Origin of the sequence: Pseudomonas sp. C32 (assembly GCF_030417915.1) — a bacterium.
GTDB lineage: Bacteria > Pseudomonadota > Gammaproteobacteria > Pseudomonadales > Pseudomonadaceae > Aquipseudomonas.
The window spans coordinates 1-57671 of record NZ_JAUHUK010000012.1; the positions used below are offsets into that span (position 1 = coordinate 1).

The window sequence follows — 57671 nt, forward strand, 5'->3', positions numbered from 1 at the left end:
GGACCAGGGATCGCAATATGCAAGCCGACTCTTTCGCCAGCGGTTGTGGCGATACCGCATGCGCCAGAGCATGAGTCGACGAGGAAACTGCTGGGATAACGCACCGATGGAGCGCGTATTTCGCAGCTTGAAAACAGAATGGATACCGACCGTGGGCTATCGAACAGCGCAGGAAGCACAGAGAGATATAAGCCATTTTTTGATGCATCGCTACAACTGGATTCAGCCTCATCAATTCAACGATGGGTTGGCACCAGCGCGGGCCGAGGAAAAACTTAACGTCGTGTCCGGAATTAGTTGACCACTACAGTATCGCCAATGCGCCGCAGTCATAAACTTCTCGTCGGAAATGCCAAGACAAACATAAAACTGCTTCTTAGTACGTGAGGCTTAAGGATCACATACTAATAATTTCAGTCCTCACACCCTGCCTTTCCTGCCCCGAACTTCCAAGCCAACCAACACAATGGTGCATACGCCACAGTTAAGCCGATCATCCAGGAACCGCCCGCCCCCACCCACATTGCCACAGGCAGCAGCCAGCCGACATTAATGACGACGATGGATAAAGTGATGACTCTATGCCCTTTAAAGTATCTTGAGGCCTGCTGATAAGCATGGCTGCGGTGAGCCTGGTATATTTTATCCCCCCGGATCAGCCGCATTACGAGGGTCCAGGTCGCATCGACGATAAATACACCCAGTAGAATCAGCCAGCTCCAGAGTAACTGTGGCACTGTCCATGCTGCCTGTATTGCTAGCGCACCTAATACAAGCCCCAAGAAGCCGCTACCGGCGTCTCCCATAAAAATACGTGCGGGGGGGAAATTCCAGAAAAGAAAGCCGACTACTGCTGCCGCTAACAACAGGGGGCCCCATACAAGCTCAATGACGCCCGCAACCCAATACACCAAGCAAATGGCTAGGCAGACACTGATCGCTTCAACACTGGCCAGTCCGTCGATTCCGTCCATAAAGTTGTAGAGGTTGAGCATCCAAACCAGATAAACAAGTGCCAGGAAGTTACCGAACCATCCCATATCAACGGCAACACCAAAGAGATCGATCGGAGGGAAGCCATTCAACCAATACAACGCCCATGCTGCGGCAATGAAGTGCCCAAGCAATCGCCACCTGGCGGCAATATGCCCATGGTCATCGGCGAACCCTATTACAGCAACGAACAAACCTGAGCCGAGCAGTCCACAAAAAGCTGCCGGGTTCAACATGTTCAGCCCAGCGAGTACGGGCAGCGCGAGGAGGAAAGACGTCACTATGGCCACCCCTCCCCCACGCGGTGTGGGATTCGTGTGGGAACTGCGCTCGTTGGGAATATCAATAAGACTCTTGGCCAAGGCATAACGATGCAATAGAAACGTCAGCCCCCAAGACACAAAGATCACCGCGATTAGCAGCCACCAAACAGTCATCTCGCTTGTTTTCCCTGATAATAGCCAGCGGTTTGTAGCATGGCATTGTCCATATTGACGGGCGGCGTCCACCCAAGTAACTCACGATTTTTGTTGATATCAACCTGGAGCGATCCACATAATCGCTGAGCGACAGCCTGTTTGCCCAAGGTCGACATTGCCAGCTTCAATAGACACTCAGGTATCGGCAAAAGCCGGGCAGGCTTGCCTAGTGCCCCAGACAAACGACGCAACAGTTGAGTAGTGGATAAGTCTTCGCCATCGCTGACCAGAAAAGTCTGATTGGCCGCTGCGGGATGATCAATACAGGTCACGATAAGGCTTACCAGGTTTGCTATGGCTACCAGGCTTCGTTGATTGCGAATAGCTCCAAACGGTAATGGTATACCTCGGTTCAGCCAACTCAGCATATTCAGGAAGTTCGCTTTGACACCAGGCCCATAGACCAGCGGTGGGCGGATAATTACCACTTCCATACCGGTTTCATCGCCCAGTTGCTTTAATGATACTTCTGCTTCGTACTTAGACACGCCGTACGGATCTAGCGGATTCGGACAATCATCAGCTTTGAACGGCTTGCCCAACAGGGTACTTTCGCCGTTCACTTTGATCGAACTGATGAAGATGAAGCGCTTGACCCCGGATTCGGCTGCGCGCCTTGCTAGCCGGAGAGTACCTTCCACGTTGACCTTACGAAATTCGGTCAGTGGATCTACAGCGCCTTCCTTCATGACATGCACCCGGGCTGCAGCGTGAATGACGACTTGCGCAGCACTGAGTGAGGGCAAAAGCAGGGGTTGCGTCAGGTCAAAGGGTTCTACCGTACAGAGTCCATGCAATCGCGTGGCACCTCGGACAGCGGCAATGACCTTGAACCTCTTGTCCACCAGAAGCCTGAACACCAGCGCTTCCCCCACGAACCCGCTTGCCCCAGTAACCAATACCTTGGGGACACTCATTTAGCTTTCTTCCCTATCAGCGCGGTGGCCCAGCAAATACAAAAAAAGAACACTTTATCCCTTACTCGTCGCCTACACCTCCAGCCGCTGAACGATAACCTCATCAGTTGAAGACGTCCCAACGGTAGCCAAGTTTGGACAAAGGGGTCATCGCCGCGCTCTACCAGCCGCGCAATCAACTGAACCTGATTGAACCACCAGCCATCATGAATAGTTTTATAACGGGATATCAGCGGACTCAAGCCGGTATTGGCACCGACCTGATTGCGTTCGTGCTGGCGATAGTCCATTGATGGTATCGGATCGATATACCATCGATAACTATTGCTGCGGGCAAAGGCATAGCAATACCAGTCGTGCAGACTCACTTCCTGCAGTAGCTGCCAGTTGATAAGCGTCTGGGCCTTTATTGACGTGGCCAGCTTTTTACTCATTACGTACGTGCAACCGGGCCCCGCCGCTTCGAAGAGAAAGTCCCACGAAACTTGAGGCTGCGCCTTATCTAGCAAACGGGTTTTGCCGTTAGGCCAAAAAGCGGTGACATTGCTGGAGTAGGCATCAACTTGGCGGGCTGATAGGGTTTGGGTCGCACGCTGCAATTTATCCGTGTTCCAGACATCATCCTGATCGCAAAAAGCTACGAAGTCGTAGGAGTCGAAACCGACATCGCGGATCAATCGAAAAAAATTGCGGGAGGCTCCGCCGAATACTCCTGCGGCCGGCAAGACGATGATGCGAGGATGCAGGGCAGCGTAGGCCATACACCAAGATTCGGTTCCGTCGATAGAAGGATCGATACTGATGTAAAGTGTGACGTTGACACCTGTCTGAGCAAGGATCGAGGCCAACTGTTCCTCGATCCACTGCATGCCATTGTAGGCTGCTAGCAATACCGCAACCTTGGGATACTTTACGGGCATGACTTCCCTGCCTAAATCTGTTGAGCACATCTACTCGGAAGGATTACGCCTTCAAATCAGTTAGAAGGTGAGTCCAGCAGCTTTTGCAGGTACTGACCGTAACCAGTCTTCTTCAGGGCTTCAGCTTGAGCGCCCAACTGCGCGGCAGTGATCCAACCGTTGCTGTAGGCAATCTCTTCCAGACAGGCAACTTTCAAACCTTGACGCTGCTCGATGGTATGCACGAAGTGACTGGCTTCAAGCAACGAATCATGCGTACCGGTATCAAGCCAGGCGAAACCACGACCAAGCATTTCGACACTGAGGGTCTTGCGCTCAAGATAAGCAAGGTTCACATCGGTGATTTCCAGCTCGCCGCGCTCGGAAGGCTTGATACTCTTGGCGATCTCGACTACTTCGTTGTCGTAGAAATACAAACCGGTTACCGCATAGTTAGACTTGGGTTCCAACGGTTTCTCTTCAATGCTAAGAGCACGACCGGTAGCATCGAATTCAACCACGCCAAAACGCTCAGGATCGGAGACGTGATAGCCGAACACTGTTGCGCCAGCTTGCTGATTGGTTGCTGAACGCAAGTTGTCCGAGAAGTGCTGACCATAAAAGATGTTGTCACCCAGAATCAGGCAGCAAGGATCTTTACCGATGAACTCTTCGCCGATGATGAACGCTTGAGCCAGACCGTCCGGGCTAGGCTGTTCGGCGTAAGTCAGCTTGATGCCATACAGGCTGCCGTCACCCAACAGCTTGCGAAAAGACGGCAAATCTTCAGGCGTGGAGATGATCAGAATCTCTCGCATACCCGCAAGCATGAGCACCGACAAAGGATAAAAAATCATCGGCTTGTCGTAGATCGGCAGCATCTGCTTGGAAACACCAAGGGTCAACGGATGCAGGCGCGTGCCCGAGCCGCCAGCTAGGATGATACCTTTACGATTTGTCGTGGTCATTTGTTCAGAACTTCCCTAAGCATTCGGGTTACGCCACTTTGCCAATCCGGCAAGTGTAGAGAAAAACTGTCACGCAGCTTCTGAGTATTCAAACGCGAATTCAGGGGACGGCGTGCAGGTGTCGGGTAAGCGGTGGTTTCGATCGGGTTGATTGCCGTGACTGCGAGTTGCTCGCCATTGGCCTGAGCAAAACCGATCACATGGCTTGCATAACCGTGCCAGGATACTTCGCCACCAGCGGCCAGATGATACAAGCCTGCCAACTCCGGGCGCTGCATGACTTGCTGTATGGCCAGCGCAGTCACATCAGCGATCAGATCAGCACCTGTCGGCGCACCGACCTGGTCCGCGATCACGCTCAGCGTCTCGCGATCCTTGGCCAGACGCAGCATGGTTTTGGCAAAGTTGTTACCACGAGCGCCGTAAACCCAACTGGTGCGAAAGATCAGGTGCTTGCAACCAGACGCTGTAATCGACTGTTCACCGGCCAGCTTGCTGGCACCGTAGTGATTCACTGGCGCGACGGCATCTATCTCTTGCCATGACCGCGAACCTTGACCGCTGAAAACGTAGTCGGTCGAGTAATGAATCAGCCAACCGCCTAAAGAAGCGACCTCCTCAGCCATGACCTGACTGGCTAGTCCGTTAACACGGTCGGCCAGTTCGGTCTCGGTCTCAGCCTTATCGACCGCGGTATAGGCTGCGGCATTGACGATGATGTCAGGCTTGACCTGACGGATCGTGGCGCGCAATGCCTCCAGATCGGACAGATCACCACATAATCCATCAACGGTATGGCGATCCAGTGCAAGCAGCTCACCCAATGGTGCAAGTGAGCGTTGCAGCTCCCAGCCGACTTGGCCGTTCTTCCCAAGTAGGAGGATTTTCATGCCTTGCTCGAACGATCCGAATAGTTCTGGTCGATCCACTGCTGATAGCTGCCACTCTTCACGTGAGCTACCCACTCGGTGTTGCTCAGGTACCATTCGACGGTCTTGCGAATGCCGGTTTCAAAGGTTTCTTCCGGCGTCCAACCCAGCTCACGCTGGATTTTGCTGGCGTCGATTGCGTAACGCTGATCGTGGCCCGGGCGATCCTGAACATAGGTGATCAGGCTGGCGTGCGGACGATGAGCGGAATCTGGACGCAGTTCGTCGAGCAGTGCACACAGGGTATTCACCACTTCGATGTTTTGCTTCTCGTTATGGCCGCCGATATTGTAAGTCTCGCCAATCACGCCTTCGGTCACGACTTTGTACAGTGCGCGGGCGTGGTCTTCGACATAGAGCCAGTCACGAACCTGATTACCTTTGCCGTAGACCGGCAGCGGCTTGCCTTCCAGTGCGTTGAGAATGATCAGCGGGATCAACTTCTCAGGGAAGTGGCACGGACCGTAGTTATTCGAACAGTTGGTGACCAGCGTCGGCAGGCCGTAGGTCCGAGCCCAAGCACGAACCAGGTGATCGGAGCTGGCCTTGCTGGCCGAATACGGCGAGCTTGGCTGATACGGTGTGGTTTCGGTGAAAAGGTCTTCCGGACCTTCGAGGTCTCCGTAGACTTCGTCGGTGGAAATATGGTGGAAGCGGAAGTTGGCTTTGCGCGCATCATCCAGTGCCGCCCAATAATGGCGTGCGGCTTCCAGCAAGGTGTAGGTGCCGATGATGTTGGTCTGGATGAATTCAGACGGACCCGAGATCGAGCGATCAACGTGAGACTCTGCGGCCAGGTGCATGATGGCATCCGGTTGATGTTCACGCAGGACACGGTCCACTTGATCACGGTCGCAAATGTCGACGCGTTCGAACACATAACGCGAGTTCTGGCTGACTTCGGCCAGCGACTCAAGATTACCGGCATAAGTCAGTTTATCGACGTTAACGACAGAGTCGTTAGTGTTGGAGATGATATGACGAATGACTGCCGAGCCGATAAACCCGGCGCCGCCGGTGACTAGAATTTTCACGCAAAATCTACCCTTAAGTTGCTGACAGGGCCGCCAACCGCGCACTGTCCAATCCATGAATGCAAAAGCCATCAAGTAAGCCGTGGCATCTGACAGAGTCAGTCGGGAATTTCCCTATCGACCAAGCGCAGCATTTTACAGCTTAATGAAGGTTTTACTAATGGATATGGATAAGCTGCGACGCAAATTCGACGCGCATAACGGGTTTGTCGCATTCAGACAAGGCGCTTGCGTGAGGCTTTGGACGAGCGTCCCAGAAACCAGCCCAGAACCGGCCCAATCACCATGCCAATAAGCAGTGCAACAACCACGACCAATGACACCGGCAACTGCGGCCCCGCCCAACCCAAGAACAGCAGAGAGACTGATTGCTGATTCTCGAGAACGAACGCCAGGATCGCCAAAATCAGCAGCAGGACGAATACCGCGAGCAATACGCGCTTGAGGTTACGCATCAGCGATTCCTTGAATGGCGACGACTGTCAAAGCCCCTCCTCCTCGTCCTCGTTCACCCGATCACGCAGTTCTTTGCCCGGCTTGAAATGCGGAACGAACTTGCCGTCGAGGCTGACGGACTGACCGGTTTTAGGATTGCGGCCTACGCGCGGCGCGCGGTAGTGCAGGGAGAAACTGCCAAAACCACGGATCTCGATGCGATCACCGGTGGCCAGACATTGGGACATTTGCTCAAGCATGGTCTTGATAGCCAGCTCCACATCCTTGGATGAGAGCAGCCCTTGATGGGTGACAATTCGTTCGATCAACTCCGACTTCGTCATATTTTTCCCTTCTTTTTCAAGCAGCTAGGAAAAGCGCTTCAAAGGTTTTAGCATGCCTGCATCATTTTGAACAGCCCGAGTTTTATCACCCTTCTACCGATACCAAAGTGCTCACCTCGAAGGTTCGGCAAGATGGAGCAAGGCCGCACACTCACCTGCAAATCACCAACATCGTGCGAGTCAGAAAACCCGCAGGATTGAACCCAAAGGGGAAAACCTCTTCTTCCTTGACATCATCTGATCTGGCGACAACCTGATAACCCGCCCCCTTGCACTCCTTCGCCGCACGCTTTTCACACCGCTCCCACTCCGACCCCAAGCCCGAACAATCGACTTCGATACCACTGACTCCACGCACCGCGTGAGTTTTGGCATTTGTGGCACAGCCTGCCAACGTCAGTACCGCTATCGCGACAACAAGCTTGTTCATTCACCTCCTTACTTCAGGTAGCCGACCGGAAGGGGGCGGCGACATAAACTATAGACTAGCTGCAAATAAGCGATTGATCCGACTAAAGAAAAAGACCATGGGCGAACACAAGGGTTTCATATCAACCCCCACGATCGGCGGACCCATCAAATTTCAGGCACAAAAAAGGGCGACCGAAGTCGCCCTTTTTTACAGAAAGTCAGAACTTAGTTCTGTTTTTCCGCTTGTGCAGCACGCAGCAGGTCACCCAGAGTGGTGGCTACTGGAGCGTCGCTACCAGTTGCTGGCTTGTCGCGCAGGCTCTGGATAGCTTCTTTCTCGTCTTCAACGTCTTTCGACTTGATCGAGAGCTGGATTACGCGGCTCTTGCGGTCAACGCTGATGATCTTGGCTTCTACTTCTTCGCCTTCTTTCAGAACGTTGCGCGCGTCTTCAACGCGGTCACGGCTGATTTCGGAGGCTTTCAGAGTCGCTTCGATATCGTCGGCCAGAGTGATGATGGCGCCTTTAGCGTCAACTTCCTTCACGATGCCTTTAACGATGGCGCCTTTGTCGTTCTCTTGAACGTACTCGGAGAACGGATCGCTTTCCAGTTGCTTGATACCCAGGGAGATGCGCTCGCGCTCTGGGTCAACCGACAGGATAACGGTGTCCAGCTCGTCGCCCTTCTTGAAACGGCGTACGGCTTCTTCGCCCACTTCGTTCCAGGAGATGTCGGACAGGTGAACCAGGCCGTCGATGCCGCCGTCCAGACCAATGAAGATACCGAAATCGGTGATCGACTTGATGGTGCCGGAGATTTTATCGCCCTTGTTGAACTGGCCAGAGAAATCTTCCCATGGGTTAGATTTGCACTGCTTGATGCCCAGGGAGATACGACGACGCTCTTCGTCGATGTCCAGAACCATAACTTCCACTTCGTCGCCGACTTGTACGACTTTCGAAGGGTGGATGTTCTTGTTGGTCCAGTCCATTTCGGAAACGTGTACCAGACCTTCAACGCCTTCTTCCAGCTCAGCGAAGCAGCCGTAGTCGGTCAGGTTGGTTACACGCGCGGTAACGCGAGTGCTTTCTGGGTAACGGGCTTTGATAGCAACCCATGGATCTTCGCCCAGTTGCTTCAGGCCCAGGGAAACACGATTGCGCTCGCGATCGTACTTCAGAACCTTGACATCGATCTCGTCGCCAACGTTGACGATTTCGGAAGGATGCTTGATACGCTTCCAAGCCATGTCGGTAATGTGCAGCAGGCCATCGACGCCACCCAGATCGACGAATGCGCCGTAATCGGTGAGGTTCTTGACGATACCTTTGACTTGTTGGCCTTCCTGCAGGGATTCCAGCAGAGCTTCGCGCTCGGCGGAGTTCTCGGCTTCCAGGACGCTACGACGGGAAACGACAACGTTGTTGCGCTTCTGGTCCAGCTTGATGACCTTGAATTCCAGCTCTTTGCCTTCCAGGTGCGTGGTGTCGCGCACTGGACGGACGTCAACCAGAGAACCTGGCAGGAACGCACGGATGCCGTTAACGTCGACAGTGAAGCCGCCTTTAACCTTACCGTTGATAACGCCCTTGACCACTTCTTCGGCTGCGAAGGCTGCTTCCAGAACAATCCAGCATTCAGCGCGTTTGGCTTTTTCACGGGACAGCTTGGTTTCACCAAAGCCGTCTTCAACCGAGTCCAGAGCAACGTGAACTTCGTCACCGACGTTGATGTTCAGTTCGCCAGCGTCGTTGTAGAACTGCTCAAGCGGGATGAGTGCTTCAGACTTCAGGCCAGCGTGAACGGTTACCCAGCGAGCTTGGTAATCGATATCAACGATAACACCGGTGATGATGGAGCCTGCCTGAAGGTTCAGGGTTTTTAGGCTTTCTTCAAAGAGTTCCGCAAAGCTTTCGCTCATTTTAATTCCTGTTGATGAGGGCGAAGAAAACGCCCATCTCCACACCCCAGACGGTGTGGGTTAGTTTCATTTAAAAGAAGCCACCGCAGGACTATGACTGGTCCCCTGCGGCCCTCTTGGTCACCCGGCGATATCGCGAATGGCGATCTCGCTCATGATGCGTTCCAGCACCTGTTCGATGGACAATTCCGTGGAATCCAGCTGTATGGCGTCAGCCGCCGGTTTGAGCGGGGCTACCGCTCGCTGGGTGTCACGCTCATCGCGTGCACGTATCTCATCTAGCAGACTCGACAGACTAACACCCTCGACTTTGCCCTTCAACTGCAAATATCGACGGCGTGCCCGCTCCTCGGCACTGGCGGTCAGGAAAATCTTCAGCGGTGCGTCCGGAAAAACCACCGTTCCCATGTCGCGTCCGTCCGCCACCAGGCCCGGCGCTTCCTGAAAAGCACGTTGGCGCTGCAGCAGCGCCTCACGTACAGCCGGCAGCGCAGCCACTTGGGAGGCACCGGAACCGACGCTTTCGGTGCGGATGACGTCGCTGACTTCATCGCCTTCCAGAATGATTCGCTGCAACTGACCTTCGGTCGCGGCAATGAACTGAACATCCAGATGAGCGGCAAGTTTCTTCAGCAATTCTTCGTTGGTCAGATCGACGCCATGGTTATGGGCAGCGAACGCCAGCAGTCGGTACAACGCACCGGAGTCCAGCAGATTCCAGCCCAGACGCTTGGCCAGAATCCCGGCTACCGTGCCTTTGCCCGAACCGCTTGGCCCATCGATGGTGATGACCGGTGCAATGCTGATCACGACTGTGCCTCTTGCGCAACGCGGATGCCGACCTGCGCGCACAGCGCGAGGAAGTTGGGGAACGAGGTCGCGACGTTGGCGCAATCATGGATGCGGATCGGGGCTGTAGCGCGCAGCGAGGCAACGCTGAAGGCCATCGCAATCCGGTGGTCGCCGTGACCATGCACTTCGCCGCCGCCGATCGAGCCACCGTCAATGATGATGCCATCCGGGGTTGGCTCGCACTTGACGCCCAGCGCCAGCAAGCCATCAGCCATGACCTGGATACGGTCCGACTCCTTGACCCGCAGCTCTTCTGCGCCAGTCAACACGGTACGCCCTTCGGCGCAGGCTGCCGCCACGAACAGCACCGGGAATTCGTCGATCGCCAAGGGCACCAGCTCTTCGGGAATCTCGATACCCTTGAGTTTAGCTGCCCGTACGCGCAGGTCGGCTACTGGTTCGCCACCCACTTCACGCTGGTTTTCCAGCGTGATGTCGGCGCCCATCAGACGCAGGATGTCGATGACACCAGTGCGGGTCGGGTTGATGCCGACGTGCTCCAGCACCAGCTCCGAACCTTCGGCGATCGATGCAGCCACCAGGAAGAAAGCCGACGAAGAGATATCGCCCGGCACTTCGATATGAGTGGCCGTCAGTTTGTTGCCGGATTCGACCGACGCGGTTGCACCGTCGACGCTGACCGGGTAACCGAAGCCACGCAGCATGCGTTCGGTGTGATCGCGGGTCGGCGCAGGCTCGGTCACGGTGGTTTTGCCTTCGGCATACAGACCGGCCAACAGCAGGCAGGATTTAACCTGGGCACTGGCCATCGGCATGGTGTAGGTCAGGCCTTTGAGCTTGTGACCACCACGAATGATCATCGGTGGACGACCTTCAGCGGCGGTCTCGATCACCGCACCCATTTCACGCAGCGGATTGGCCACGCGATTCATCGGGCGCTTGGACAGCGAGGCGTCGCCGGTCAGGGCGCTGTCGAAGTTCTGCGCAGCCAGCAGACCGGAAAGCAGACGCATCGATGTGCCGGAGTTACCCAGATAGATCGGACCCGGCGCAGGCTTCAGGCCATGCAGGCCGACGCCGTGAATGGTCACGCGACCGTGGTGCGGACCTTCGATCACGACGCCCATGTCACGGAACGCCTGCAAGGTCGCCAGGGCGTCTTCGCCCTCGAGGAAACCTTCGACTTCGGTGACGCCTTCAGCCAGGGAGCCAAGCATGATCGAACGGTGGGAAATCGATTTGTCACCTGGTACGCGAATCCGACCGGACAGGCGGCCACCAGGTTGAGCCAGGAAAATCAGATCGTTGGAATTCATAGCGTCCACATAGGCCCTGCGGGCCAGGATTTTACTGAAATGCTCGCGGGCAACCCGGGCGCGAGTGAAAACGCCCAACAATTGGTGCCCATCCCCTGCATCGACCGCGTCGCGCAAGGCGTCGAGGTCGCTGCGAAATGTATCGAGTGTGCGCAGGACAGCTTCGCGGTTGGCGAGGAAGATGTCGTGCCACATGACCGGGTCGCTTCCGGCGATTCTTGTGAAATCGCGGAAACCGCCCGCAGCGTAACGGAAGATCTCAAGATTTTCATTGCGCTTGGCCAGTGAATCGACCAAACCGAATGCCAGCAAGTGCGGCAGATGACTGGTCGCCGCGAGGACTTCGTCGTGACGTTCGACCTGCATGTGTTCGACATCGGCACCCAGCTCGCGCCACAAGCGGTCGACCACCGCCAACGCTGCCGGATCGGTTTGATCCAGTGGCGTCAGAATGACTTTATGGCGACGGAACAATTCAGCATTGGAGGCTTCCACCCCGCTCTGCTCGGAACCGGCAATCGGATGCCCGGGCACGAAGTTCGCCGGCATGCCGCCAAATGCCTCAGTCGCTGCGCGCACAACGTTACCCTTGGCGCTGCCGACGTCGGTCAAAACCGCCTTACCCAGATCCATGCCAGCCAACCGGCCAAGCATTTTTTCCATGGCCAGAATCGGCACCGCCAACTGAATGACATCAGCGCCCTGGCAAGCAACAGCCAGATCTTCTTCGCAGCGATCCACCACACCCAGCTCAACAGCCAACAGGCGCGACTGCGGATCGAGATCGACCCCCACCACTTCGCGGCACAGACCACTTTCACGCAGACCCTTGGCAAACGAACCGCCGATCAACCCCAGACCGACCACCACCAGGCGCCCGATCATAGGTTCAGCAGATTGCGGTGCAGTGACATCAACCACGAGCCAGAACCTTGGTCAGCGCGCCAAGGAAGCGGCTGTTTTCCGCCGGCAAACCAATGGTGACGCGCAAATGGTTCGGCATGCCGTAGTTGGCTACCGGACGCACGATCACGCCTTCGCGCAGCAAGCCCTGGAAGACCGGAGCCGCTTCACGCGCCAGATCCACACAAATGAAGTTGCCCTTGGACGGAATCCAGCCCAACCCCAGCTCGCGAAAACCCGCTTCCAGTTGCTGCATGCCGGATTCGTTGAGGCGACGGCTTTCCGCCAGGTACTGATCGTCCTTCAACGCCGCACAAGCAGCGGCCTGGGCCAGGCTGTTGACGTTGAATGGCTGACGCACGCGGTTCAATACATCGGCGACCACAGCGGTGGACAAGCCGTAACCCACTCGAAGTGCGGCCAGGCCGTAAGCCTTGGAGAACGTGCGCGAAACCAGTAGGTTTGGATAGGCCGCCAGGAAGTCGAGACCGTCCGGCAGGTCGCTGCCTTCGGCGTACTCGATGTAGGCCTCATCCAGCACCACCAGCACATGTTCCGGGACATCCTGCAGGAATTCGTCCAGCGCTTCAGCGCCAAACCAGGTCCCGGTCGGGTTGTTCGGGTTGGCAATGAAGACTACGCGGGTATCGGCATCGATCGCCGCCAACATGGCAGGCAAGTCATGCCCCCACTCCTTGGCCGGAATCACTTTGGCTTGAGCGCCGACAGCCTGAGTCGCGATCGGATAAACCGCGAATGCGTGTTCACTGAACACGGCATTCAGGCCCGGTGCCAGGTAGGCACGCGCGACCAGCTCGAGAATGTCATTGGAACCGTTACCCAAGGTCACCTGGTTCAGCTCGACGCGGCACTGTTCAGCCAACAAGGTCTTGAGCGCAAAACCATTGCCGTCCGGATAGCGGGTCAGCTCGGCCAGCTCTTCGCGAATGGCTGCCAATGCCTTGGGGCTGGCACCCAACGGGTTTTCGTTGCTCGCCAGTTTGACGATGCTGGCCGGATCGAGATCCAGCTCACGCGCCAGTTCGTCCACGGGTTTGCCCGGAACGTAAGGCGAAAGTTGTTGCACGCCCGGCTGTGCCAGAGCGAGGAAATTGCCACTCATTGCTACCGCCCCTTAGAGAACTGCTTTCGGGTAGGAACCCAGCACTTTGAGTGCCACTGCTTCCTGACTGATCTTTTCCAGCACACCTTTGACCAGCGGGTCGCGGTGGTGGCCGACGAAGTCGATGAAGAACACGTAGGTCCATTTACCGCTGCGCGAAGGACGAGTCTCGATCCGCGTCAGATCGATACCGTTATCGTGGAATGGCACCAGCAACTCGTGCAACGCGCCCGGCTTGTTGCTCATCGAAACGATGATGGACGTTTTGTCGTCGCCGGTCGGTGGCACTTCCTGATTACCGATCATCAGGAAGCGCGTGGAGTTGTCCGGGCGATCCTCGATCTTCTCGGCCAATCGGGTCAGACCGTACAGGCCCGCCGCCATGTCGCCGGCAATCGCCGCCGAGTTCCACTCTCCCTTGACCCGCTTGGCCGCTTCGGCGTTGCTGGACACCGCCACGCGCTCGACATTCGGGTAATGGGCGTCCAGCCATTTGCGGCACTGGGCCAGGGACTGGGCGTGGGAATAGATGCGGCTGATGCTGTCGGTCTTGGTGTTTTCGCCCACCAACAGGTGATGGTGGATGCGCAACTCGACTTCGCCGCAGATCACCATGTCATGTTCGAGGAAGCTGTCGAGGGTGTGGTTGACCGCGCCTTCGGTGGAGTTTTCCACCGGGACCACGCCAAAATTCACCGCACCTGCCGCCACTTCGCGGAACACTTCGTCGATCGCCGCCATCGGCTTGCTGATCACGGCGTGGCCGAAATGCTTCATGGCCGCCGCTTGGGTAAAGGTGCCTTCAGGACCGAGGTACGCCACTTTCAGCGGCTGCTCGAGCGCCAGGCACGAAGACATGATTTCGCGGAACAGCCGCGCCATCTCTTCGTTGCCCAACGGCCCCTGATTGCGCTCCATGACTCGTTTGAGCACCTGAGCTTCACGCTCAGGACGATAGAACACCGGCACTTCGCCTTCGGCCAGCGAGGCCATCTTTACCCGCGCAACTTCCTGGGCGCAGCGTGCGCGCTCACTGATCAGCTCCAGGACTTTGGTGTCCAGAGCATCAATGCGAACGCGCAGTGCCTTGAGTTCTTGCTCAGACATTAGCCATGTTCCTTCTCGAACTCTGCCATGTACGAAACCAGTGCGTTGACCGCAACAATGTCGACGGCGTTATAGATGGAAGCGCGCATGCCACCCACGGAGCGGTGACCCTTGAGGTTCAGCAGGCCACGTTCGTCGGCACCGGCCAGGAACGGCTTGTCCAGACGGTCGTCCGCGAGGCGGAACGGCACGTTCATCCACGAGCGGTCCGGCTCGTTGATCGGGTTGCTGTAGAGGCCGCTGGCGTCGATGAAGTCGTAAAGCGTGCGCTTTTTCACTTCATTGAGCTTGCCGATGGCTTCGACACCACCCTGCTCCTTCAGCCATTCGAACACCAGACCGGACAAGTACCAGGCCAGGGTCGGCGGCGTGTTGTACATCGAGCCGTTATCGGCCGCGACCTTGTAGTTGAGCATGGTCGGGCAGATGGAGCGCGCGTGACCCAGCAGGTCTTCGCGAACGATGTTGACCACGATGCCGCTCGGGCCGATGTTTTTCTGGGCGCCGGCGTAGATCATGCCGAAACGCGAAACATCCACCGGGCGCGACAGGATGTCCGAAGACATGTCGGCTACCAGCGGAACGTCGCCGGTTTCCGGGATCCACTGGAATTCCAGGCCGCCGATGGTTTCGTTCGGCGCGTAATGAACGTAGGCCGCGTCTTTCGACAGCTTCCATTCGTTCTGGCCGGGAATGGCGAAATAGTCGTAAGGCTTGGCGGTGGCAGCCACATTGACATTGCCGAAGCGCGAAGCTTCTTCGATCGCTTTCTGCGACCAGATACCGGTGTCGATATAGTCGGCAGAGCCGTTTTCCGGCAGCAGGTTCAGAGGGATCTGAGCGAACTGCTGGCTGGCGCCACCTTGCAGGAACAGCACTTTATAGTTCGAGGGGATATTCAGCAGATCACGCAGATCCTGCTCGGCCTTGGTGGCGATGGACACGAACTCATCACTGCGATGGCTCATTTCCATGACCGACAGGCCCTTGCCGTGCCAGTCAAGGAGTTCACCCTGGGCGCGCTTCAGGACAGCTTCGGGAAGCGCCGCAGGACCGGCACAGAAGTTATAGGCTCTCTTGCTCACATCCAATCTCGCTCTGATTTGGTGGTATCACGCAATAAATCTGTAAACACTGAAACCCTGTAGGAGCTGTCGAGTGAAACGAGGCTGCGATCTTTCCCGATCCCCATGAAGCAAGATCAAAAGATCGCAGCCTCGTTTCACTCGACAGCTCCTACAGGTCCTACATTCAAACGGGAGAAACAAGAAGGGGGCGAATTTTCATCCGCCCCCTGTTTACCCGCTTACTCTTGTGGTTCTTCGTCAGCGGCGGCGTCGAGCTGTTGGTCTTCGACAGCGTCGTCGATCACAACTTCACCCTCGAACACGGCACCCTCTTCGCCTTCCAGCTCTTCGCCTTCGACTTCCGACGGTTCCTGAACCCGTTCCAGCCCGACCAGCGTTTCGTCGCTGGCCAGTTTGATCAGGGTCACGCCCTGGGTGTTACGACCCAGGCTGGACACTTCGTCGACACGGGTACGTACCAGCGTGCCCTGGTCGGAAATCAGCATGATTTCTTCGCCATCAAGCACCTGGACCGCGCCGACCAGACGGCCGTTACGGTCGTTGCTGACCATGGCGATAACGCCTTGACCGCCACGTTTGTACTCAGGGAACTCGGTGATCGCGGTGCGCTTGCCGAAGCCACGCGCCGAAGCGGTGAGGATCTGGCTGCCTTCTTCCGGGATCAGCATGGAAATCAGCTTCTGGCCTTCTGGCAGACGCATGCCGCGGACACCGCGAGCGGTACGGCCCATGGCGCGAACGTCAGTTTCCTTGAAACGAGTAACCTTGCCGCCATCGGAGAACAGCATGACTTCGCGCTCGCCATCGGTAATGGCGGCAGAGATCAGTACGTCGCCTTCGTCCAGTTCCAGCGCGATCAGACCGACGCTGCGTTGACGGCTGAAGGATTCCAGCGGGGTCTTCTTCACAGTGCCTTTGGCAGTGGCCATGAAGATGAAGTGACCTTCGGTGTATTCCTCGACCGGCAGCATGGTGGTGATGTATTCATCACTGTCCAGCGGCAGCAGGTTGACCAGCGGACGACCACGGGCAGCGCGGGACGCTTCCGGAATTTCGTAGGTTTTCAGCCAGTACACTTTGCCTTTGCTGGAGAACAGCAGCAGCGTGGTGTGGCTGTTGGCGACCAGCAGGTGAGCAATGTAGTCCTCATCCTTCACACCGGTAGCCGATTTGCCTTTACCGCCACGACGCTGAGCCTGGTACGCAGCCAATGGCTGGGTCTTGGCGTAGCCACCGTGGGAAATGGTCACGACGCGCTCTTCTTCCGGGATCATGTCACCCAGGGTCAGGTCCAGACGCGCATCGAGAATCTCGGTGCGACGCACGTCGCCGTACTCGGCGCGGATCACTTCCAGCTCTTCGCGGATCACTTCCATCAGGCGCGTGGCGCTGCTGAGGATGCGGATCAGTTCGCCGATCTGGTTGAGGATCTCTTGATACTCGGCCAGCAGCTTTTCGTGTTCCAGACCGGTCAGACGGTGCAGACGCAGTTCCAGAATGGCTTGTGCCTGTTCCGGGGACAGGAAGTACTTGCCCTCGCGCAGACCGTATTGCGGGTCCAGGGTCTCCGGACGGCAAGAATCGGCACCGGCACGCTCGACCATCGCCACTACGGCGGAGGATTCCCAGGCCGTGCTGATCAGCGCTTCCTTGGCTTCCGACGGGGTTGGCGAGGCCTTGATCAGGGCGATGACCGGGTCGATGTTCGACAGGGCAACCGCTTGACCTTCAAGAATGTGCCCACGCTCGCGGGCTTTACGCAGCTCGAACACCGTACGGCGGGTAACGACTTCGCGACGGTGGCGAACGAACGCTTCCAGCAGGTCCTTGAGGTTCAGGATCCGCGGACGGCCATCGATCAGCGCAACGATGTTGATACCGAATACTGCTTGCAGCTGGGTCTGGGCATAGAGGTTGTTGAGGATGACCTCAGGCACTTCGCCGCGACGCAGCTCGATCACGACGCGCATACCGTCCTTGTCGGACTCGTCGCGCAGTTCGGTGATGCCTTCCAGTTTCTTCTCTTTAACCAGCTCGGCGATCTTCTCGATCAGACGCGCCTTGTTCAGCTGGTATGGGAGTTCGGTGATGACGATCTGCTGGCGGCCACCGACCTTGTCGATGTCTTCGATCATCGAGCGGGCGCGCATGTAAATGCGGCCACGACCGGTGCGGTAGGCTTCGATGATGCCGGCACGACCGTTGATGATCGCCGCGGTCGGGAAGTCCGGACCCGGGATGTATTGCATCAGCTCGTCGACAGTCAGCTCGGGATTGTCGATGAGCGCCAGGCAACCGTCGATGACTTCACCGAGGTTGTGCGGCGGAATGTTGGTCGCCATGCCCACGGCGATACCGCTGGAGCCGTTGACCAACAGGTTGGGAATACGGGTCGGCATGACCGCCGGGATCATTTCGGTGCCGTCGTAGTTCGGCACCCAGTCCACGGTTTCTTTATGCAGGTCAGCCAGCAGCTCGTGCGCCAGCTTGGTCATGCGCACTTCGGTGTATCGCATGGCCGCGGCGTTGTCGCCGTCCACGGAACCGAAGTTGCCCTGACCGTCTACCAGCAGGTAGCGCAAGGAGAATGGCTGCGCCATCCGAACGATGGTGTCGTACACCGCGGTATCACCGTGCGGGTGATACTTACCGATCACGTCACCGACAACACGGGCAGATTTCTTGTACGGCTTGTTGAAGTCGTTGCCCAGCTCGCTCATCGCGAACAGCACACGCCGGTGCACGGGCTTCAAGCCATCGCGCGCATCCGGCAGTGCCCGCCCGACAATTACGCTCATCGCGTAGTCGAGGTAGGACTGCTTCAGCTCGTCTTCGATATTGACCGGGAGGATTTCTTTGGCCAGTTCGCCCATGAGAAGCCTGATTCCTTTTTCTGGTGAAACTTCGTCATATCCATATGGGACCAACGAAGCTCGTCGCTGCAGGCTGAGTGCCATGCACCGACTTACGACAAATCAACGAGTTATGCCATGGATCTGCGCAGTACAGGTTGCCACTTCGGGCAACCCTGGAAACCGCCGGATGTTATCACAAGAGCCGCCACGCACCTATCCCCCTGACGCGCATGGAGAGTAGTTAGTTGACCGGTGACAGGCTTGAAGGGGACGAGAGAAGCTTAGAGCTTCTTTGAATGCAGATATGAGGCTTGGCTTGCGGATGTTTATTGACTTTTAAGGCCCCATCGCTGGCAAGCCAGCTCCTACAGGTTTTGCGCCCACCACTAACCCTGTAGGAGCTGGCTTGCCAGCGATGGCGACCTTTCAGGCACAACACCCCTTTAATGCAGACGCTTACGGCACATCAACTGCGCCATTTTCGCAGTGTCCGGGCGCTCGACGATGCCTTTTTCGGTGACGATCGCATCAATCAGGTCCGCCGGGGTCACGTCAAACACGGGATTGAACGCATCGACATCCGCCCCCACCCGCTTGCCGCCAACGTCCAGCAGTTCACGACCATCACGCTCTTCAATCGGAATGTCGTCGCCACTGGCCAGGTGCATGTCGATGGTCGAGCTCGGCGCGACAACCATGAAGCGCACGCCGTGGTGCATGGCGTTGACTGCCAATTGATAGGTGCCGATTTTGTTCGCCACGTCGCCATTGGCGGTGATCCGGTCAGCGCCGACGATCACCCAGGTAATGCCCTTGGTCTTCATGATATGGGCGGCAGCGGAGTCGGCATTGAGGGTCACGGGAATGCCCTCGTTGGCCAGTTCCCACGCAGTCAACCGCGAACCCTGCAGCCATGGACGGGTTTCGTCGGCGTACACGCGCTCGATCATGCCCTCGATGAACGCACCGCGGATCACCCCCAGCGCCGTACCGAAGCCGCCGGTGGCCAGTGCGCCGGTATTGCAGTGGGTCAGAATGGTCTGGGCATTGCCCTGGTGCTTGCGGATCAGGTCGACACCCAACTGCGCCATGGTCAGGTTGGCTTCGCGATCACTTTCGTGAATGGCGATAGCCTCGGCCTCCAGCGCCGTCAGCGGATCGGCATTTTCTTTCAGACGATCAAGTCGGTCGTGCATGCGGCCCAGCGCCCAAAACAGATTGACTGCTGTCGGACGGGAATCGGCCAGCAGCGCGAAATCCTCTTCCAGCGCCGCGTACCAGTCGCCACCCTCGGCAATTCGCTCACGGGCTGCCAGCACAATGCCGTAAGCCGCACTGATACCAATGGCCGGGGCGCCACGCACCACCATCGAGCGAATGGCTTCTGCCACGCCGGCTGCGCTGGTGTAGGCAATCCAAGTTTCCTCGAACGGCAAAATACGCTGATCCAGCAGATACAGGGCACCATCACGCCAATCGATGGCCTTAACCTTTTCCGCAGCCAACAGTCGATCGCGCATCCCACACCCCGTACTCAGTAACAAAGCCGCCGATTATAGCGAGCCCCCCGCGAAGACGCTCGGGTATACTTCGCCATCCTTTACAAAAGCACTGGAACCAACCTTCGATGCCGAACACTGCCGCTGCGCTCGACCTGTTATTACTGCCGACCTGGCTGATACCCGTCGAACCCGCTGGTGTTGTCCTCAAAGAACATGGCGTGGGCATCCGTGATGGACGCATCGTGTTTATCGGCCCACGTTCCGCTGCCCTGAAGCTTAACGCAACCGAAATTCGCGAATTGCCTGACGTGCTGCTCAGCCCCGGCCTGATCAACGCCCATGGTCACGCGGCGATGAGCCTGTTCCGCGGGCTGGCCGATGACCTGCCGCTGATGACCTGGCTGGAAAACCATATCTGGCCCGCTGAAGCCAAATGGGTCGACGAGGATTTCGTGCGCGATGGCACGGACCTGGCCATCGCCGAGCAGCTCAAGGGCGGTATCACCTGCTTTTCCGACATGTATTTTTTCCCGAAGATCGCCAGCGAACGCGTGCACAACGCCGGCATCCGTGCACAGATCGCCATTCCGATCCTCGACTTCCCGATCCCGGGCGCCAGCAGCGCGGACGAAGCCATTCGTCAGGGCGTCGAGTTGTTCGGCGATCTCAAGCATCACGAACGCATCAAGATCACCTTCGGCCCCCACGCGCCTTACACCGTGGGCGATGAGAACCTGGAAAAAATCCGTGTGATCGCCGAAGAGCTAGACGCGTCGATCCATATGCACGTGCACGAAACCGCATTCGAAGTGCAGCAGTCGGTCGAACAGCGCGGCGAACGTCCGTTGGCCCGTCTTGCGCGCCTTGGCCTGCTGGGGCCGCGTTTCCAGGCGGTTCATATGACCCAGGTCAGCGAAGAAGACCTTGCGCTGCTGGTAGAAAGCAACACCCATGTGATTCATTGCCCGGAGTCGAACCTGAAGCTGGCCAGCGGTTTCTGTCCGGTCGAGCGTTTGTGGCAGGCCGGGGTCAATGTCGCGGTCGGCACTGATGGTGCGGCCAGCAACAATGACCTCGACCTGCTGGGGGAAACCCGCACCGCTGCCCTGCTGGCCAAGGCCGTCGCCGGTTCCGCCACGGCACTGGACGCCCACCGCGCCCTGCGCATGGCCACCCTCAACGGCGCCCGGGCGCTGGGGATCGAGGCCGACGTCGGCTCGCTGGAAATCGGCAAGGCTGCGGACATCGTGGCGTTCGATCTTTCCGGCCTGGCCCAGCAACCGGTGTACGACCCGGTATCGCAGCTTATTTACGCCACCGGCCGGGACTGTGTGAAACACCTTTGGGTCGCCGGCAAACAATTGCTCGATGACCGTCGCCTGACGCGCATGGATGAACAGCAACTCAGCGCCACCGCCAAGGCCTGGGGCCAGCGCATCAGCGGCCGTACCGAATCGTAAGCCCCCCGGACCAACCCCGGGGCAACAGGATTTTTCAAGTTTTTCGAGGACTTAAACCATGAGCAACGTCGACTACGCCGAAATCGCCAAATTCGAGGCCCTGGCCCATCGCTGGTGGGACCGTGAGAGCGAATTCAAACCGCTGCACGACATCAACCCGCTGCGGGTCAACTGGATTGACGAACGCGTCAACCTGGCTGGCAAGAAGGTACTCGACGTCGGTTGCGGCGGCGGCATCCTCAGCGAAGCCATGGCTCAGCGCGGCGCCACCGTAATGGGCATCGACATGGGCGAAGCGCCGTTGGCGGTCGCGCAGTTGCATCAGCTGGAGTCCGGCGTGAGCGTCGAATACCGACAGATCACCGCTGAAGCCCTGGCCGAGGAAATGCCCGAGCAGTTCGACGTGGTCACCTGCCTGGAAATGCTCGAACACGTGCCGGACCCATCTTCGGTGATCCGTGCCTGCTTCCGCATGGTCAAGCCCGGCGGCCAGGTGTTCTTCTCGACCATCAACCGCAACCCGAAGGCGTACCTGTTCGCCATCGTCGGCGCCGAATACATCATGAAGCTGCTGCCGCGCGGCACCCACGACTTCAAGAAATTCATCCGCCCTTCCGAGCTCGGCGCCTGGAGCCGCATGGCCGGCCTGACCGTCAAGGACATCATCGGCCTGACGTACAACCCGCTCACCAAGCACTACAAACTGGCGGCCGACGTGGACGTCAACTACATGATCCAGACCCTGCGCGAGGAGTAAGTCGATGCCTATCAGAGCAGTTCTTTTCGACATGGACGGCACCCTGCTCGACACCGCGCCGGACTTCATCGCGATTTGCCAGGCGATGCTTGCCGACCGCGGCTTGCCGCCGATCAACGATAAACACATCCGCGACGAGATCTCCGGCGGCGCCAAGGCGATGGTTGCAGCGACCTTCGCCATGGACCCGGAGTCCCCTGGTTTCGAAGAGTTGCGCCTGGAATTCCTGGAGCGCTATCTCGTGGGTTGCGCCGTTCACAGCAAGCTGTTCGACGGCATGGGCGAACTGCTGGCGGACATCGAAAAGGCCAACCTGATCTGGGGCGTGGTCACCAACAAGCCGCTGCGCTTCGCCGAGCCGATCATGCAACAACTGGGGCTGGCCGAGCGCTCGGCGCTGTTGATCTGCCCGGATCATGTGAAGAACAGCAAACCGGACCCCGAGCCGCTGATCCTCGCCTGCAAGATGCTCGACCTGGATCCGGCCAGCGTGCTGTTCGTGGGCGATGACCTGCGTGATATCGAGTCGGGTCGCGATGCCGGCACCAAGACCGCTGCGGTGACCTTCGGTTATATCCATCCGGACGATAACCCGCGGCATTGGGGTGCGGACGTGGTGGTCGACCATCCGCTGGAGTTGCGCAAGGTTTTGGATAGCGCCCTCTGTAGCTGCTGAGCCGGGCACTTGCTTTTGTGGCGAGGGAGCTTGCTCCCGCTGGGCCGCGAAGCGGCCCCTTTACCTGGCATGCGCAGTTCTATGCACTGCGATTAAAAGATTACGACTGCTTCGCAGCCGAGCGGGAGCAAGCTCCCTCGCCACAGGTACGATGCAGGTCTTTGATGAGGTTTTTTATGTTTGATTATTCCGCCCGCCCCGAGCTGCTCAAGGACCGGGTCATTCTGGTGACCGGTGCCGGTCGCGGCATCGGCGCTGCCGCTGCAAAAACCTATGCTGCGCATGGCGCAACCGTTCTGCTGCTGGGCAAGACCGAAGCTAACCTGACCCAGGTCTACGACGAAATCGAAGCTGCCGGCCATCCTCAACCGGCCGTCATCCCGTTCAACCTCGAAACCGCCCTGCCCCATCAGTACGATGAACTGGCCGCGATGATCGAAACCGAGTTCGGCCACCTCGACGGTTTGCTGCACAACGCCTCGATCATTGGCCCGCGCACACCAATCGAACAGCTCTCCGGCGAAAACTTCATGCGCGTGATGCAAGTCAACGTCAACGCCATGTTCATGCTCACCAGCACGCTGTTGCCGCTCCTCAAGCTGTCCCAGGATGCCTCGGTGGTGTTCACCTCCAGCAGTGTCGGGCGCAAAGGGCGTGCGTATTGGGGCGCTTACGGCGTTTCAAAATTCGCCACCGAAGGCCTGATGCAAACCCTGGCCGACGAAGTCGACACTGTGGCGCCCGTACGCTCCAACAGCATCAACCCGGGCGCAACCCGCACCAGCATGCGCGCCCAGGCTTATCCTGGGGAAAACCCACTGAACAACCCGACGCCCGAAGAGATCATGCCGGTCTACCTGTACCTGATGGGTCCGGACAGTACCGGCGTCAACGGCCAGGCTTTTAACGCTCAATAACTGCCGTGTGTCGCTTTCCCTGTTGCGCCGATTCTCGTCGCAGCAGGGAAAGACCGCTGAATGACTGTCCCTTCTTGTCAAAAAACTGTCGAAAAGACCTTGGCAGACCTTTAGGTCTTTGTACATCCAATTGATTTAGTTAAGATTTTATTCGCCTGAACCGAATGGCACGACTTTCGCTCTAAGTTTGCTCAGACACGCAATGTGATGACAGGTGGGCGAAGCTTGAGTTGATAGGTTACTCGCTATCAGCAAAAGCAGATTAGACTTGTACGAAATGTCCTACGGGACTGACGGACCAGTACGACGCGCAGCCCAAAGCCGCTCTCACCCTGCTTGTAAGACAGTCTTACTGCCTAGGGGCGCACGCCTTATGAAACCACCTTCCCAGACCAACGCAATTGACTTTGATAGCGCCAAATTGCAACGCCTGGGCTTTGGTCAACAGCCTCCCTTTCTGGAAAGGCCAGTCAGCCTTGCGCACCTGCGTCAACAACTTGGCTTGCAACTGCAAACCAGCCTTGAGCCGCAGCGTATCCTCGGTATTTTCTTTCGCGAAGTTCAGCGCAGGGTGCCGCTGGACGCCTTGAGTTACCAGCACACCAGCAGTGACCTGCGCCTGGAGCTCGGTCAACGCGGCCACCACTCCCTCAGCTATAGCCTGAGCCATGAGGGCGAACATTTGGGTGAGCTGGTTTTTCGTCGCAATCAGCGCTTCAACGAAGAGGAACAGGCCAATCTGGAGTCCCTGTTGGCAGCGTTGCTCTATCCGATGCGTAACAGCCTTCTGTATCGCGCCGCGACCCAAAGCGCATTACGTGATCCGCTGACGGACACCGGCAACCGCATCGCCATGGATCAGACGCTGCAACGGGAAATCGAACTTTCCCGTCGCCACTTGCACCCCCTGTCGGTGCTGATGCTGGACATCGATCATTTCAAGCAAATCAACGACACCTACGGACACAGTGCCGGCGATCAAGTGCTCAAGGCCGTTGCCGCCTCAATCAAGAGCCAGCTGCGCAACGTGGACATGGTGTTTCGCTACGGCGGTGAAGAGTTCCTGATCCTGCTGTCCAACACCACCCGCGAAGCTGCGGCGATGGTCGGTGAGCGACTGAGGATTGCAACGCAGACGGCTGATTACTCGGTCGACGGCCAGTCGATTGAACTGACCGTCAGCCTCGGCTGCTCGACCTTGCTACCGGGCGAGTCTGCCGACAGCCTGTTGCGACGCGCGGACAGCGCGATGTACGTGGCCAAGCGCGAGGGGCGCAATCGGTTGGCGATGGCGGGCTGAGCCCTTCGCCACAACGCAAAACAATGTGGGAGCGAACCTGCTCGCGATGACGGAATATCAGTTGGTATCCATACCGTCTGATACACCGCTATCGCGAGCAAGCTTGCTCCCACAGGTTTACTGCATGATTGTTAAATCAGCTTTCTGCCAGCGCCATTCGCTCGTGTACGGCCGGTGCTTTTTCCGCGTGTTCCAACTGCATGCAGCGCTCAAGAAACAGGTACATGTAGTCGTAGCTCTTGCACACGGCCATGCGTAATTCCGCCTGCAAGGATGCGCTCGGACTCGTACCAGCCAATGTGCAGATGATTTCCAGGGCTTCCCAGGGATGGGCATCGTCATACTGGGCATGCATCTTCAGCCACTTCATCGCCCGCTTGCGATCTTCCTCGGGAAACGACGCCGCATAGACGCCATTGGAACAGACGACGGCCGACCACTCACCGGTAGCCCCTTCAATGGCGTAGTTGGTGGCGGCAATGGCAACGATCAGCGAATCCGACGAACTGGTGTGCCAACACCAATGGCTCAAGGCGTGAAGTTCAGGGGCAACCTGTTGCACCTGCAGCTCTTCCAGGCTGACCCCATGCGCTCGGCTCCAGTGCACCCAATAATCGGCGTGGTTCAATTCGACGCGAATGTTGCGCATCAGCCACCGACGCGCCATGTCCTCGCCGGGATGACGGGCAAAACGGGTCTTGGTGAGGTTTTGTGCCATATACAACGCGAACTGTTCGACCACCGGCCAGCCACCGATCAGGTAGTGGCGCATGGTCTTCGCACTGAGTTTGTTGTCTCGCATGCGCTGATACAGTTCATGTTCGACAACCCGGCGCTTGCTCTCGCTGCAATCCTGAATCAGGCGCTGGGCCCAGTCGGGATAACTTGCAGCTTCCATGAGGGGTCCGGTCCTGTTGAATGTGTCTATCACTGTCGAGCTCCTTTTGATGGTGATTTTCAGGATCGGCGAGAGACTTCAACGGAACGTGCCAGGCGCCTTGAACAGCAAAGGCTGAGGCCTGGCAGGACGACTTTGTAAACTGTCGCAGGTAAACGGATGCGGGCGTTCAATCACATACCCTTGAGCGTAATCCACCCCGATCTCCAGCAATGCCTGCTCAATCTGGGGCGTTTCAACAAACTCGGCAATCGTACGCTTACCCATGACATGCCCGATGTGATTGATCACTTCGACCATGGCGCGGTTAATCGGGTCGTCCAGCATATCCTTTACGAAACTCCCGTCGATCTTCAAGAAGTCTACAGGCAAATGTTTCAGGTACGCGAACGAGGACATTCCGGCACAAAAGTCGTCAAGCGAAAAATGGCAACCCAAGCCTTTGAGTTCATTAATGAATCTGATTGCGCTGGGAAGATTTGAAATTGCGCTGGTTTCAGTAATTTCAAAACAAATCATTTCAGGCGGAATCGAGTACGCAATGAACTGTTCCCGCAGGAAGTCCAGAAACGCCTCATCTCCTATCGTCGCGCCTGACAGATTAATCGCACACATGGCCAGCGGCCCCTGGCGCTGCTCGGCCCGGCACTGGGCGATGACCTTGAACACGTTCTCCACGACCCAGCGGTCGAGTGAACTCATCAGTCCATAGCGCTCGGCAGCGGGAATGAAACTGTCGGGCAGAATCATGCGCCCGGTCTCATCATGCAAACGCAGCAAAATCTCGATATGCCCGCCGTCCTTGTCGACGTGACCCAGCGGTACGATTTCCTGGGCATAGAGGCAGAAGCGGTCGTCTTCCAATGCCAGGTGCAGGCGCTGCACCCAGGCCATTTCGCCGAAACGCAGGGACAGTTCAGAGTCGTCCGGGTGATAGACCTGAACCCGGTTACGCCCCTTTTCCTTGGCCATGTAGCAGGCCATGTCGGCGCTGCGAAGCGAGGCCTCCAGCGTGGTCGGATTCTGCGCAATATGCACCAGCCCGATACTCACGGTCGTTACAAAGGGCCGACCTTTCCAGACAAAGTGCAGGTTTTGCACGGTCTGGCGCAGGCCCTCGGCAATTTTTTCCGCAGCTTCCAACGAACAGTTTTCCAGCAAGATGCCGAATTCGTCACCGCCGAGGCGGGCCAGGGTATCGCCTTCGCGCAACCCGGATTGCAACAGCGCGCAAATGTGTCGCAACAGTTCATCGCCCGCCGCGTGCCCGCAGGTGTCGTTGACCAGCTTGAACTGATCGAGATCGAGGAACATCAGGGCATGGCGCCCTGCGTACCGCGTCAGATTGTGCAGCGCCTGCTCCAGTCGATACTCGAACTCGCGACGATTGGCGAGCCCGGTCAGCGCATCATGGGTGGCCTGCCAGGACAGATTGGCGATGTACTGCCGCTCCTGGGTCATGTCGTGCAACACCAACACCGTCCCGCTGACCTTGCCGGCATTGCGGATCGGCGCGCCCACCAGCGTGACCGACACCGTGCTGCCGTCCAGGCGCTGGATCACCTTGGAATGCTTACTGCCTCCGCTGAGCTGGCCGCTCAAGATGTGCTCGATCAACGTAAAGCCATCGGCCTGGGCATTTTCATCCAGCAGGTTGAACAACGCCGCCAGCGGCAACCCCGTCGCCTGCTCGGCTTTCCAGTGGGTCAGCGCCTCGGCGGCCGGGTTCATGTAAGCGATAGCGCCCGAGACATCCGTGGTGATGACCCCGTCGCCAATCGATTGCAGTGTGATCTGCGCCCGCTCCTTCTCCATTTGCAGCGCATCGGCGAAGGCGTGGCGTTGCTTGAGCAGTTTATGGGTACGCATCAGTGCCAGCACGATCAAGCCCAGCGCGGTGGCCAGGTTCGTCCCCAGCAACAGGCGAAGTATCATCCGCGAGCCTTCACCCAACGCGTCGCTGAAGGCTTTTGCCACAGGCGTAACGCCTTCGTTGATGGCGAGAATCTGCTCTTTCCAGCGTTGGATATCGGCGTGCGTTGCCTGATTGGCGATGATGCCCTGATGCATCTCCCGGGCAACCTCATCGAGCCGGACCAGATAGGAGTCTCCGAAGGCCCAGAGTTCGATGGCTTTCTCGAGATAACTGAAATGGCGGAAGTTGAGGTACAGCCAGACCAGACTGGAAACGTCGTCGGGATGGTTGCCACCCTTGAGGATGGCTATCCGCGCAGCTTCGATGTCCGGCGGTTGATGGTCCAGCGCCATCCGCAACTCGTGGCCTCCCTGAGGCACCGAAATGGCGGTCTGGTATTTGCGGAAAATCGCCTCGTCACGGCTGTCGCCATAGAGGTTCAGGTAATAGATCGCGTCCTTCTGGCCCTTGGACCACAAGCTTTCACCGGCAACATAACCACGCACCGCCGACAGTACATAAAGGCTCACGCCGCCCAACAGGGCCTGAAACAACACGACGGCGATAAATGGCCAGACGATGCCCAGCAACCGCGGCGTTCCGAGTGTCCGTGCTTGATTCATGAGGTCCCTTGTTTTTTAGCACCGCTTGCTCGCCATCCTGACGAAATCGCTACAGCTAGACTAAGGTGCGATTGCAGTCCAGGCAAGCGACAGACCTTGCCTGGAGGTAGCTGCGCTGGGGTTCCCCATGAACTCGCCATTTCGTTACAACTGCTGCAGATGCCCATAAAGCTTGGCGTACAAACCACCATCGGCGATCAGTTGCTGGTGGTCGCCATCTTCGGCAATTTGTCCGCCGTCGAATACCAGCACGCGATCTGCCTGTTTCACCGCAGAGAGTCGATGGGCAATGATCAGCGTGGTGCGATTGCTCAGGAAGCGCGCCAGCGCCTGATGCAGGTTGTATTCGGTGGCGGCATCCAATGCCGAGGTGGCCTCGTCGAGGATCACCACTTTGGGTTCGGCCAATACCATCCGGGCAATCGCCAGGCGTTGGCGCTGACCGCCGGATAAACGCACGCCGGATCGCCCGACGATGCTGTCCAGACCGCTGGGCAACTCGCGGACCGTGCTGTGCAGTTGCGCGATTTCCAGGGCCTGCCAGCACGCCTCGTCGCTGCGCTCACGGCCCATGGTCAGGTTGGCCCGAATGGTGTCGTTGAACAGGGCCGGGTGTTGAAGCACCACGGCGACGTTTTCCCGCACCGTTTCCAGGCCGATCTCTTGCTGGGTCGAGCCGCCGAAGCGGATAGTCCCGGCCAGTGGCGTGTACAAGCCCAACAGCAATTGCACCAGCGTGCTCTTGCCGCCGCCGCTGGCACCGACGATCGCGACCTTCTCACCGGGAGCGATGGACAGGTTCATCTGGTTCAAGACCAGCTCGTCACCGTAACCAAAACTCAATCCCTGCACTTCAAGACCGACCGTCTCGCGACCGTTGAACGGATCGACGCCGCCCGGATACTCGGGCTCGTCGGCACGGGACAGCAACTCGTTGATCCGCGACAACGCACCGCCGGCGGCGTAGTAGGCATATTGCAGGTTCAGCAGTTGTTCCACCGGGCCGATCATGAACCACAGGTAACTGAATACCGCGAGCATCTGGCCGATGGACAGGTCGGAGAACAGCACGGTGAGCATCGCCGCCGCACGGAAAATATCGATACCGAACTGGAACAGCAAACCGCTGGCACGGTTCGAGGCATCGGTTTTCCACTGCGAGTTCACCGCGTAATCACGGACTTCCCGGGCACGTTGCCCGAGGCGACCGAGGAAGTACCCCTGCCGGTTGCCGGCGCGCACTTCCTGGATGGAATCCAGTGTTTCGGTCAATGCCTGGGTGAAGCGCGAAGTGCTGTCGTTCTCGAGTTTTTTCAGGTGTTTGACCCGCTTGCCCAACTGCACCGTGGCGTAGATCACCAGCGGATTGAACAGCAGAATCAGCAGCGCCAGTTTCCAGTGCATCCACATCAGAATGCCAGCGGTGCCGACCAGGGTCAGCATGGCCACAAGGAAGCGACTGAGGGTTTCGCCGACGAATTTGTCCAGGGTGTCGAGATCTGTGACCAAATGCGTGGTCACCGTGCCGCTGCCCAGGCTCTCGTATTCACCGAGCGAGATGCGCTTGAGTCGTTCGATCAGGCGCAAGCGAATGCGGTAGACGATGTCTTTGGCCAACGCGGCGAACAATCGCGCCTGCACCACGTTGAACAGCAAGGCCGAACAGCGCAGGACCAGGGTCACCACCAGCATCAGGCCGATGTAGCCCGCGGCTTTTTGCCAAACCTCGGGCAGCGCGAGGTTCATGACTTTCAGTGCAGAATCGCCGTGCCCCAGCAGCACTTCGTCCACCAGTAACGGCAACAGCAACGGGATCGGCACGCTGCACAGCGTCGCGAGTACGGCCACTCCGTTGGCGATCCACAGGGACTTTTTATGATGCAGGGCCAGGCGGCGGATTTCCGCCCAGCTCAGACGGTCGACACGTTTTTCGGTTGGGGCATCGTCGGGCAGATCATGCACAGGCGGCGCGCTCCAGCCAACGGCCGAGGAGCGGGGACAGCTCGTTCAGTGGCTGATAACCATTGGTCAGCAGCGCCAATTGGCCGTTACGTTCAGCCAGCAGGGTCGGAAAACCGGCGATACCCAGGTCTTGCACCCAAGTGAAATCGGCTTCGGTGGCGGTGTGCATATCGGCACGGTCGAACGCGGCAGCGAACTCGATGCGCGGTACGCCAGCCTGCTCGGCCAATTCCACCAACACGCTGGCACGGGTGACATCCCGACCTTCGGCATAAAACGCGTGCTGAATCAGCCCCAGCAGTTTCCAGGCACAATCCGGCGCGAGGCTGCGCGCTGTCACCAATGCCCGGCAGGCCGGCTCGGTGTCGTAGACAAAACCGTCCGGCAGCGCCCCTTCGAGTTTGAAGGGCTGGCCGGTGGCCTCGGTGACCGCCTGCCAGTGCTCAAGAATGTAGCGCCGGGTGGTCGGTTCCAATGCCGAGCCGCTGCCGGTGCGCAAACCACCCACGATCAGATGCACCTCCACGCCGGCGGCTTGCGCCTGCTCGACCAATGCATTGGCGACCGGGGCAAACCCCCAACACCAGGAACACATCGGATCCATCACATAGAGCAGGCGCGCAGACATGGTTCAGACCTCGGAAGGTGCTTGCTTATAGTTGTAGCCGATCGGGTGCGGCTGGTTACGGGCTTTGGCCAGTTCGATCTGCTTTTGCCGATCGATGGCGCTGCGACGGGTTTTTTCGCTCAATTTATCCCAGCAATGCGGGCAGCTGATACCGGCCACGTAATGCTCGGAAGCGCGATCTTCAACGCTGACTGGCGTGCGGCAGGCATGGCATTGATCGTAATCGCCTTCACTCAAGTCGTGGCGAACCGTCACGCGGTTATCGAACACGAAGCAGTCGCCCTGCCATTTGGTTTCTTCCTGCGGCACCTCTTCGAGGTACTTCAGGATACCGCCCTTGAGGTGATAGACCTCACCGTAACCTTCGCTGAGCATGTAGCTCGACGCTTTCTCGCAGCGAATGCCGCCGGTGCAGAACATCGCGACCTTCTTGTGCACGGCCGGGTCGAAGTTGGCTTTGATGTAGTCGGGAAATTCGCGAAAACTGGTGGTTTTCGGGTCGATGGCGCCTTCGAAGGTGCCGATCGAGACTTCGTAATCGTTACGGGTGTCGATCAACAACACTTCCGGATCGCTGATCAACGCGTTCCAGTCCTGTGGATCAACGTAGGTGCCGACCTTTTTGTTCGGGTCCACGCCTTCAACGCCGAGGGTGACGATTTCTTTCTTGAGTTTGACTTTGGTGCGGTAGAACGGCTGCTCGTCGCAGTACGACTCTTTGTGGTCGATGTCGTCCATGCGCGGGTCGTTCTTGAGCCAGGCCATCAGCCCGTCGATGCCTTCGCGGCTACCGGACACGGTGCCGTTGATGCCTTCTTCGGCGATCAGCAGCGTGCCTTTGATGCCGTTGTCGACCATTGCTTGCAGCAGGGGCTCGCGCAGGGCGACGTAATCTTCCAGGGTGACGAACTTATACAGTGCCGCCACGACAATCTGTTGTGTCATGGGTAAATCTCCAGGTGGCTACCCTCGTAAAGGGTGAACCGGATGCGAAAAAAAACGCGCCGGGTGAGCGGCGCGTTGGGCATTCTAACAAAAATAAAGCCATCCCTGTAGGAGCTGACGCCCGCTTGCGGTTTGCCAGCGATAGCGATCTCGAGGACGCCATCGCCAGCAAGCCGGCTCCTACAGGTGAACGTGCAGCTTATTAGTGCTTGCTGCCGCCAGCACAGGTCGGCGAGGCCGGAGCCGCGTCGATCTGTGCCCATTCCTCTGGCGTGTAGGTATGCAGCGCCAACGCATGGAACTCGCCCATCAGCTCGCCGAGCGTGCCGTAGACTTTCTGGTGGCGCTTGACCCGGTTCAGGCCTTCGAACTGCGCGCTGACCACCACGGCCTTGTAGTGGGTCTGCAACCCACGGCTGTGCATGTGGCTTTCATCCAGCACTTGCAGATGCTCTGGCTGAAGCAGGGCCAGCGTCGATTCGATGCGTTGTTGCATGGTCATACCGGACTCCGCTTAAGGCTTTTTCTTGGCTGGAGCGGCGGCGCCTTTCGGATCCAGCTCGGTCGTCATGTCAGCCAACAGCTTGTTGACCACCGGCACGGCGCTTTCCAGCTTGGCCTGGGTCATCTGGGCCGACTGCTGAGTCAGCTGCGGCATTTTTTCCAGGACTTTCTTGCCCAGTGGCGACTTGTAGAAGGCAACCAGGTCCTTGAGTTCGGATTCGCTGAAGTTGCTGGTGTACAGCTTGATCATTTCAGGCTTGAGCTTGTTCCAGCCGATGGCCTGGTCCAGGGCGGCATTGGCCTTGGCCTGGTAGGTTTCCAGTACGGCTTTTTTCGACTCTGGAGCTTTGGTCTGGGCAAAACGTTGAGCAAACATCTGCTGTACTTGCATGTACACCGGAGTGCCCAGCTTGTCAGCGTGCGCCAGGGTCAGGAAAGCCTCGGCACTGGCGTTATGGCTGGCGGTGTCGGCAAAAACCTGGCCGCTGGCGCAGACCAAAGCAACGGCGGTACAGATGGCACGAAGACGAGTCATCGAGTTTCCTTTTCTAGCTGACGAGGTAAAACCCCAAGGGCGACCATTCTGCGCCTAAAAAAGTGTGTCGCTCAACCCCAAGCCTTGCCGGCCCTGATTTAGGGGGGTTGAATGGGTGAAATCCAGACCGATGGAACCACGGCCGGTGATCACGGCCTAAACTGCGCAATCGGACCTACAGGAGTGTGCAAGATGAGCCGTATCGAAACCGACAGCCTCGGCCAGGTTGAAGTCCCGGATGAAGCCTATTGGGGTGCTCAGACGCAACGCTCGCTGATCAATTTCGCCATTGGCAACGAACGCATGCCGATGGCGGTACTGCACGCCCTGGCACTGATCAAGAAAGCCGCGGCCCGGGTCAACGATCGCAACGGTGACATCCCGGCCGACATCGCCCGGCTGATCGAACAGGCGGCCGACGAAGTGCTCGACGGCGAACATGACGACCAGTTTCCGTTGGTGGTCTGGCAGACCGGCAGCGGCACCCAGAGCAACATGAACGTCAACGAAGTGATCGCCGGGCGCGCCAACGAACTGGCCGGTAACCCGCGCGGCGGCAAGACGCCGGTGCACCCCAACGATCACGTCAATTGCTCCCAGAGTTCCAACGACAGCTTCCCCACCGCCATGCACATCGCTGCCGTCCAGGCCGTTCAGCAGCATTTGCTGCCGGCGATCAGCGAATTGTCCGGCGGGCTCGCCGAGTTGGCTGCGCGCCATATGAAACTGGTCAAGACCGGCCGCACCCACATGATGGATGCGACCCCCATCAGCTTCGGCCAGGAAATCTCCGCGTTCATCGCGCAACTGGATTACGCCGAACGGGCGATCCGCAGTTCCCTGCCCGCGGTCTGTGAACTGGCCCAGGGCGGCACGGCGGTCGGCACCGGGCTCAACTCGCCCCACGGTTTTGGTGAAGCCATTGCCGCTGAACTGGCCGCCCTTTCCGGCTTGCCGTTCATCACCGCACCCAACAAATTTGCCGCCCTCGCCGGCCATGAGCCGCTGACCACGCTGTCCGGTGCGCTGAAAACCCTCGCGGTGACGCTGATGAAAATCGCCAATGACTTGCGTCTGCTGGGCTCCGGGCCGCGCGCCGGTTTCGCCGAAGTAAAACTGCCGGCCAACGAACCGGGCAGTTCGATCATGCCGGGCAAGGTCAACCCGACCCAGTGCGAAGCGCTGTCGATGCTGGCCTGTCAGGTGTTGGGCAATGACGTCGCCATCGGTTTTGCCGCCAGTCAGGGTCACCTGCAATTGAACGTGTTCAAACCGGTGATCATCCACAACCTGCTGCAATCGATCCGCCTGCTGGGCGATGGTTGCAGCAACTTCCAGCAGCACTGCATCGCCGGCCTGGAGCCGGATGCCGAGAAAATGGCTGAACATCTGGAACGTGGGCTGATGCTGGTGACGGCGCTCAATCCGCACATCGGTTATGACAAATCGGCCGAGATTGCCAAGAAGGCTTACAGCGAAGGGCTGACCTTGCGGGAAGCGGCGCTGCAACTCGGGTATCTGACGGATGAAGAGTTCGATGCGTGGGTGCGGCCGGAGAATATGCTGGAGGGCGGGGCCAAGGGCTGAGATTTGCAGTGAAGCGAAAAGATCGCAGCCTGCGGCAGCTCATGTAAATGTTCCCTGTAGGAGCTGCCGCAGGCTGCGATCTTTTGATCTTCAGGCCATCCGTAACTTCCGAGCCTTCAACCCGGCAATCAAAGAAGGCCCCAACGCCACCAGCGCCGAACCCAACACCACCAGCACCGCCCCGCCATAGCCCAGGCCATTGATGGTCTCGGCATGCACGAAGTCCGGCCATAACCAGGCCGCGACGGCGACCGCCGCGAAGGTCACCAGCGGCGTAATCGCCAACGTCGCACTGACCCGAGACGCTTCCCAGTGCGCCAACGCTTCGGCGAACGCGCCATAGGCAATCAGGGTGTTCAGGCAGCACGCCAACAGCAACCAGCCTTGCAACGGGCTCAATTGCAGCGCTTCCAGCGGATGCACCCACGGCGTCAGCAACGCCGCGCAAAACAGGTAGATCACCATCATCACCTGCAGCGAATTCCACACCGTCAGCAATTGCTTCTGACCTAACGCGTAGAAGGTCCAGACCGTGGACGCCAACAGCACCAACAGGACGCCGGCGGTGTAGTCGGTCAGCGACGTCAGCAGTTCACTCAAACGCTGGTTGAAAAACAGCCCGAAGCCGATCAGCAGCACCAGCAAACCAAGCCCCTGCCCCAGGCTGAAGCGCTCCTTGAACACAAACACACTGGCGATCAGCAACATGATCGGCCCCATCTGCACCACCAGTTGCGCGGTGCCGGGGCTCAGCAGGTTCAGGCCCATCAGATACAGCACGTAGTTACCCACCAGACCGAGCACCGCCATCAACACCAGCCAGCCTCCGCGTGGGCCGAGCGCTTTGCGGCTGGGCAGGCGATTGGTCGCGGCCAGGTAAATGAACAGGCAGCCGCCAGATACCGCCAGACGAAACCAGGTCACCGTGACCGGGTCCATCACCAGCAGCACTTGTTTGAGTTTGATCGGCAGGATTCCCCACAACAACGCGGTCAACAAGGCCAGAAACAGACCGTAAACCCAGCGACCCGATGAAATGTGCATGTGAACCCCAAAAGCCTTATGGCAAGAAGCGACATTCTAGGCGCTGGGGCGTGTGGCACACAGGGACAGTTTGGAACTGGCCGCGGATGAAACTGTGCGGGTCGCAACATTAATCTGGCGCAATGCCGTCGATCTGGCCATCAGGCGCCACAACTGCTTCTTGGCTGAAGGGGGACTAGAAAAATCGCGTCGACTTCATCGCTAGCAGGCTAGCTCCCACACTGGATCCGTGTCGCCCATCAGATCCCTGTGGGAGCTAGCCTGCTAGCGATAGCTATTGAACAGTCGCTACACATCCGAGGTGTTTAACGCACCGCTTCAAACAGCCCGGTAGCCCCCATCCCGCCACCCACGCACATGGTGACGATGCCGTAGCGCAGGTTGCGTCGCTGCAACTCGCGCACCAGATGCCCGACCTGACGCGAACCGGTCATGCCGAACGGGTGGCCGATGGAAATCGAGCCGCCGTTGACGTTGTACTTGTCGTTGTCGATTTCCAGCCGATTGCGGCTGTACAGGCACTGCGAAGCGAAGGCCTCATTGAGTTCCCACAGGTCGATATCGGCAATCTGCAAACCCTTGGCCTTGAGCAGCTTCGGCACCGAGAACACCGGGCCGATGCCCATCTCGTCCGGCTCGCAACCGGCCACCGCAAAACCACGGAAGAACGCCTTCGGCTTGAGCCCCAGTTCCAGGGCTTTTTCCAGGCTCATCACCAGGGTCATGGACGCGCCGTCGGACAACTGCGAAGAGTTGCCGGCCGTGATCGAGCCGTCCTCGGCGAACACCGGTTTCAACCCGGCGAGGCTTTCCAGTGTGGTGTCGGGGCGGTTGCAGTCATCACGATCGACGATGCCATCGACGATCTGCACCTGCCCGGTGACCTTGTCTTCGACGCGGTACTTCACCGCCATCGGCACGATCTCGTCATCGAACAACCCGGCAGCCTGGGCCTGCGCAGTGCGTTGCTGGCTTTGCAGGGCATACAGGTCCTGTTCTTCGCGGCTGACGTTGTAGCGACGCGCGACGATTTCGGCTGTCTGGCCCATCGGGAAGTAAATGCCCGGTACCTGTTCCTTGAGCAGCGGATTGATCAGGTTGTCGGTGTTGACGCTTTTCATGGTCAGGCTGATGGATTCGACGCCGCCGGCGACGATGATGTCGCTGCAACCCGAGGCGATCTGGTTCGCGGCAATGGCGATCGCCTGCAAACCGGATGAACAGAAGCGGTTGAGGGTCATGCCGGCGGTGCCGACGCCCAGGCGCGACAACACCGCGACATTACGACCGATGTTGAAGCCTTGCGCGCCTTCATTGGAGCCGGCGCCGACGATGCAGTCCTCGACGCTGGCCGGGTCGATGCCCGTGCGTGCCAACAGCGAGTCGACACAGTGCGCCGCCATGTCATCAGGACGAGTCATGTTGAATTTGCCGCGAAAGGATTTGGCCAGGCCGGTCCGCACGCTGTCGACGATCACCACTTCACGCATGGCATACCTCATTGTTGTTGTCGGTTGAGAGTGGTCCGAGCATAAGTCCACCCCTTTACCGACCGCGACAATCATTCACCCCGCGTATGCGTAACCATCGGTTCAATCCTCATCTTTTTGCTTTTTGCGGTCATGACGGTCAGCCGTTTCGAACGCCTCTTCCATCGCCCGATTGATCGTGCGCAACACCTTGACCCGCGCCCAGCGCTTGTCGTTGGCTTCGATCAGGGTCCAGGGTGCAATCTCGGTGCTGGTGCGGTCGACCATGTCGCCGACGGCCAGACGGTAGTCATCCCATTTTTCGCGGTTACGCCAGTCGTCTTCGGTGATCTTGAAGCGCTTGAACGGAATCTGCTCACGCTCCTGGAAACGCTCCAGTTGCGTCTGTTTGTCGATGGCCAGCCAGAACTTGACCACAATCACCCTGGCCTCGGTGACCTGCTCTTCGAAATCGTTGATTTCGCTGTAGGCTCGCAGCCAGTCCGCCGGGCTGCAGTAACCTTCGATGCGTTCCACCAACACCCGGCCATACCAGGAGCGGTCGAACACGGTGAATTTTCCTCGCGCCGGCAGGTGTCGCCAGAAACGCCACATGTACGGCTGCGCGCGTTCCTCTTCCGTGGGCGCGGCAATCGGCACGATGTTGTACTGACGCGGATCGAGTGCCGCCGCGACCCGCCGGATCGCCCCGCCCTTACCCGCCGCGTCATTGCCTTCAAACACGGCGACCAGAGCGTGCCGGCGCATGCGTTTGTCACGCATCAATCCGGAAAACCGCGCCTGCTCGGTCACCAATTGCTCTTCGTAGTCGCTTTTGTCCAGGCGCAGTTTCAAATCCAGGGCGTCGAGCAGGTTCACTTGATCGACGCTGGGGAACACGGGCGCGGCGCTGACTTTTGCCGGATGGATCTTCGGTCGTTTCAATGCAAGATGCAGGCTGTCGAGCAAAATCTTGCCCACCACCAGGCTGCGATAGCGCGCATCCATCCCGGCGATCACATGCCACGGCGCGTAGTCGCGACTGGTCCGTCGCAAGACACGTTCTCCGAACTTCACGAACCGGTCGTAGGTTTGCGATTGCTGCCAGTCCAGCGGGCTGATGCGCCAGCTGTGCAACGGGTCGTCGGCCAGGGCCTTGAGGCGTGCTTTCATCTGTTTTTTGGAGAGGTGGAACCAGAATTTGACGATCAGCGCGCCTTCATCGCAGAGCATCTTCTCCAGCCGCTCGGCGGCGTTGATGCTTTGGTCGAGGCGCGGATCCTTGATCTGGCCATGAACCCGCGATTGCAACATCTGGCTGTACCAGTTGCCGAAGAAAATCCCCATGCGCCCCTTGGCCGGGAGCATTCGCCAGTAACGCCAGGCCGGTGGCCGTGCCAGCTCTTCGTCGGTTTGCTGATCGAAGGTGCGGACCTCGATCAGACGCGGGTCCATCCACTCGTTGAGCAGCTTGACCGTCTCGCCTTTGCCGGCACCCTCGATGCCATTGATCAGAATGATCACCGGAAACCGGCTCTGCTGACGCAGTTCAAATTGCGCTTCGAGCAAGGCTTCGCGCAGGGCAGGTACTTCGGCGTCATAGGTTTCTTTATCGATGACGTGATCGATTTCGGCAGATTCAAACATGGACGGCTCCCTTCCAGATGTGAGCAAGACTAGCGGATTGACCTCTCTTGCGTGGGAGAAATCCATCCTTGAGGCAGATAGGCAATCTGTGGCGAGGGAGCTTGCTCCCGTTGGACGGCAACGCCGTCCCTAGAATCAGTGCCAACCATTTGCGGCTGCTTCGCACCCGAGCGCAAGCAAGCTTGCTCGCAACAAAAGCACGCTGTCTGACCTTGAAGTTTCGCTGAAGGCGGATTTCGCTTCTTGCCACGGATCAAGCACCGCGCTGGCGATCGGCTAGAATGGCCGCCTTGCCGTTGCCGAGCCTGCCATGAAACCTGTATTGCCCCACGCCCAACTCGACTGGGACGACCAAGGTCGCCCGTACTCGCGTGTGTTCGATGATGTGTATTTCTCCGATAAATCGGGGCTGGACGAAACGCGCTACGTGTTTATCGAACAGAACCGCTTGGCCGAGCGCTTTGCAGCGCTGCCGGAGGGCGGGCGTCTGGTCATTGGTGAGACGGGGTTTGGTACGGGGCTGAATTTTCTGTGTGCCTGGCAGGTGTTCGAACAACACGCCGCGGCCGGTGCGCGGCTGCATTTTGTCAGTGTCGAAAAGTACCCGCTGAGCCATGACGACCTGCAACGCGCCTTGGCGTTGTGGCCGGAACTCAAGGTGTTCGCCGATCAACTGCTGGCGCAGTACGTGGCAATCCATCAGGGTTTCCAGCGCCTGGTGCTGGACGGCGGCCGTGTCACCCTGACCCTGCTGATCGGCGATGCGCTGGAGCAACTGCCGCAACTCGACGCACAGATCGACGCCTGGTTTCTCGACGGTTTCGCTCCGGCAAAAAACCCGGACATGTGGACCGCCGAACTGTTCGCCGAACTCGCGCGCCTGGCCGCTCCCGACTCGACCATCAGCACGTTCACCAGCACCGGCTGGGTCCGGCGCCTGCTGAACGCCGCGGGTTTCAAGATGAAGCGCACGCCGGGGATCGGCCACAAGTGGGAAATTCTGCGCGGCGCGTATCTTGGTTGGCCGGAAACCGTCCCGGCACCCGCTATTCCAAAACCATGGTTCGCGCGTCCGGCACCTGTGGCTGGTGAACGTCGTGCCCTGGTGATCGGTGCCGGCCTGGCCGGTTGTGCCAGTGCCGCAAGCCTGGCGGCACGCGGCTGGCAAGTGACCTTGCTGGAGCGTCACGATGCGCTGGCGCAGGAGGCTTCGGGCAATCCGCAAGGTGTGCTGTATCTGAAACTGTCGGCCCACGGTACGGCGTTATCGCAACTGATTATCAGCGGTTTCGGTCATACCCGGCGTGTACTTGAACACTTGCACCGTGGTGTCGATTGGGATGGCTGCGGGGTTCTGCAACTGGCGTTCAATGCCAAGGAAGCCGAGCGTCAGGCGCAATTGGCCAGCGCGTTTCCTGAACACCTGTTGCAATTGCTCGATCGGGAACAGGCGCAAAGCCGTGCAGGTATCGATCTGCAATGCGGTGGATTGTTCTACCCGGAAGGCGGGTGGGTCCATCCACCCGCCTTGTGCCAATGGCAAGCGCAACACCCCGGCATTGAGTTGCTGACCCACCATGACGTGCTCGATTTACGCCGCACGAACGGTCAATGGCAGGCCTGGGCGGACGACCGGTTATTGGCCGAGGCACCAGTTGTCGTACTGGCCGGTGCGGCCGAAATCAAGCGATTCCCCTTTAGCCGTGGGTTGCCCCTCAAACGCATTCGCGGACAAATCACCCGCCTGCCCGAGACTGCTGCAAGTCGCAGCCTGAGCACGGTGGTCTGTGCCGAAGGTTATGTCGCACCGGCACGGTTGGGCGAGCACACCCTGGGGGCCAGTTTTGATTTTAATAGTGAGGACCTGACCCCCACGACTGCCGAACATCTCGGCAACCTGAAAATGCTTGAGGAAATCTCGCCGGACCTGGTTGCAAGGCTCGACGCGGATACCCTGCAACCTGAAGCGCTCGAAGGCCGTGCAGCGTTTCGCTGTACCAGCCCGGATTACCTGCCGATTGTCGGCCCGCTGGCTGACGAAGAAGGGTTTATGCAGGCCTATGGCGCCCTGAGCAAGGACGCCCGGCGTATCCCGGACGTCCCTTGCCCCTGGCTGGAAGGTTTGTACGTCAACAGCGGTCACGGCTCGAGAGGATTGATCACTGCGCCGTTGTCAGGCGAGTTGCTCGCGGCCTGGCTCGATGACGAGCCCCTGCCCTTGCCCCGGGCAGTGGCAGAAGCCTGTCATCCGAACCGCTTCGCCTTGCGTCGATTGATCCGCGGCAAGGCCTGACAGGTCAATCCAGGACGAAGCAGGTTTTCGTTTCCTCGGCCTGGATAGCGGCCTTGGTCAGTTTCTCCACCAGCGTGGTCTCGGCCTGCTGCTGCTCAACCTTGATGGTGTCGATCAGCGGCAGATATTTGTTCCCAAGCTTTGCCTCGCTTTCGAATGCCTTCTGCAAACGTTGATGAAAGGGCTCCGCGAGTTCGCTGAACTGTTCGCCATGATGGGTGCGCAAAAAGTTGACCCAGAACTCACGTCGACACAAATCCGCCGTCCGTTCAGAGGACAGATTTGCAGCGACCACCCGGTTGTACGCCGCGTCCAGGTCGTCGGTTGTCACGCCCGCAATCGAGGCATAACGCATATGCCTGGGTTGACCCATAAGATCGAGTCTTTCGGCCAGCCCGGTACGGAAAGCCAGCTCCACCTCGGTCGGCTCGAGGATGATCTTGGCTTTAGCCTTGGACTGGATATGTTCTCGAGCGATCCTGGCGATGTAATCCTGATTGAACTGGCTTCTCCCCAACCTCAACAACTGGGCCACCTCGTCGTGGGTATTGGCTGATTGCCGAACCATGCTGTCGAGTTCGACGGCGAGTTCGAGGTTGCTGAAGATCAACGCGGCAGAATCACCACAGCTGGATTTCTCAGCCATGACCAGCAGTCGTTCACACAGAGCCGGATCAGCCTGGGCGGCCTCAATCACACTCCAGACCCGGCGAGTCAAGTCTTCGCGTACATAGCGACTATCCGCCGAGCCTCCCACTTCTGCCAACAGACCGAAGAAACCCGCCGAATCGGGTTCGTTTTTCAGCGCCTGCCATGCGCGGTTGCGACTGGCATAGTTTTCTTCATAGGACTTTGCCATCCACAGCTCACGAGCCTTCAGCTCATCGATCACCGCGGTGTCATTGTCGAGATATCCCATGCCTTGGCCAGTCCTGTCTCGATAGGCTTGCAGCTTCGTCTGGCTGGCCTCGGACAATGGATTAAGACGCAGATTCACCACCTCGGCGAATTGTGCGGGGGCCTCGAACAGCCAGTCCGGCAACTCGCGGATCTGGTTCCCGCGCAGATTCACCATGTCCAGATAGGGCAAGCGGTTCAGCCCCAAAGGGAGCTCGGTGGCGTGAGTATTGCTCAACCCCAGAGAATGCAAACTGAACAGTTTGCGGATATCAGGCGTTGCACCGAGCCGATTGTCGGATAGGGACAACATGCGCAGCTCAGTCATGTCAGCGAGTTTGCGCAACGTGTGTTCTGTCAGGGTTATCTGATTGCGGTCCAGGCTCAATCGCTGCAGGTTGGGCATGTGCGAGAGCGCTTCCGGTAATCGCGTGAGTTTGTTTCCATCCAGTTCCAGATGGACAAGGCCTTTAAACGGTTTGAGGAAATACGCCAGCTCATCGCCCGCCTCCATGTCTTTGAGGTAGAGGCTACGGACATGGGCAACATCCTGCTCGGTCAGCGTCGGCAACGGACCTGCCGGGTTTCGCTCCAGCTTGAGTGTGGTAGGCGACTGATATCCCAAACGAACCGGTGGCGTTATCCGGCGCCAGCAGTTTTCGATGGCATCGGCCACTTGACGACGGCTCACCCGGATATCGCCAAGCTGTCCCGACAGCTTTGCCATGTCCACTTCATTGTCGCGCCACACATGCAGCACTTGGCGCAACGTCTTGAGCTGCTGCTCGAGCGCCTTGATCCGATTGGCTCGTAACGTATGAGTACTGCCAGCTTCATCCAGAAAGGTTGAAGCCTGAGCGTCGGTGAACAACGGATAGAGCTTTCTGACTTTACGAATCAGGCCTCTTGAGTGCGAACCTGAACCGGAGGGGTCAGACAGAGCACACGAAGAGAGGTGCTCTGCTACTTCGCGGCGCTGGTTATCCAGCATTCGCCGGGTGCGTACCTGATCGCGGGTGGCCGCCGCCAACAACCTTGAGCGCAGCGTGGAGACATCCACTGTTTCCACTTCAGTGAATCCCATTCGGGTGCGCTGGGCTTGAGGCAACGCATGATAGATCGACTCGACCCGCTGTTTGTTTGTCGTGGTCGTCAGCGCCGAGCCATCGCGTTGAGTGACCTGATAGCCATCGGCTGTTTTGACGATCACTCCCTTCAGCGCTGCATCCTCCTTTCCTACGCTGTCCAGTAGAGTGCCAGTCTCTGACCCATCACGTACTTCGAGGCGAAAACCTTCATCCCAGCCTTGAACCTGATCCATCAACCTCAGCGACAGATTCTCGGTATCGGCATTGGCCAGTTGTGGCAGGTGCAGTCCCATCAGCGCACGGTCCTGCCTTATCGTTGCGCCTGCCTCCCGGGCCTGCCGAGCCAGATCGAGCCCGGGGATCTTGCGGTCACGCAGCAAAATTCGGTCTCGGGCCGACGCGTTATCCAAAAGCTCTTGTCCCACCCGGACAGGCAGATCAGGGAACTGTTCGCGCAGCGTCGCAACATCGCCGATGGCGGGTCCATCGTGTTTTTTGTAGAGCCAGTCGAGTAACGGCTGACGATCGCTCTTGAGATGGCTGGCAATTGCCTTTGCCAACAACACTGATTTCGATTGCGTCGTCTCGCTGCCTATCATTGCTTCGACTTCTTTCGGGTAGAGGCCTTTGATGACGGTATCGAGCAACTCTCCCGCCTCAAGTTGCTCCTGGCAGACCTGCACACCATTGACCATGTCATCCGTTGGCGCCGTTTCCGGAAAACGCGAGAGGACAACCTCGTCTTCATCGATCAACTCAATAAAACGCTCAGCAGGCCAGCCGGGAAGTTTCGGCAGCACCTGCAATTGCTCCTGCACATAGTTCGTGTTGGCGGTCTCTTCGCGCTCCATTGCCGTGATCAGTGCCGTTATTTTGCGGTCAAGCCTGACCCGTTCGACACAATCGTTGAGCCGTTGCGGTAGCTTCAGGTGACTTTCATGCAAGGCATGCAGTTTGGCGGGCGACATGTCTGTGATATCGGCAATTACCGACAATTCACTGCCCAGGTCGTTCAGGCGTGGATCCGTCCGTTCCAATGCGTAAGCACTATCAGGCCATTCGTGCGTATGCTCGTAAACATGTCGCCAACCGCCCTCCACTGTTCGCTCAATGGCGGGCTTGAACGTGTCTGGGTGCATTGGATGATTGATCTTCCATGGCTGCCCCGCAGCCTCGCGAGAGACCCGAAAAATGGCACCATCCATCTTGATTGAAGACAACTCGCCTTGCTTGTAGACGCCCTCAGAATCAGGTTCCACATCGGCGTCCAATGGAGAGATCTGCCGATAGGGCTTGAGGTCGTTTTTCCATAGCCGCGCTTTGCCGTCATTGCGGGTCACAGCCTCGAAACCGTCGAAAAATGCAGCCTGCTCTTTCACTGTTTTACGAAGGGCGGTCGCAATAACCTTGCCGCCCGCCGCAAAAGCAGCCATCTGCGCGACGCTTTCGACGACGCTCAGTAAATGGGAAAGCGCTTCGGCACGCTCGTCGTGCGCCCAGTCCCGCACACCTTCATACACTTCGTCGAGTATTTCGACGACCGCAACCGACAGCATCAACTGACCAACCACCGGTACAAAAAAGGAGGCGGCGTTCAACATCAAAAGCCCGCCATTGAGCAGTGCCTGGATAGTTTTTTCTCGCTGTTGCGCATCGACGTCCGCACTCGGAACGGCGAGAGTTTTCGCATACTTCTGGGTTTTGCTGAGGAAGGCGCTGAAAAAGAAATCGCCCAGACAGGTGTCGGCGGGCATGGCGATTAGCGTGCCCAGCGTCTTGGTCTTGTCAAAAACAGTGAAAAAATCGCTCTTGTCATGGCCTGGAAGGTATTGCTCGACGAAAACCCGTTTATAGCCAGTGCTTTTCAGGTGAAGGGCCAGATAAGTCTTGAAGGCATCTAGAGACTCGTATTCGTACAACGGTCGTCGAGGCTCATTCGGCATGTAAACCACGCACTTGGCCGTCGGTGCCGTGTCGATGGATTCCTTGGTAAACACCAACGCCCCACAAATGCAGGCGTCATGAATCATCAAGCCTTGCCAGATCACCGGGCCGCCATCAAACACAGCGTCTTGGGTTTTTTCTGCCGGGACATCCTGCTCGATGACATTCAGCAACATCGTGTAAACGGCAGGGCTGATGTCCTGCTTCAAATGGGCAATATGAGCGGCAACCTTCATATCCAGCAGCTTCAACTGGCGGATGTCAGCCGTGGACGCTGGAACATCGGCAGCTGAATCGCCCTTGGGTTTGTCTGGAACGGCCAAGACCTTTTGGATGTGAGCTTGATAAAGGGCACCACAGTCGAGCTCTCGACAGAGCTTGGCGAATTTCGCGGGGGTTATTTCAGGGTCTGAACTCCGTACCCCGTTGATTTTGATGAATGATTTCGAAGGGATTCCAGCGCTTTTTGTCTCTTGCTCTGTGAAGTTCTCCATGGCGGCGTGAAGCAGGCTGCGAGACGTATTGGTGCTGCCCGTCTCGTAGCCAACAGGCACCAGTCCTATCGAAGAAACCACTGTTTCGACGATCTCCAGTGTGTCCTGTTCGACATCGATGTCGAGTTTCCACTTTTCCTTGAGTTTGCTCGTCAGCGCCTGCTTGCAGAACTCGTCCATCGGTTTGAGTTGCCCGAGTAACTCTGCGGCTTTGGCGTAAGTAAGACGGGACTGTGCAAGATCTGAATTGAGCGCTTGCGACGCCGTCAGGCTCGCATTCGCCAACCACTGCGGTATGGACGCTTGCAGAGCTTCGGCCTTGGCCAGCTCACCCGTATGTTTCAGTAAAACTTCGAGACGTTGAACCGATGTCACAGTGTTGACTGGCGGTGTTGTTGCTGGAGTAGTCAGCATGAGCAATATCCTTATTGCATTTGGGTTCTATCAGCCTACGGTCTGTCATTGGCAATTAAAAATTCGAATACCGGATCAGATCCGGGGGCATCCAAGCAACTACTCCTATGGATCCCAGCAATATTTACCGCCACTGTGTTAACGGCTTATGCCATGCCCTCGTCCTCCTCAATGGCCCGCTTATAACCCATCGATCTAAAACTACGAGCACCCAGCCGGGTCAGTTTCTGAGTGCCCGCCGTTTTGGCGCGGTACCGATTGACCCTCCCCAACGGAAAAACCGGTAAGGAATTTATGTGCGGATTAGCTGGCGAGTTACGTTTTGATCATCAACCTGCAGACCTTGCAGCCGTAGAACGAATCACCCATCACCTGGCCCCTCGCGGCCCTGACGCTTGGGGTTTTCATAGCCAGGGACCGATTGCCCTGGGCCATCGGCGCCTGAAAATCATGGACCTCTCGGACGGCTCGGCGCAGCCGATGATCGACCCGCAATTGGGTTTGTCCCTGGCCTTCAACGGCGCGATCTACAACTTCCCGGAACTGCGCACCGAGCTTGAAAACCTCGGTTACGCCTTCTATTCCGGTGGCGACACCGAAGTGCTGCTCAAGGGTTATCACGCGTGGGGCGAAGCCTTGCTGCCCAAGCTCAACGGCATGTTTGCCTTTGCCATTTGGGAACGTGATGCCCAGCGTCTGTTCATCGCCCGCGACCGCCTCGGCGTGAAGCCGCTGTACCTGTCGCGCACCGGCCAGCGCTTGCGCTTTGCCTCGGCATTGCCAGCGCTGCTCAAGGGCGGCGACATCAACCCGATCCTCGATCCGGTGGCGCTCAATCACTACCTGAATTTCCACGCCGTGGTCCCGGCGCCACGCACCTTGCTGGCGGGCATCGAAAAACTGCCACCGGCGACCTGGATGCGTGTTGAAGCCGATGGCAGCACCGAACAGAAAACCTGGTGGACCCTGCCCTATGGCCCACATGACGATGAGAAAAACCTGACACTCGAAGACTGGCGCGATCGTGTGCTCGACAGCACTCGCGACGCTGTTGCCATCCGCCAACGCGCGGCGGTCGATGTCGGTGTGCTGTTGTCGGGCGGTGTCGATTCAAGCTTGCTTGTCGGTTTGTTGCGCGAAGTGGGCGTGGAAGACCTGTCGACCTTTTCCATCGGTTTCCAGGATGCCGGCGGCGAGCGCGGTGACGAATTCCAGTATTCGGACCTGATCGCCCGGCACTACGGCACGCAGCATCATCAACTGCGTATCGACGAGAAAGAGATCATCGAGCAATTGCCCGCTGCGTTCCGCGCCATGAGCGAACCGATGGTCAGCCACGACTGCATCGCGTTCTATTTGCTGTCGCGGGAAGTGGCCAAGCATTGCAAGGTTGTCCAAAGCGGCCAGGGTGCCGACGAGCTGTTCGCCGGTTATCACTGGTACCCGCAAGTGGACGGCGCCAGCGACCCGTATGCCGCGTATCGCGAAGCGTTTTTTGACCGCAGCTACGACGACTACGCCGCCACCGTGCAGCCGAAATGGCTGACCGCCAATGACGCCGCCGGCGACTTCGTGAAGGAACATTTCGCACAACCTGGCGCCAATGCTGCGGTAGACAAGGCCTTGCGCCTGGACAGCACGGTGATGCTGGTAGACGACCCGGTCAAACGCGTCGACAACATGACCATGGCCTGGGGCCTGGAGGCGCGCACGCCGTTTCTCGACTATCGCCTGGTTGAATTGTCAGCTCGCGTGCCGGGCCAGTTCAAACTTCCGGACGGTGGCAAACAGGTGTTGAAAGAAGCCGCACGGCTGGTGATCCCGAGCGAAGTGATCGACCGCAAGAAAGGTTACTTCCCGGTGCCGGGCCTCAAGCATTTGCAAGGCGACACACTGGACTGGGTACGCGAACTGTTGCTGGATCCAAGCCAGGATCGCGGCCTGTTCAACCCCGCCATGCTCGACCGCTTGCTGACCGACCCACAAGGTCAATTGACGCCCTTGCGCGGCTCGAAGCTGTGGCAACTGGCTGCGCTGAACCTGTGGCTCAGCGAACAAGGAATCTGATCGATGAAACCTCATGCTACGGCCATCAGCCAACGCTTGTTGCGCGGTCAGGCGCCCTCTTATGAACGCTTGCAGGCACGTCTGGCCGAAGATCGCTGTGAACTCGGCGCCGCTCCGATTGCTGTGCACTGCGGCTGGGGCCGGTTACTGATCGGCCATACCTTCGCCGATGCTGCGAGCCTTGCCGCGGAGTTGCTCAATGAGCAACCCGGCGAGCGGGATATCGCCCTGTATGTCGCCGCTCCCCAGCAAGTGCTGGGGCTGGAACCGACGCAGCTGTTTCTCGATCCGTCCGACACGTTGCGTTTGTGGTTCAGCGATTACCGTCAGGCGACCCGTGTGTTTCGTGGTTTTCGCATTCGTCGCGCACAAAGCGAGGCCGACTGGCAGGCGGTCAATCAGTTGTATCAGGCCCGCAGCATGCTGCCGATCGATGCCACGCTGCTGACGCCGCGTCACTTGGGCGGCCCGGTGTATTGGCTGGCGGAGGACGAGGACAGCGGCGCGATTATCGGCAGTGTCATGGGACTCAATCATCACAAGGCGTTCAACGATCCGGAACACGGCAGCAGCCTGTGGTGCCTGGCGGTTGATCCGCAATGCTCCCGGCCGGGTGTCGGTGAAGTGCTGGTGCGGCACCTGATCGAGCACTTCATGAGTCGCGGGCTCGCCTATCTCGATTTGTCGGTGCTGCATGACAATCGCCAGGCGAAAAACCTCTACAGCAAACTGGGATTTCGCAACCTCTCGACGTTCGCCATCAAGCGCAAGAACGGCATCAATCAGCCGCTGTTCCTCGGGCCTGGCCCTGAAGCCGAGTTCAATCCTTACGCGCGGATCATCGTCGAGGAAGCGCACCGGCGCGGCATCGATGTACAGGTCGATGACGCCGACGCCGGGATGTTCACCCTCAGTCACGGCGGGCGCCGGGTGCGTTGTCGCGAGTCCCTCAGCGACCTGACCAGCGCCATCAGCATGACGCTGTGTCAGGACAAAAGCCTGACCCACAAAGTGCTCAAGGCGGCCGGGCTGAACTTGCCGTGCCAACAACTGGCCGGCAACGCTGACGACAATCTGGCCTTTCTCGACGAGCACCAGCGGGTGGTGGTCAAGCCGCTGGATGGCGAACAGGGCCAAGGCGTGGCGGTGGATTTGCGGACCATTGAAGAGGTGCAGCAAGCCATCGAGAGCGCCCGCCGCTTCGACAACCGCGTATTGCTCGAAAGCTTCCACGAAGGCCTCGACCTGCGCATTCTGGTGATCGGCTTCCAAGTGGTCGCCGCCGCCATTCGCCGGCCGGCCGAAGTGGTGGGCGACGGTCAGCATGCCGTTGGTGCGCTGATCGAAGCCCAGAGTCGACGTCGACAAGCGGCCACCGACGGTGAAAGCAAGATCCCGCTGGATCATGAAACCCAGCGCACTTTGCAGTCCGCCGGGTATGACTACAACAGCATTTTGCCGGCCGGTGAGCATCTGTTCGTGCGGCGTACGGCGAACCTGCATACCGGCGGTATTCTCGAAGACGTTACCGCGATCCTGCACCCGACATTGGTGGACGCCGCCGTGCGGGCCGCCCGGGCACTGGACATTCCCATGGTCGGTCTCGACCTGATGGTGTCGGCTGCCGATCAAGCGGAGTACGTGTTTATCGAAGCCAACGAACGCGCCGGGCTGGCCAACCATGAACCGCAACCGACGGCGGAGCGCTTTGTGGATTTGTTGTTTCCGCACAGTCAGCCGGTGGTCTCTTAGTTTTGTGGTGCCTGGACTGGCCCCTTCGCTGGCAAGCCAGCTCCTGCATTCGAATGCGCACGCCTGTAGGAGCTGGCTTGCCAGCGAAAGCGGCCTGACAGGCAAAAAAAATCCCCTCATCGAAACCATCGATGGCCTCACCTCATCAGGAGTTTCCATGACTAGCAAAATTCCCGAACCCGATCTCGGTTACCTGCAAAAAGTCCTGCTGGAAATGCTCGCCATTCCCAGCCCGACCGGTTTCACCGACACCATCGTGCGCTACGTCGCCGAACGCCTTGAGGAACTCGGCATTCCCTTCGAGATGACCCGGCGCGGCACGATCCGCGCCACGCTCAAAGGCAAAAAAAACAGCCCGGACCGCGCCGTCTCCGCGCACCTGGACACCATCGGCGCGGCCGTGCGTGCGGTAAAGGACAACGGACGCCTGACCCTCGCACCGGTCGGCTGCTGGTCCAGCCGTTTTGCCGAGGGCAGCCGCGTCAGCCTGTTCACCGACAACGGCGTGATCCGCGGCAGCGTGTTGCCGCTGATGGCTTCCGGGCATGCGTTCAATACCGCCGTCGATGAAATGCCGATCAGTTGGGACCACATCGAATTGCGCCTGGATGCCTATTGCGCCACACGCGCCGATTGCGAATCCCTGGGCATCAGCGTGGGCGATTTCGTCGCCTTCGACCCGCTGCCGGAGTTCACCGAAAGCGGCCACATCAGTGCCCGTCACCTTGACGACAAGGCCGGCGTGGCCGCGTTGCTGGCGGCGCTCAAGGCCATCGTCGACAGCGGCGAAGAACTGATGATCGACTGTCACCCGCTGTTCACCATCACCGAAGAAACCGGCAGTGGCGCAGCAGCGGCGTTGCCTTGGGATGTCAGCGAATTCGTCGGCATCGACATCGCGCCGGTCGCCCCCGGCCAACACTCCAGCGAACATGCCGTGAGCGTGGCGATGCAGGATTCCGGCGGACCTTATGACTATCACCTGTCCCGGCATTTGTTACGCCTGGCCAGTGACAACGAATTGCCGGCGCGGCGCGACCTGTTCCGCTATTACTTCAGCGATGCCCACTCGGCGGTCACCGCCGGCCACGACATTCGCACCGCCCTGCTCGCCTTCGGCTGCGATGCCACCCACGGCTACGAACGCACCCACATCGACAGCCTCGCCGCGCTGAGCCGATTGCTCGGTGCCTACATCCTCAGCCCGCCGGTGTTCGCCAGCGATGCGCAACCGGCCAAGGGTTCACTGGACCGTTTCAGTCATCAGCTCGAACATGAGACCCAGATGGAAAGCGATACGCGGGTGCCGTCGGTGGACAGTCTGGTGGGACAGCGCTCGCAGAGCTGATCCGGGACCTTGATTGCAGGTAAACCGCTATCGCGAGCAGGCTCGCTCCCACAGTTGATCGCCTTCCCCTGTGGGAGCGAGCCTGCTCGCGATAGCGTCAGCCCAGGCAACACAAAATCCCGGGCTGGCTGTCCTCGCCCAATCGCCGTAGCATCGCGCCATTGATTGAAACCGAGGTGCCTATGCTGATCCCCCACGACCAACTTGAAGTCGATACCCTGACCCGCCTGATCGAAGATTTCGTGACCCGCGACGGTACCGACAATGGCGATGACACCCCGCTGGAAACCCGTGTCCTGCGCGTGCGTCAGGCCTTGACCAAGGGGCAGGCACTGATCGTGTTCGATCCGGAAAGCGAGCAATGCCAATTGATGCTCAAGCACGATGTGCCCAAGCATCTGTTTGACTGAGTCCTTCAGCTGCCCTTCTTTTTCGCCACTTTGGTCTGGATGCGTTCGTAGACCTCCGCTCGGTGTACAGCAACGTCTTGAGGTGCTTCGACGCCAAAGCGGATGTTGTTTCCGTTGATCGCAAGAACGCGCACGGAAATGTTGTTACCGATGGAAATTGTTTCGCCCACAACGCGGCTGAGTACGAGCATGAGGTCTGTCCTTCAAGGGTTACCGGCCCTTGAAGATGCCCCGCTGGCTGCACGCCTACAATGCAGTGGCGGTAAATCAGTCTCGCCCTACAACGCAGACCTGCTCTGCTGACGGAAAGGTCTGACAGGTTCGTTTGAGAGTCGGAAATTTCTGTCAGGACGCGGAGAATCGCGGGCCAAACAGGATGATGCTCGCACCGATCACACACAGCGCGACGCCAATCCAGTCCGAGCCCAGCGGACGAATCCGCTCGACCACCGCCAGCCAGCCGATCGAGGCAATGATGTAGATGCCGCCGTAAGCGGCGTAGGCGCGCCCGGCGTAGGTCGCTTCGATGCGGGTCAGCAGCAGCGCGAACAGCGTCAGGCTGATGAGGGCCGGCACCACCCACCAGGCACTTTTGCCCTGACGCAGCCACATCCAGAAGGCAAAGCACCCGGCAATTTCGAACAGCGCGGCAAGAAAAAACCACAGGTAATTGAGCATGCACGTGTCTCGCGAGGATGGCCGATGGCGGCCACCCTAACGACCGCGCTGCACAGGGGCAAGGTCAGCTTGCGGTTTGCTTGGCCTTGGCGCGCATTTTGTCGGCCATGACGGTCATTTCGTTGTAGAGCAACTGCGGGTTCTTCTGCTTGATCGCCCAGGCCATACGGCCCTGTTCGTGAGGCAGGATCATGAACTCGCCGGCAGCAACCTGCTGATAGATGTAGTCGGCGATGTCGGCAGCGCTGATCGGTGAGCTTTCCAGCAACTTGCCGACCTGAGCCTTCATGGCCGGAGTCGGGCCGCGGAAGGAGTCCAGCAGGTTGGTCTGGAAAAACGACGGGCACACCACGTGTACGCCGACTTCCTGGTGTGCCAGTTCGATCAGCAGGCTTTCCGACAACGCGACGACGCCGGCCTTGGCCACGTTGTAGTTGCTCATTGCCGGGCCTTGCATCAGCGCGGCCATCGAGGCGATGTTGATGATTTTGCCTTTGCTCTTTTCCAGCAATGGCAGGAAGGCCTTGCAGCCCTTGACCACCCCCATCAGGTTGATCGCGATCTGCCAGTCCCAGTCCTCAAGCGACAGCTCATTGAAAAACCCGCCTGAGGCCACGCCCGCGTTGTTGACGATGACATCGATCCCGCCGAGTTTGACTTCGCAGGCCTGGGCGAACGCGGTCAACTGGCTGTAGTCGCGAACGTCGCAACGCTGGATAAAACCATCCCCGCCGGCTTCACGCACCAGTTTGAGGGTTTCCTGCAAGCCAGGCTCGCTGACGTCAGACAAGGCCAGTTGCCAGCCTTCACGCGCCCAGCGCAGCGCGATTTCGCGACCCAGGCCAGAGCCCGCACCAGTGATCATCATGCGATTTTGCATAGCTAACAGCCTTGTTGTGTCCGGGAAGATGCACCGAGTGTAGCGAAGGATATGTCCCGACCCACGCTCCATCAGATTGCTGAATGGCCCAGGCAAACCGTGGAAGCGACCGAACCAACTAGCTCAACAAAAACCGAAATAAGGACATGTCCGAAATACTTTAAAAAACTTGGAATTTTCTTGCCGTGGCAACAGTCGGATTTTTTAAGCAGCTCGAATTTATGTCATTCCCGCTGGCTGGTATTGGCATGGTCAATCCACAAACCTATCCACAAGGAAACAGACATGGGCACCATACTTATCATCATTCTGATCCTGCTTCTGATCGGTGGTTTACCGGTCTTCCCACACTCCAGAAGTTGGGGTTATGGTCCGTCCGGTATCATCGGCGTAGTGTTGGTAGTGCTGTTGATCCTGCTCTTGCTCGGCAGAATATGACGTTTTTAAAAACAAAAAAAAGAGGCTCTTGAAGAGCCTCTTTTTTATTGCGTCACACGTTAGTCCGGCGTGCCGTTGACCACACCGGCGGTGTTGTCCAGCAGGCTCTTGGTCGCCGTTTGCAAGAACGCTTCGAGTTTGGTTTTCAACTCGGCCGTGCGCGGTGCATTCGGAATAACCTCGGCACGCGGATTAGCGCCCAGTTCGTACTGGTACATCTTCGGCGCCATGTCCTTGTCCCGCGGCAATACCAGAATCTGGTCGGCGGTAATGATCGCAGTGGTCTGTTCGCTGCCCGAAGGCTTGATCACGCCAAAACCAGGGTCGCCTTCAGGCAGGTTGAGCAGGTCGCGCCCCCAGCACTGATGACGCACTTCACCACCGATGCGGCCCATGATGGTCGGCACGAGGTCAATCTGAGTGCCCACTGTGTGGTTACGCTGGCCGAATTTTTCCTGGATGCCCGGTGCGATCATCAGCATCGGTACGTTGAAGCGGCCCAGGTCCATTTCGGTGATCTGGCGCTCGTTACCAAAACCGTGGTCACCGACGATGACAAACAGGGTTTCCTTGAAGTACGGCTCTTTACGCGCCTTTTCAAAGAACTGGCCCAGCGCCCAGTCCGCATAACGCATGGCGGTCAGGTGTTCGTTCAGACTGCCACGATCGGTGACGCGCTCGACCGGCAACGGTGTCGGCAAGGCGTATGGCGTGTGGTTGGACAGGGTTTGCAGCAAGGCATAGAACGGCTTGCCGTTTTCCCGCGCCTTGAGCTCGACCAGACCACGGTCGAACATGTCCTGGTCAGACACGCCCCAGGTCGGATCCGAGAACACCGGGTTAACGAAATCGTTACGGCCGATGAAGTTGGTCATGCCCTGGCTGCTGAAAAAACCGGACTGGTTGTCCCAGGCGAAATCGCCGTTGTAGACATACACATCGTCATATTGACGGGTACTGAGCAGCTGCGGCAGGCCGGACAGCTTGTGGCTGCCTTCCGGGGTCTGCATCAGGTATTCGAAGCCCGGCAGGTTCGGGAAGCAGGCCATGGTGGCAAACATACCCTGGTGGGTATGGGTACCGTTGGAGAAGAAACGGTCGAACAACAGGCCTTCCTTCGACAGCTTGTCGAGGTACGGCGTGATGTTGCCCGGAGCGCCGAGGGCGCCCACCGAGTGACCGGCCATGCTTTCCATCAGGATCACAACGACGTTCTTGATCGGCAGGGTCTTGTCGGCCGGTGGCGTGTAATCGCGACGGACCGCTGCGATCTCGCCATCCACCAGTTTGTCATCGGCCATCACCAGCATGTCACGTACGATTTGTTGGGCTTGTGGCTGTGGCAGCGTGGCTTTCCAGATATTGTCGCGATCTTCGGACATCCGGCTCTTGGCGGCGGCAACCAGAGAAAGCGTACCGTTGAGACCCAGCTGGTTGGCGAAGTTGGAATCTGTGGTGTAGACGTCACCCCAGCGCATCGGCGGGCCTTGACGCAAGGTGCCACGGGCGGCGACGACGCAAATCAGCAGGCAAACCACGAACACGCCAACGCGTGCATACCACGGCGCTACCTTGCGTGTGCTGATGCTGCCGCCGCTGAACGGGCCGCGAGGACGGGTCGCACGGTCGGCGCCCTTGAACGCCATGCTCAGGATCACGGTGCCCACGGCCCATGCCAGCAGGTAGCGGACCACCGGAAAACCGTACCAGAGCATGCTGGCCACGGTTTTCGGGTCTTCCTTGACGTACTGGAAGACCAGACCGTTCAGGCGCTGGTGGAATTCACGGTAGAAGTCCATCTCCATCAGGCCCAGGAACAACGCGATGCTGGAGACGAGGGTCAGCCAGAAACGAAAGAACCCGCGTGCCGCCATGGCCCGGGCACTGAACAGCGCCAGCAACAACGGAATGCTGAGGTAGACCACCAGGCGCAGATCAAAACGCAGGCCATTGGTGAATGCTTCGAGAAAGGTCGAGGCCGGGGTGTCAAGGATCATCTCGCGGTTGTAGACCAGCAGCGCGACGCGCAGCAGGCTGAACATGACCATCATGACCAGGGCACACAACAGCGTGTAGGCCAGATGCGATTTGACGGTCGGTTGCAGCAGGCGACTAGAAGCTCGCTGCTGATTCAGGGCGTCCGGGATTGCCATGTCGTTTTAGGACCCATTGGAAGTTGAAGTTTCAAAAAAACAGCGGCGCCTTGCCCTCTTATGGCCAGTACCTGGCCCCGGGGATTGCGCGGTGCGCAAATGTTGCACGATCAACGGCAGCATTGCCATTGATAACTACGCTCACTCAAACGCTGAGTAAGAGCTGCCGGGATGCGTGTCACATCCTGAAGAGCGGGGGCGAATTGTCTTGGAGGCTTGGTGAAAATTTCGTTCAACGAATATTCGGATACAAATTAAAGCGCTGTCGCTTGTGAAAACAGAACGCCCCGAACCGGTCGGGGCGTTTCACAAGCCTGTTCAGCGCAATGGCACCGTTACTTCTCGGCGCGTTCCTTGAGGGCTTTCAACGTATTGAACGGTGCATCCACCACGAACTTGTTGGCCACCATCGACGGCACGTTACCACCCGGTTCGGTGTGTACCTGATAGGTCACTTCGATCTGATCGCCCTTGGGCACGAACTTCCAGAAACCGTCGACTTTGACGACACGGACGAAACCTTTTTCCTCGGGAATGTACTTCGGCACGCCTTCGAGTTTGCGGGTCAGGCTTCCATCGGCACCTTCGATGGTGGTGATGTGCAACACCGAATCACGGGCAGTGACTGGCCACGGCGTGTTGAACTGGGTGTAGGTCCAGCTCTGGTCACCTTCGTGCTTGAGCAACTTCTGGGTTTTGCATTCGTGAATCCAGGCGCAGGCGCCCGCTACGTCTTCCTGCAACGCACGCAGTTTGGCCATGGAGGTCTTCATCAGTGTGACGCCCTGGTAGGCCTTGTAGTCGGAGCCGGCCACTTCACTCAGGGACACCTTGATGCCGTCTTCGTTTTTGGCGACTTTCCAGTCCTCGGCCTGTGCAACCGACGTGACCAGCACGGCCGTCAAACCACACAAAACAGCAATACGATGCAGCGAACCCATAGTCTTATTCCTTATTGTTGAAGTTCCGTCCGTTGAACACATCACGCAGCCGTCATTTGCTCCCACCAGCCGATCAGCCTGATGGCCTCTTCGCTGCTGCTTCCGCACACTTCGGGGTCGGCTTCAAAGGCCGAACACACCGCGGGCCGTTCCGGTTGCCCAAAAATATTGCACAGGTTCCCGGCCGACAACTGCAGGCAGCGTTCACCTGCGGCTTTGCCATTGGGCATTCCGGGAATCGGTGAACTGATGGAAGGGGCAATGCAACAAGCACCACAGCCCTCACGGCATTTCATGACGACAAGCTCCTCGCGACGAGCGATATGTTAAAGGACGCGGCACAGAGTACCCCCTAAAACAGTTGTTTAAAATTACCCGCCGGCGGGTTTTTCAGCGCAAACGGGCGTGACCGGCCAGTCTCCGACAAAGCGTCTGGTCTGAGGCTCACGGATTGGGAGGCGTTACTGTTTGAATTCGAACTCCAGCAACGCACCATCAACCTCACGGCGCTCTTCATTGCGCAACTGCAACTGCATTTCATTGTTGAGCAACTTTCCGTTGAGCTGGAATGGGCTGTTTTTGTCACCGAACATCTCAGGCAACAACGGTTCACGCGGGGACAGCGGCACAGTACCCACCGGTTTCAGCGCCTGGACCATGTCCCGGGGTAGTCTCAAATCCAGGTGAGCGGATGGAATCCTGGTTTTCGCCACTTCACTGGCCGATTTCGATTTGTGGGCAATGGGAGCACGACTTTTTACCATCTCAGCGCGCTTTTCGGCAGGTTCCGCTGTTTTCACGGGGGTATCGGTCGTCTCTTGTGTCTGCGAACTGCCGTTGGACGACTCGTCCTGCGCGGAAGCGGCAATGGCGGGTGCTGGCTGAACGCTCACTGACAAGCAGATCAACAACCAGGCGGCAGGAAAAGTCGGTTTCATGGACCCAACGGTGCAAACGGCAGAGACGTC

The 57671-nt window shown here is 58.4% G+C and carries 48 protein-coding genes; 13 read left to right on the forward strand and 35 right to left on the reverse strand.

Going from position 1 to position 57671, the window contains the following annotated elements; translation table 11 throughout:
- The coding region (locus tag QYH43_RS15015; protein ID WP_301157292.1) for an integrase core domain-containing protein at positions 1-301 on the forward strand (301 nt) is incomplete at its 5' end.
- A gap of 112 nt (positions 302-413) precedes the next feature.
- On the opposite strand, the gene QYH43_RS15020 is transcribed toward QYH43_RS15015, so the two are convergent.
- From QYH43_RS15020 to mtnA, 17 genes are all read right to left on the reverse strand, one after another.
- Positions 414-1430, reverse strand: coding sequence for a glycosyltransferase family 4 protein (locus QYH43_RS15020; RefSeq protein WP_301157293.1), 1017 nt, complete (start codon positions 1428-1430; stop codon positions 414-416).
- Entirely contained in the window at positions 1427-2389 is a 963-nt protein-coding gene (locus QYH43_RS15025) for an SDR family oxidoreductase (protein WP_301157294.1), read from the reverse strand. The genes QYH43_RS15020 and QYH43_RS15025 overlap by 4 nt, the downstream gene beginning before the upstream one ends.
- Entirely contained in the window at positions 2386-3309 is a 924-nt protein-coding gene (locus tag QYH43_RS15030; RefSeq protein ID WP_301157295.1) for a glycosyltransferase, read from the reverse strand. The genes QYH43_RS15025 and QYH43_RS15030 overlap by 4 nt, the downstream gene beginning before the upstream one ends.
- A 56-nt stretch (positions 3310-3365) precedes the next feature.
- Entirely contained in the window at positions 3366-4256 is an 891-nt protein-coding gene (rfbA, locus tag QYH43_RS15035; protein WP_301157296.1) for a glucose-1-phosphate thymidylyltransferase RfbA, read from the reverse strand.
- Positions 4253-5146, reverse strand: a complete 894-nt coding sequence (gene rfbD / locus QYH43_RS15040) for a dTDP-4-dehydrorhamnose reductase (RefSeq protein ID WP_301157380.1) — start codon at positions 5144-5146, stop codon at positions 4253-4255. The genes rfbA and rfbD overlap by 4 nt, the downstream gene beginning before the upstream one ends.
- Positions 5143-6219 carry a dTDP-glucose 4,6-dehydratase gene (gene rfbB / locus QYH43_RS15045; protein ID WP_301157297.1) on the reverse strand — a complete coding sequence of 359 codons (1077 nt, stop codon included), beginning with the start codon at positions 6217-6219 and terminating at the stop codon, positions 5143-5145. The genes rfbD and rfbB overlap by 4 nt, the downstream gene beginning before the upstream one ends.
- A gap of 215 nt (positions 6220-6434) precedes the next feature.
- Entirely contained in the window at positions 6435-6674 is a 240-nt protein-coding gene (locus tag QYH43_RS15050) for a lipopolysaccharide assembly protein LapA domain-containing protein (protein ID WP_301157298.1), read from the reverse strand.
- A gap of 27 nt (positions 6675-6701) precedes the next feature.
- A complete protein-coding gene (gene ihfB, locus QYH43_RS15055) occupies positions 6702-6998 on the reverse strand; it encodes an integration host factor subunit beta (RefSeq protein WP_003369729.1) in 297 nt (98 codons plus the stop codon).
- Positions 6999-7149: 151 nt separating this feature from the next.
- Positions 7150-7428, reverse strand: a complete 279-nt coding sequence (locus QYH43_RS15060) for a hypothetical protein (RefSeq protein WP_301157299.1) — start codon at positions 7426-7428, stop codon at positions 7150-7152.
- 206 nt (positions 7429-7634) lie between these two features.
- Complete coding sequence (rpsA, locus tag QYH43_RS15065; RefSeq protein WP_095056672.1) at positions 7635-9332, reverse strand: 30S ribosomal protein S1; 1698 nt, start codon at positions 9330-9332, stop codon at positions 7635-7637.
- Between the two features lie 120 nt (positions 9333-9452).
- Positions 9453-10142 (reverse strand): (d)CMP kinase, encoded by a 690-nt coding sequence (gene cmk / locus QYH43_RS15070; RefSeq protein ID WP_095056671.1) that lies wholly within the window; start codon positions 10140-10142, stop codon positions 9453-9455.
- Positions 10139-12346: a bifunctional prephenate dehydrogenase/3-phosphoshikimate 1-carboxyvinyltransferase gene (locus tag QYH43_RS15075; RefSeq protein WP_301157381.1), complete on the reverse strand. Its 2208-nt coding sequence runs from the start codon at positions 12344-12346 to the stop codon at positions 10139-10141. The genes cmk and QYH43_RS15075 overlap by 4 nt, the downstream gene beginning before the upstream one ends.
- A gap of 28 nt (positions 12347-12374) precedes the next feature.
- On the reverse strand, positions 12375-13487 hold the full coding sequence (hisC, locus tag QYH43_RS15080; protein WP_301157300.1) for a histidinol-phosphate transaminase: 1113 nt from the start codon (positions 13485-13487) through the stop codon (positions 12375-12377).
- Between the two features lie 12 nt (positions 13488-13499).
- Positions 13500-14594: a prephenate dehydratase gene (gene pheA, locus QYH43_RS15085; protein WP_027620100.1), complete on the reverse strand. Its 1095-nt coding sequence runs from the start codon at positions 14592-14594 to the stop codon at positions 13500-13502.
- On the reverse strand, positions 14594-15679 hold the full coding sequence (gene serC, locus QYH43_RS15090) for a 3-phosphoserine/phosphohydroxythreonine transaminase (RefSeq protein WP_095056668.1): 1086 nt from the start codon (positions 15677-15679) through the stop codon (positions 14594-14596). The genes pheA and serC overlap by 1 nt, the downstream gene beginning before the upstream one ends.
- 221 nt (positions 15680-15900) lie before the next feature.
- On the reverse strand, positions 15901-18555 hold the full coding sequence (gene gyrA, locus QYH43_RS15095) for a DNA gyrase subunit A (protein ID WP_095056667.1): 2655 nt from the start codon (positions 18553-18555) through the stop codon (positions 15901-15903).
- Positions 18556-18980: 425 nt separating this feature from the next.
- A complete protein-coding gene (gene mtnA / locus QYH43_RS15100; protein ID WP_095056666.1) occupies positions 18981-20057 on the reverse strand; it encodes an S-methyl-5-thioribose-1-phosphate isomerase in 1077 nt (358 codons plus the stop codon).
- Positions 20058-20164: 107 nt separating this feature from the next.
- On the opposite strand from mtnA, the gene QYH43_RS15105 reads away from it, so the two are divergent.
- The 5 genes from QYH43_RS15105 (at position 20165) to QYH43_RS15125 (ending at position 25149) form a co-directional block, all read left to right on the forward strand.
- Positions 20165-21499, forward strand: a complete 1335-nt coding sequence (locus tag QYH43_RS15105; RefSeq protein WP_301157301.1) for a TRZ/ATZ family hydrolase — start codon at positions 20165-20167, stop codon at positions 21497-21499.
- Positions 21500-21557: 58 nt separating this feature from the next.
- Positions 21558-22256: a bifunctional 2-polyprenyl-6-hydroxyphenol methylase/3-demethylubiquinol 3-O-methyltransferase UbiG gene (ubiG, locus tag QYH43_RS15110; protein ID WP_046042598.1), complete on the forward strand. Its 699-nt coding sequence runs from the start codon at positions 21558-21560 to the stop codon at positions 22254-22256.
- A gap of 4 nt (positions 22257-22260) precedes the next feature.
- Entirely contained in the window at positions 22261-22932 is a 672-nt protein-coding gene (mupP, locus tag QYH43_RS15115; RefSeq protein WP_095056663.1) for an N-acetylmuramic acid 6-phosphate phosphatase MupP, read from the forward strand.
- Positions 22933-23108: 176 nt separating this feature from the next.
- Positions 23109-23849, forward strand: coding sequence for a YciK family oxidoreductase (locus QYH43_RS15120; RefSeq protein ID WP_095056662.1), 741 nt, complete (start codon positions 23109-23111; stop codon positions 23847-23849).
- A 373-nt stretch (positions 23850-24222) separates the two neighbouring features.
- Complete coding sequence (locus QYH43_RS15125) at positions 24223-25149, forward strand: GGDEF domain-containing protein (protein WP_301157302.1); 927 nt, start codon at positions 24223-24225, stop codon at positions 25147-25149.
- 136 nt (positions 25150-25285) lie between these two features.
- Here QYH43_RS15125 and QYH43_RS15130 read toward each other — a convergent pair whose 3' ends face one another.
- The 7 genes from QYH43_RS15130 to QYH43_RS15160 form a co-directional block, all read right to left on the reverse strand.
- The gene (locus QYH43_RS15130) at positions 25286-26080 is read right to left on the reverse strand and encodes a TenA family transcriptional regulator (RefSeq protein ID WP_301157303.1); all 795 of its coding nucleotides are present in this window, start codon (positions 26078-26080) and stop codon (positions 25286-25288) included.
- Positions 26081-26125: 45 nt separating this feature from the next.
- Positions 26126-28585 (reverse strand): EAL domain-containing protein, encoded by a 2460-nt coding sequence (locus QYH43_RS15135; protein WP_301157304.1) that lies wholly within the window; start codon positions 28583-28585, stop codon positions 26126-26128.
- Between the two features lie 144 nt (positions 28586-28729).
- Positions 28730-30547, reverse strand: coding sequence for an ABC transporter ATP-binding protein (locus QYH43_RS15140; protein ID WP_301157305.1), 1818 nt, complete (start codon positions 30545-30547; stop codon positions 28730-28732).
- A complete protein-coding gene (locus QYH43_RS15145) occupies positions 30540-31175 on the reverse strand; it encodes a DsbA family protein (protein ID WP_095056657.1) in 636 nt (211 codons plus the stop codon). The genes QYH43_RS15140 and QYH43_RS15145 overlap by 8 nt, the downstream gene beginning before the upstream one ends.
- Positions 31176-31178: 3 nt before the next feature.
- Positions 31179-32120 (reverse strand): rhodanese-related sulfurtransferase, encoded by a 942-nt coding sequence (locus QYH43_RS15150; protein WP_301157306.1) that lies wholly within the window; start codon positions 32118-32120, stop codon positions 31179-31181.
- Positions 32121-32322: 202 nt separating this feature from the next.
- Positions 32323-32622, reverse strand: a complete 300-nt coding sequence (locus QYH43_RS15155) for a BolA family transcriptional regulator (protein ID WP_095056655.1) — start codon at positions 32620-32622, stop codon at positions 32323-32325.
- 12 nt (positions 32623-32634) lie between these two features.
- A complete protein-coding gene (locus tag QYH43_RS15160; protein ID WP_095056654.1) occupies positions 32635-33159 on the reverse strand; it encodes a DUF2059 domain-containing protein in 525 nt (174 codons plus the stop codon).
- Between the two features lie 192 nt (positions 33160-33351).
- Here QYH43_RS15160 and QYH43_RS15165 point away from each other — a divergent pair, with 192 nt between their 5' ends.
- The gene (locus QYH43_RS15165; RefSeq protein WP_095056653.1) at positions 33352-34746 is read left to right on the forward strand and encodes a class II fumarate hydratase; all 1395 of its coding nucleotides are present in this window, start codon (positions 33352-33354) and stop codon (positions 34744-34746) included.
- Positions 34747-34836: 90 nt separating this feature from the next.
- Here QYH43_RS15165 and QYH43_RS15170 read toward each other — a convergent pair whose 3' ends face one another.
- From QYH43_RS15170 to pap, 3 genes are all read right to left on the reverse strand, one after another.
- On the reverse strand, positions 34837-35790 hold the full coding sequence (locus QYH43_RS15170) for a DMT family transporter (protein ID WP_095056652.1): 954 nt from the start codon (positions 35788-35790) through the stop codon (positions 34837-34839).
- A 305-nt stretch (positions 35791-36095) separates the two neighbouring features.
- Positions 36096-37280: a thiolase family protein gene (locus QYH43_RS15175; protein ID WP_095056651.1), complete on the reverse strand. Its 1185-nt coding sequence runs from the start codon at positions 37278-37280 to the stop codon at positions 36096-36098.
- 102 nt (positions 37281-37382) lie between these two features.
- Positions 37383-38906 carry a polyphosphate:AMP phosphotransferase gene (gene pap / locus QYH43_RS15180; protein ID WP_095056650.1) on the reverse strand — a complete coding sequence of 508 codons (1524 nt, stop codon included), beginning with the start codon at positions 38904-38906 and terminating at the stop codon, positions 37383-37385.
- A 310-nt stretch (positions 38907-39216) separates the two neighbouring features.
- Here pap and mnmC point away from each other — a divergent pair, with 310 nt between their 5' ends.
- Positions 39217-41199: a bifunctional tRNA (5-methylaminomethyl-2-thiouridine)(34)-methyltransferase MnmD/FAD-dependent 5-carboxymethylaminomethyl-2-thiouridine(34) oxidoreductase MnmC gene (mnmC, locus tag QYH43_RS15185; protein WP_301157307.1), complete on the forward strand. Its 1983-nt coding sequence runs from the start codon at positions 39217-39219 to the stop codon at positions 41197-41199.
- Between the two features lie 4 nt (positions 41200-41203).
- Here the strand turns inward: mnmC and QYH43_RS15190 are convergent, their stop codons facing one another.
- The gene (locus tag QYH43_RS15190) at positions 41204-46036 is read right to left on the reverse strand and encodes an NEL-type E3 ubiquitin ligase domain-containing protein (protein ID WP_301157308.1); all 4833 of its coding nucleotides are present in this window, start codon (positions 46034-46036) and stop codon (positions 41204-41206) included.
- A 294-nt stretch (positions 46037-46330) separates the two neighbouring features.
- On the opposite strand from QYH43_RS15190, the gene QYH43_RS15195 reads away from it, so the two are divergent.
- The 4 genes from QYH43_RS15195 (at position 46331) to QYH43_RS15210 (ending at position 51613) form a co-directional block, all read left to right on the forward strand.
- Complete coding sequence (locus QYH43_RS15195) at positions 46331-48103, forward strand: N-acetylglutaminylglutamine amidotransferase (RefSeq protein WP_301157309.1); 1773 nt, start codon at positions 46331-46333, stop codon at positions 48101-48103.
- Positions 48104-48106: 3 nt separating this feature from the next.
- Positions 48107-49855 carry an N-acetylglutaminylglutamine synthetase gene (gene ngg / locus QYH43_RS15200; RefSeq protein WP_301157310.1) on the forward strand — a complete coding sequence of 583 codons (1749 nt, stop codon included), beginning with the start codon at positions 48107-48109 and terminating at the stop codon, positions 49853-49855.
- 157 nt (positions 49856-50012) lie between these two features.
- Positions 50013-51203 carry an osmoprotectant NAGGN system M42 family peptidase gene (locus QYH43_RS15205; RefSeq protein WP_095056645.1) on the forward strand — a complete coding sequence of 397 codons (1191 nt, stop codon included), beginning with the start codon at positions 50013-50015 and terminating at the stop codon, positions 51201-51203.
- Positions 51204-51385: 182 nt separating this feature from the next.
- A complete protein-coding gene (locus tag QYH43_RS15210) occupies positions 51386-51613 on the forward strand; it encodes a YheU family protein (RefSeq protein ID WP_003199186.1) in 228 nt (75 codons plus the stop codon).
- Positions 51614-51618: 5 nt separating this feature from the next.
- Here QYH43_RS15210 and csrA read toward each other — a convergent pair whose 3' ends face one another.
- The 3 genes from csrA to QYH43_RS15225 all read right to left on the reverse strand — a co-directional run bounded on the left by csrA (position 51619) and on the right by QYH43_RS15225 (position 53171).
- On the reverse strand, positions 51619-51804 hold the full coding sequence (csrA, locus tag QYH43_RS15215; protein WP_301157311.1) for a carbon storage regulator CsrA: 186 nt from the start codon (positions 51802-51804) through the stop codon (positions 51619-51621).
- A 154-nt stretch (positions 51805-51958) separates the two neighbouring features.
- Positions 51959-52291, reverse strand: coding sequence for a YnfA family protein (locus QYH43_RS15220; RefSeq protein ID WP_095056643.1), 333 nt, complete (start codon positions 52289-52291; stop codon positions 51959-51961).
- Between the two features lie 64 nt (positions 52292-52355).
- Positions 52356-53171, reverse strand: a complete 816-nt coding sequence (locus tag QYH43_RS15225; protein ID WP_301157312.1) for an SDR family oxidoreductase — start codon at positions 53169-53171, stop codon at positions 52356-52358.
- Between the two features lie 285 nt (positions 53172-53456).
- Here QYH43_RS15225 and QYH43_RS15230 point away from each other — a divergent pair, with 285 nt between their 5' ends.
- Complete coding sequence (locus tag QYH43_RS15230) at positions 53457-53609, forward strand: DUF3309 family protein (protein ID WP_007973689.1); 153 nt, start codon at positions 53457-53459, stop codon at positions 53607-53609.
- Positions 53610-53668: 59 nt separating this feature from the next.
- On the opposite strand, the gene QYH43_RS15235 is transcribed toward QYH43_RS15230, so the two are convergent.
- From QYH43_RS15235 to QYH43_RS15250, 4 genes are all read right to left on the reverse strand, one after another.
- Positions 53669-55762, reverse strand: coding sequence for an LTA synthase family protein (locus QYH43_RS15235; protein WP_095152717.1), 2094 nt, complete (start codon positions 55760-55762; stop codon positions 53669-53671).
- A 335-nt stretch (positions 55763-56097) separates the two neighbouring features.
- On the reverse strand, positions 56098-56703 hold the full coding sequence (locus QYH43_RS15240; protein WP_095056640.1) for an START domain-containing protein: 606 nt from the start codon (positions 56701-56703) through the stop codon (positions 56098-56100).
- Positions 56704-56744: 41 nt separating this feature from the next.
- Positions 56745-56999: a YkgJ family cysteine cluster protein gene (locus tag QYH43_RS15245; RefSeq protein WP_301157313.1), complete on the reverse strand. Its 255-nt coding sequence runs from the start codon at positions 56997-56999 to the stop codon at positions 56745-56747.
- A 165-nt stretch (positions 57000-57164) separates the two neighbouring features.
- A complete protein-coding gene (locus tag QYH43_RS15250) occupies positions 57165-57641 on the reverse strand; it encodes a translation initiation factor 2 (RefSeq protein WP_301157314.1) in 477 nt (158 codons plus the stop codon).
- Between the last annotated feature and the right edge of the window lie 30 nt (positions 57642-57671).

What these genes read in the sequence shown, in the direction of transcription:
- QYH43_RS15020 (WP_301157293.1), bottom strand. Translation starts at nt 1,430, where the DNA reads ATGACTGTTTGGTGGCTGCTAATCGCGGTGATCTTTGTGTCTTGGGGG.
- QYH43_RS15025 (WP_301157294.1), bottom strand. Translation starts at nt 2,389, where the DNA reads ATGAGTGTCCCCAAGGTATTGGTTACTGGGGCAAGCGGGTTCGTGGGG.
- QYH43_RS15030 (WP_301157295.1), bottom strand. Translation starts at nt 3,309, where the DNA reads ATGCCCGTAAAGTATCCCAAGGTTGCGGTATTGCTAGCAGCCTACAAT.
- rfbA (WP_301157296.1), bottom strand. Translation starts at nt 4,256, where the DNA reads ATGACCACGACAAATCGTAAAGGTATCATCCTAGCTGGCGGCTCGGGC.
- rfbD (WP_301157380.1), bottom strand. Translation starts at nt 5,146, where the DNA reads ATGAAAATCCTCCTACTTGGGAAGAACGGCCAAGTCGGCTGGGAGCTG.
- QYH43_RS15050 (WP_301157298.1), bottom strand. Translation starts at nt 6,674, where the DNA reads ATGCGTAACCTCAAGCGCGTATTGCTCGCGGTATTCGTCCTGCTGCTG.
- ihfB (WP_003369729.1), bottom strand. Translation starts at nt 6,998, where the DNA reads ATGACGAAGTCGGAGTTGATCGAACGAATTGTCACCCATCAAGGGCTG.
- QYH43_RS15060 (WP_301157299.1), bottom strand. Translation starts at nt 7,428, where the DNA reads ATGAACAAGCTTGTTGTCGCGATAGCGGTACTGACGTTGGCAGGCTGT.
- rpsA (WP_095056672.1), bottom strand. Translation starts at nt 9,332, where the DNA reads ATGAGCGAAAGCTTTGCGGAACTCTTTGAAGAAAGCCTAAAAACCCTG.
- QYH43_RS15075 (WP_301157381.1), bottom strand. Translation starts at nt 12,346, where the DNA reads ATGATCGGGCGCCTGGTGGTGGTCGGTCTGGGGTTGATCGGCGGTTCG.
- hisC (WP_301157300.1), bottom strand. Translation starts at nt 13,487, where the DNA reads ATGAGTGGCAATTTCCTCGCTCTGGCACAGCCGGGCGTGCAACAACTT.
- pheA (WP_027620100.1), bottom strand. Translation starts at nt 14,594, where the DNA reads ATGTCTGAGCAAGAACTCAAGGCACTGCGCGTTCGCATTGATGCTCTG.
- gyrA (WP_095056667.1), bottom strand. Translation starts at nt 18,555, where the DNA reads ATGGGCGAACTGGCCAAAGAAATCCTCCCGGTCAATATCGAAGACGAG.
- mtnA (WP_095056666.1), bottom strand. Translation starts at nt 20,057, where the DNA reads ATGCGCGATCGACTGTTGGCTGCGGAAAAGGTTAAGGCCATCGATTGG.
- QYH43_RS15105 (WP_301157301.1), top strand. Translation starts at nt 20,165, where the DNA reads ATGCCGAACACTGCCGCTGCGCTCGACCTGTTATTACTGCCGACCTGG.
- ubiG (WP_046042598.1), top strand. Translation starts at nt 21,558, where the DNA reads ATGAGCAACGTCGACTACGCCGAAATCGCCAAATTCGAGGCCCTGGCC.
- mupP (WP_095056663.1), top strand. Translation starts at nt 22,261, where the DNA reads ATGCCTATCAGAGCAGTTCTTTTCGACATGGACGGCACCCTGCTCGAC.
- QYH43_RS15120 (WP_095056662.1), top strand. Translation starts at nt 23,109, where the DNA reads ATGTTTGATTATTCCGCCCGCCCCGAGCTGCTCAAGGACCGGGTCATT.
- QYH43_RS15125 (WP_301157302.1), top strand. Translation starts at nt 24,223, where the DNA reads ATGAAACCACCTTCCCAGACCAACGCAATTGACTTTGATAGCGCCAAA.
- QYH43_RS15135 (WP_301157304.1), bottom strand. Translation starts at nt 28,585, where the DNA reads ATGAATCAAGCACGGACACTCGGAACGCCGCGGTTGCTGGGCATCGTC.
- QYH43_RS15145 (WP_095056657.1), bottom strand. Translation starts at nt 31,175, where the DNA reads ATGTCTGCGCGCCTGCTCTATGTGATGGATCCGATGTGTTCCTGGTGT.
- QYH43_RS15150 (WP_301157306.1), bottom strand. Translation starts at nt 32,120, where the DNA reads ATGACACAACAGATTGTCGTGGCGGCACTGTATAAGTTCGTCACCCTG.
- QYH43_RS15155 (WP_095056655.1), bottom strand. Translation starts at nt 32,622, where the DNA reads ATGACCATGCAACAACGCATCGAATCGACGCTGGCCCTGCTTCAGCCA.
- QYH43_RS15160 (WP_095056654.1), bottom strand. Translation starts at nt 33,159, where the DNA reads ATGACTCGTCTTCGTGCCATCTGTACCGCCGTTGCTTTGGTCTGCGCC.
- QYH43_RS15165 (WP_095056653.1), top strand. Translation starts at nt 33,352, where the DNA reads ATGAGCCGTATCGAAACCGACAGCCTCGGCCAGGTTGAAGTCCCGGAT.
- QYH43_RS15170 (WP_095056652.1), bottom strand. Translation starts at nt 35,790, where the DNA reads ATGCACATTTCATCGGGTCGCTGGGTTTACGGTCTGTTTCTGGCCTTG.
- QYH43_RS15175 (WP_095056651.1), bottom strand. Translation starts at nt 37,280, where the DNA reads ATGCGTGAAGTGGTGATCGTCGACAGCGTGCGGACCGGCCTGGCCAAA.
- pap (WP_095056650.1), bottom strand. Translation starts at nt 38,906, where the DNA reads ATGTTTGAATCTGCCGAAATCGATCACGTCATCGATAAAGAAACCTAT.
- mnmC (WP_301157307.1), top strand. Translation starts at nt 39,217, where the DNA reads ATGAAACCTGTATTGCCCCACGCCCAACTCGACTGGGACGACCAAGGT.
- QYH43_RS15190 (WP_301157308.1), bottom strand. Translation starts at nt 46,036, where the DNA reads ATGCTGACTACTCCAGCAACAACACCGCCAGTCAACACTGTGACATCG.
- QYH43_RS15195 (WP_301157309.1), top strand. Translation starts at nt 46,331, where the DNA reads ATGTGCGGATTAGCTGGCGAGTTACGTTTTGATCATCAACCTGCAGAC.
- ngg (WP_301157310.1), top strand. Translation starts at nt 48,107, where the DNA reads ATGAAACCTCATGCTACGGCCATCAGCCAACGCTTGTTGCGCGGTCAG.
- QYH43_RS15205 (WP_095056645.1), top strand. Translation starts at nt 50,013, where the DNA reads ATGACTAGCAAAATTCCCGAACCCGATCTCGGTTACCTGCAAAAAGTC.
- QYH43_RS15210 (WP_003199186.1), top strand. Translation starts at nt 51,386, where the DNA reads ATGCTGATCCCCCACGACCAACTTGAAGTCGATACCCTGACCCGCCTG.
- csrA (WP_301157311.1), bottom strand. Translation starts at nt 51,804, where the DNA reads ATGCTCGTACTCAGCCGCGTTGTGGGCGAAACAATTTCCATCGGTAAC.
- QYH43_RS15220 (WP_095056643.1), bottom strand. Translation starts at nt 52,291, where the DNA reads ATGCTCAATTACCTGTGGTTTTTTCTTGCCGCGCTGTTCGAAATTGCC.
- QYH43_RS15225 (WP_301157312.1), bottom strand. Translation starts at nt 53,171, where the DNA reads ATGCAAAATCGCATGATGATCACTGGTGCGGGCTCTGGCCTGGGTCGC.
- QYH43_RS15230 (WP_007973689.1), top strand. Translation starts at nt 53,457, where the DNA reads ATGGGCACCATACTTATCATCATTCTGATCCTGCTTCTGATCGGTGGT.
- QYH43_RS15235 (WP_095152717.1), bottom strand. Translation starts at nt 55,762, where the DNA reads ATGGCAATCCCGGACGCCCTGAATCAGCAGCGAGCTTCTAGTCGCCTG.
- QYH43_RS15240 (WP_095056640.1), bottom strand. Translation starts at nt 56,703, where the DNA reads ATGGGTTCGCTGCATCGTATTGCTGTTTTGTGTGGTTTGACGGCCGTG.
- QYH43_RS15245 (WP_301157313.1), bottom strand. Translation starts at nt 56,999, where the DNA reads ATGAAATGCCGTGAGGGCTGTGGTGCTTGTTGCATTGCCCCTTCCATC.
- QYH43_RS15250 (WP_301157314.1), bottom strand. Translation starts at nt 57,641, where the DNA reads ATGAAACCGACTTTTCCTGCCGCCTGGTTGTTGATCTGCTTGTCAGTG.